36 protein-coding genes (1 of these 36 running past the window's edge) are annotated in these 57,671 nt (G+C 36.0%); 25 read left to right on the top strand and 11 right to left on the bottom strand.

Annotation, left to right across the window (positions count from 1 at the left end; translation table 11 throughout):
- Window positions 1-413: the end of an ATP synthase F1 subunit gamma gene (gene atpG / locus ACSVH9_RS03765; protein ID WP_438062555.1), read on the top strand. 448 nt of this gene lie to the left of the window's left edge; 413 of the gene's 861 nt are visible here — the last part of the coding sequence; its start codon lies off the left edge, out of view; the stop codon is at window positions 411-413.
- Window positions 414-467: 54 nt separating this feature from the next.
- Here the strand turns inward: atpG and ACSVH9_RS03760 are convergent, their stop codons facing one another.
- The 4 genes from ACSVH9_RS03760 to ACSVH9_RS03745 form a co-directional block, all read right to left on the bottom strand.
- Window positions 468-662 carry a hypothetical protein gene (locus ACSVH9_RS03760; protein ID WP_438062554.1) on the bottom strand — a complete coding sequence of 65 codons (195 nt, stop codon included), beginning with the start codon at window positions 660-662 and terminating at the stop codon, window positions 468-470.
- A 222-nt stretch (window positions 663-884) separates the two neighbouring features.
- Window positions 885-1,076, bottom strand: a complete 192-nt coding sequence (locus ACSVH9_RS03755; RefSeq protein WP_438062553.1) for a hypothetical protein — start codon at window positions 1,074-1,076, stop codon at window positions 885-887.
- 99 nt (window positions 1,077-1,175) lie between these two features.
- Entirely contained in the window at window positions 1,176-1,388 is a 213-nt protein-coding gene (locus ACSVH9_RS03750) for a hypothetical protein (RefSeq protein ID WP_438062552.1), read from the bottom strand.
- Between the two features lie 3 nt (window positions 1,389-1,391).
- Window positions 1,392-1,559, bottom strand: a complete 168-nt coding sequence (locus ACSVH9_RS03745) for a hypothetical protein (RefSeq protein WP_438062551.1) — start codon at window positions 1,557-1,559, stop codon at window positions 1,392-1,394.
- A gap of 366 nt (window positions 1,560-1,925) precedes the next feature.
- Here ACSVH9_RS03745 and ACSVH9_RS03740 point away from each other — a divergent pair, with 366 nt between their 5' ends.
- From ACSVH9_RS03740 to ACSVH9_RS03685, 12 genes are all read left to right on the top strand, one after another.
- Entirely contained in the window at window positions 1,926-3,635 is a 1,710-nt protein-coding gene (locus ACSVH9_RS03740) for a helix-turn-helix domain-containing protein (protein WP_438062550.1), read from the top strand.
- A gap of 134 nt (window positions 3,636-3,769) precedes the next feature.
- Entirely contained in the window at window positions 3,770-3,901 is a 132-nt protein-coding gene (locus tag ACSVH9_RS03735; RefSeq protein ID WP_438062549.1) for a hypothetical protein, read from the top strand.
- 93 nt (window positions 3,902-3,994) lie between these two features.
- Window positions 3,995-4,942: a S8 family serine peptidase gene (locus tag ACSVH9_RS03730; protein WP_438062548.1), complete on the top strand. Its 948-nt coding sequence runs from the start codon at window positions 3,995-3,997 to the stop codon at window positions 4,940-4,942.
- Complete coding sequence (locus ACSVH9_RS03725) at window positions 4,942-5,472, top strand: S8 family serine peptidase (RefSeq protein ID WP_438063025.1); 531 nt, start codon at window positions 4,942-4,944, stop codon at window positions 5,470-5,472. The genes ACSVH9_RS03730 and ACSVH9_RS03725 overlap by 1 nt, the downstream gene beginning before the upstream one ends.
- Before the next feature lie 122 nt (window positions 5,473-5,594).
- Window positions 5,595-6,038: a GNAT family N-acetyltransferase gene (locus ACSVH9_RS03720; RefSeq protein WP_438062547.1), complete on the top strand. Its 444-nt coding sequence runs from the start codon at window positions 5,595-5,597 to the stop codon at window positions 6,036-6,038.
- 288 nt (window positions 6,039-6,326) lie between these two features.
- The gene (locus tag ACSVH9_RS03715) at window positions 6,327-7,790 is read left to right on the top strand and encodes a lipopolysaccharide biosynthesis protein (RefSeq protein ID WP_438062546.1); all 1,464 of its coding nucleotides are present in this window, start codon (window positions 6,327-6,329) and stop codon (window positions 7,788-7,790) included.
- A gap of 57 nt (window positions 7,791-7,847) precedes the next feature.
- Window positions 7,848-8,282 (top strand): dUTP diphosphatase, encoded by a 435-nt coding sequence (gene dut, locus ACSVH9_RS03710; protein WP_438062545.1) that lies wholly within the window; start codon window positions 7,848-7,850, stop codon window positions 8,280-8,282.
- Window positions 8,283-8,418: 136 nt separating this feature from the next.
- Window positions 8,419-9,435: a sugar phosphate nucleotidyltransferase gene (locus ACSVH9_RS03705; protein ID WP_438062544.1), complete on the top strand. Its 1,017-nt coding sequence runs from the start codon at window positions 8,419-8,421 to the stop codon at window positions 9,433-9,435.
- A gap of 13 nt (window positions 9,436-9,448) precedes the next feature.
- Window positions 9,449-10,798: a tetratricopeptide repeat protein gene (locus ACSVH9_RS03700; protein ID WP_438062543.1), complete on the top strand. Its 1,350-nt coding sequence runs from the start codon at window positions 9,449-9,451 to the stop codon at window positions 10,796-10,798.
- Window positions 10,798-11,571, top strand: a complete 774-nt coding sequence (locus ACSVH9_RS03695; protein WP_438062542.1) for a DUF4292 domain-containing protein — start codon at window positions 10,798-10,800, stop codon at window positions 11,569-11,571. The genes ACSVH9_RS03700 and ACSVH9_RS03695 overlap by 1 nt, the downstream gene beginning before the upstream one ends.
- Window positions 11,572-11,594: 23 nt before the next feature.
- A complete protein-coding gene (locus ACSVH9_RS03690) occupies window positions 11,595-12,818 on the top strand; it encodes a murein hydrolase activator EnvC family protein (protein ID WP_438062541.1) in 1,224 nt (407 codons plus the stop codon).
- 106 nt (window positions 12,819-12,924) lie between these two features.
- Window positions 12,925-14,313, top strand: coding sequence for a murein hydrolase activator EnvC family protein (locus ACSVH9_RS03685; protein ID WP_438062540.1), 1,389 nt, complete (start codon window positions 12,925-12,927; stop codon window positions 14,311-14,313).
- A 10-nt stretch (window positions 14,314-14,323) separates the two neighbouring features.
- On the opposite strand, the gene ACSVH9_RS03680 is transcribed toward ACSVH9_RS03685, so the two are convergent.
- The 3 genes from ACSVH9_RS03680 to ACSVH9_RS03670 are packed head-to-tail and all read right to left on the bottom strand — an operon-like array spanning window position 14,324 to window position 17,733.
- The gene (locus ACSVH9_RS03680) at window positions 14,324-15,277 is read right to left on the bottom strand and encodes a transglutaminase family protein (protein WP_438062539.1); all 954 of its coding nucleotides are present in this window, start codon (window positions 15,275-15,277) and stop codon (window positions 14,324-14,326) included.
- 5 nt (window positions 15,278-15,282) lie between these two features.
- Window positions 15,283-16,236 carry an alpha-E domain-containing protein gene (locus ACSVH9_RS03675; protein ID WP_438062538.1) on the bottom strand — a complete coding sequence of 318 codons (954 nt, stop codon included), beginning with the start codon at window positions 16,234-16,236 and terminating at the stop codon, window positions 15,283-15,285.
- Window positions 16,237-16,296: 60 nt separating this feature from the next.
- On the bottom strand, window positions 16,297-17,733 hold the full coding sequence (locus ACSVH9_RS03670) for a circularly permuted type 2 ATP-grasp protein (RefSeq protein ID WP_438062537.1): 1,437 nt from the start codon (window positions 17,731-17,733) through the stop codon (window positions 16,297-16,299).
- Window positions 17,734-18,033: 300 nt separating this feature from the next.
- Between ACSVH9_RS03670 and ACSVH9_RS03665 the strand changes: the two genes are divergently transcribed.
- On the top strand, window positions 18,034-18,789 hold the full coding sequence (locus ACSVH9_RS03665; protein WP_438062536.1) for a lysophospholipid acyltransferase family protein: 756 nt from the start codon (window positions 18,034-18,036) through the stop codon (window positions 18,787-18,789).
- Between the two features lie 191 nt (window positions 18,790-18,980).
- Here the strand turns inward: ACSVH9_RS03665 and recA are convergent, their stop codons facing one another.
- The 4 genes from recA to ACSVH9_RS03645 all read right to left on the bottom strand — a co-directional run bounded on the left by recA (window position 18,981) and on the right by ACSVH9_RS03645 (window position 22,242).
- Window positions 18,981-19,988, bottom strand: a complete 1,008-nt coding sequence (recA, locus tag ACSVH9_RS03660) for a recombinase RecA (protein ID WP_342692656.1) — start codon at window positions 19,986-19,988, stop codon at window positions 18,981-18,983.
- 180 nt (window positions 19,989-20,168) lie between these two features.
- Entirely contained in the window at window positions 20,169-20,678 is a 510-nt protein-coding gene (locus ACSVH9_RS03655; RefSeq protein ID WP_342692566.1) for an acyl-CoA thioesterase, read from the bottom strand.
- 26 nt (window positions 20,679-20,704) lie between these two features.
- Window positions 20,705-21,088 carry a DoxX family protein gene (locus tag ACSVH9_RS03650; protein WP_438062535.1) on the bottom strand — a complete coding sequence of 128 codons (384 nt, stop codon included), beginning with the start codon at window positions 21,086-21,088 and terminating at the stop codon, window positions 20,705-20,707.
- Window positions 21,089-21,093: 5 nt separating this feature from the next.
- Window positions 21,094-22,242 (bottom strand): ATP-binding protein, encoded by a 1,149-nt coding sequence (locus tag ACSVH9_RS03645; protein ID WP_438062534.1) that lies wholly within the window; start codon window positions 22,240-22,242, stop codon window positions 21,094-21,096.
- 353 nt (window positions 22,243-22,595) lie between these two features.
- Here ACSVH9_RS03645 and ACSVH9_RS03640 point away from each other — a divergent pair, with 353 nt between their 5' ends.
- From ACSVH9_RS03640 to ACSVH9_RS03590, 11 genes are all read left to right on the top strand, one after another.
- Window positions 22,596-23,036: a hypothetical protein gene (locus ACSVH9_RS03640; RefSeq protein WP_438062533.1), complete on the top strand. Its 441-nt coding sequence runs from the start codon at window positions 22,596-22,598 to the stop codon at window positions 23,034-23,036.
- A gap of 104 nt (window positions 23,037-23,140) precedes the next feature.
- On the top strand, window positions 23,141-24,433 hold the full coding sequence (locus ACSVH9_RS03635; RefSeq protein WP_438062532.1) for a hypothetical protein: 1,293 nt from the start codon (window positions 23,141-23,143) through the stop codon (window positions 24,431-24,433).
- Window positions 24,434-24,528: 95 nt separating this feature from the next.
- Window positions 24,529-26,019 (top strand): gliding motility-associated C-terminal domain-containing protein, encoded by a 1,491-nt coding sequence (locus ACSVH9_RS03630; RefSeq protein ID WP_438062531.1) that lies wholly within the window; start codon window positions 24,529-24,531, stop codon window positions 26,017-26,019.
- A gap of 1 nt (window position 26,020) precedes the next feature.
- On the top strand, window positions 26,021-29,233 hold the full coding sequence (locus ACSVH9_RS03625; RefSeq protein ID WP_438062530.1) for a PorP/SprF family type IX secretion system membrane protein: 3,213 nt from the start codon (window positions 26,021-26,023) through the stop codon (window positions 29,231-29,233).
- Window positions 29,234-29,401: 168 nt separating this feature from the next.
- Window positions 29,402-50,761, top strand: a complete 21,360-nt coding sequence (locus ACSVH9_RS03620) for a T9SS type B sorting domain-containing protein (protein WP_438062529.1) — start codon at window positions 29,402-29,404, stop codon at window positions 50,759-50,761.
- A gap of 100 nt (window positions 50,762-50,861) precedes the next feature.
- Window positions 50,862-51,824, top strand: a complete 963-nt coding sequence (locus ACSVH9_RS03615; RefSeq protein ID WP_438062528.1) for a PorP/SprF family type IX secretion system membrane protein — start codon at window positions 50,862-50,864, stop codon at window positions 51,822-51,824.
- Window positions 51,825-52,282: 458 nt separating this feature from the next.
- Window positions 52,283-53,470 carry a phosphoglycerate kinase gene (locus tag ACSVH9_RS03610; RefSeq protein WP_438062527.1) on the top strand — a complete coding sequence of 396 codons (1,188 nt, stop codon included), beginning with the start codon at window positions 52,283-52,285 and terminating at the stop codon, window positions 53,468-53,470.
- Window positions 53,471-53,670: 200 nt separating this feature from the next.
- A complete protein-coding gene (locus ACSVH9_RS03605; protein WP_438062526.1) occupies window positions 53,671-55,686 on the top strand; it encodes a LysM peptidoglycan-binding domain-containing protein in 2,016 nt (671 codons plus the stop codon).
- A gap of 48 nt (window positions 55,687-55,734) precedes the next feature.
- Window positions 55,735-56,715 carry a DUF4837 family protein gene (locus ACSVH9_RS03600; protein ID WP_438062525.1) on the top strand — a complete coding sequence of 327 codons (981 nt, stop codon included), beginning with the start codon at window positions 55,735-55,737 and terminating at the stop codon, window positions 56,713-56,715.
- A gap of 8 nt (window positions 56,716-56,723) precedes the next feature.
- Window positions 56,724-57,170, top strand: a complete 447-nt coding sequence (locus ACSVH9_RS03595; protein ID WP_438062524.1) for a GNAT family N-acetyltransferase — start codon at window positions 56,724-56,726, stop codon at window positions 57,168-57,170.
- Between the two features lie 86 nt (window positions 57,171-57,256).
- Window positions 57,257-57,424, top strand: coding sequence for a hypothetical protein (locus tag ACSVH9_RS03590; protein WP_438062523.1), 168 nt, complete (start codon window positions 57,257-57,259; stop codon window positions 57,422-57,424).
- Window positions 57,425-57,671 lie beyond the last annotated feature (247 nt).

Raw genomic sequence — 57,671 nt, 5'->3', positions numbered from 1 at the left:
TTGCTGATAATTTAACACAACAATTTATTGGAGGTAATTATGACAGAATTGAATTGGTTTATAACCAATTTAAAAACGCTGCTACTCAAATCGTTCAAACGGAACAATTTTTGCCTTTAGCACCAATTAAAGCTGATAAAGCGGTTACTCCTGGAGATTATATTTTTGAGCCTTCAAAAGAAGAAATCGTGTTGACTTTGATTCCTAAATCATTGAAAACGCAATTATATAAAGGAATTAGAGATTCATTCGCTTCAGAACATGGTGCTCGTATGACTGCTATGCACAAAGCAACAGACAATGCTACAGAATTACGTGACCAATTGAAGTTAACGTATAACAAAGCCCGTCAAGCTGCAATTACAAGCGAAATTTTAGAAATCGTTGGTGGAGCAGAAGCTTTGAACGCTTAATCCGTTCTACACTTAAAAACAAAAAGAGCCAACATCTGTTGGCTCTTTTTGTTTTTAATATTTCTTTTGATTCCACTTTAATACTTGTTGTTTTTGCTTTGGTTTTTCATTGGTGCTAATCAGCACTTTTATGGCTAAAATGGAGTCTATTTTTTTCTGGTCATAAATGACTAACCAAGAATAAGACTTTGTTTTTTTACTTTCCCATGGAGAAGTTGCTATTTCTTCTTCTATGATGGGTAAGGCCATCTTTCCTTTTTTTTGTGAATAAGCTAAAGTAGAAAGTATGGAAAATAGTAGTAAAGAAAGTAATTTTTTATGCATGGTTAATTTTGGGTTAGTTTGTCTGTACTCTAACTAAAATTGTGCCAATGGCTTTTTTTTAGTTAAAAATCGTAAGAATTAGATTTAAAATTTGTGTAATCCATTCGTTTATAATTTTTAGAATAAGAGAAGTCATGTTTTTTTGGATTATTGTTTCTTCTTTTTATAAGTATTATAAGTAGCTTTAGCTACTGAAAAGACTATGATTAAGAGAATATGCTCTAAATCTAAGAGTTTGTATAGGGTATTGTTTTTCTGGTCTCTAAAAATATTTAGTACAATAAAAAAGAAGACAATTATAAGTATGTTTTGTATCGTTTGAGAGATAAAGTATTTCATTAGTTGTATCTTTTAATTTTCAGTAAACTAGTTGTAACTGAAAAGATATACTTTTAAACAATTTTTTAGATTATAGAATACTGAAGTCTGAACTCATATTTATTGATTGAGTTGTGACATATCGTTGGTTCTCATTTTTAAATATATCTTTAAAAACACTACAGCAATGAACAATCTATAGCCTCTGTATACCCAAATATTTACTGGGAAAGAGAACAATTCGTAAGTCTCTTTGGTTTCAATTAAGGAATAAATGAAGTTTATGGTAAAGGCAATTCCAAAGAATAAATAGAAGTTTTTGGGTAGTTTCATTTGTTAGTGATTGTTAGGTAGTGTACCCATTAGTCCAGCCATAAAATTGGCCCAATCAGAAATTATCGCTACTGCCGCGGCAATAAGCACTAAAAATGCAGTAAAAGTTGGCCCTTTAAGAGTTTTTACTTTTGCGCTATTTAGTTGACCTAAAAATGGTTTTAAATTCATTTTTCATTTTTTTTATCCAGTTTTTTAAAAAAAGTTTCTCGAGAACTTTTGTGCTTGGTTTTTGGAGACCATAGCTTTATAAACTCCTTGCTCTGTTTTTTATAGGGTTACACAACAGCTGCATCAATCCCTCATAGCAGTAACTATATTTTTATAAATTTTAATAGAAAAAACTTTTGCTTTTCTGCGGTCAAAACTACTGTTGCAATTGTAGTTGTACAAACACTTGTTGTCGGAATTCCGCGAATTCCGACATTTTAAATTTATAAACACCTTTAAATCAGTAAATTAAAAAATAATTAAAAATGTAGTTTTTTACTGCCAATTTAGTCTTGATGCTGTATTTTTGTATCAAACCCTACTATAATGACTAACCTACAATCGATTAAACTAGTGCTTTTGGTACTGTGTCCGTTTTTTTTATTGGGACAAACATCAGATAAACAATTAACCAAGCTTACTTATGATCAAATCAAGAAGTTGTATTATGACAACGAAAAGAGCAAAAGCAAACAACTTGAATATGCAAATGCCTATGTACTCAAAGCTAAAAATGAAAACAAAGCAATAGAAAAAGCTAGAGGATGGTACTTGATTTCTAAAAAATGCACAGGGATAAGGGCTATCCAATATCTTGATAGTGCTATCGTCGTTTCAAAAGATGAAAATGATAAAAAATATCCAGCTTACGCCTACTCGGCTAAGGGACATGAATTAAGAAAGCTATTTAGATTTAGAGAAGCGCTAGATAATTTTATTCTAGCTGAAAAAAAAGCATCTATAAATAATATAGATTTTTATTACTATTCGAAGTTTTCTATTGCTATTTTGAGATCCGAAGAATTAGGGGAAGTTCGTGAAGCTTTACAATTATATAGAGAATGTTTTAATTATTATAAAGATAAAGATATTAGAGGTCCCCAATACTCACTCCCATATCAAGGAGTTATTTTTGCCTTGGCAGATGCACATAAATCATTATTACAAACAGATTCAGCTAGTTACTACAATAAATTGGGTTATACAGAATCTTTAATCACTAAACAGAAAGAATTTAATGCGCTTTTCACATTAAATGAAGGAGCTAATTTAGTGTTAAAAAAAAATTATAAAGCTGCGTTAGACAGTATAAAAAAAGCACTGCCTTTAATGATTTCTTATAAAAATGAAGGTAACACTTTGGCGGGGTATTACTATTTAGGAAGGTCTTATGAAGGACTTGGTAATAAATATCTTGCTCTAAAAAATTTCATTAAAGTTGATTCCATTTATGGCAAAACTAAAAGAATTACTCCTGAATTTACAAGCGGCTATACTTTCCTAATCTCTTATTTTAATAAAAAGGGGGATCAAGTAAATCAGTTGAAATATATTACAAAATATATGTCTATTGATAGTATGTTGCAAAAAAGATATAAAGAATTAAACAAAGTTTTACTTAAGGAATACGACACACCTCATTTGTTTGCGGACAAAGAAGCCTTAATACAATCTTTACAAAAAAAGCAATCCGTTTCGTCTGTGGGAATTTTGATTTTAGGAATTTTAGTGCTGGGAGTTGGAGGATTTGGAGGTTATCAGTATTATTTGAAAAAGCAATACCGCAAGCGATTCGAAGCAATTATTCGTCCTACTTCAGCTACTGTTGAAAGTGTTTTAGAAAAAGATGATAGACATCTTGACGAATATGAAACACAAAAATCAATAGGTATAGCAGCAGAGGTAGTACAATTGTTATTAGAGAAATTAGCCGACTTTGAAAGTACTAGAGGATTTTTAGAGCACACGATTTCGATTCAGAAACTAGCTTTACAATTGAATACTAACACCAAGTATTTGTCTAGAGTTATTAATGAACAAAAAGGAAAAACCTTTGTACATTACATTAACGATTTGAGAATTACACATGCAGTAGACCAATTACAGGCTCAACCTAAATTACGTAATTATACCATGCTGTCATTGGCAAAAGAATTTGGATTTAATTCTGCAGAGTCTTTTTCAGCAGCTTTTTATAAGAAGCACAAAATAAAACCTAGCTTTTTTATAAAATCACTTGAAAGTATAAAACAATAGTAACTCTAATGTTTTGAGTGAATTTTGTTTTTTGACACTATCGGAATTCCGCGAATTCCAATAACAACTTTTGTTTGAATTTATCTAAACCGCTCAAGTTTAATACATTTGACCAACAAAAATCAATCGCTTTTATGAAAGTTTCATTATTTTATTTTATCGTTTTTATTGTTGTTTTAGGGCAAGGCGTAAACTGTTATTCTCAAGAAAAATCAGTAAACGACATCCTACCTGTCAAAAAGCAAAATACCTATTCTAATGATTGATATCAGAAGGATTATCAACAGGATACTATTCCCGGAATTTCACTAGATAAATGGTATAGTCAAAATAAAAAGAAGCCAAAAAATAAGGATTTAGTGGTTGCAGTTATTGATACTAAAATCGATATAAATCATGAAGATTTGAAAGGACATTTCTGGGCTAATTATAGAGAAATAGCAAATAATGGAATTGATGATGACAAGAATGGTTACATCGATGATAGTATTGGTTGGAATTTTTTAGGCTATAAAAATGGTGGGTCAGTCGTTTGGAATAGATACGAATTTGTTCGAATTGTGGATGAGTGGGGGCATTTATTTAAAGATAAAACAGAATCAGAAATTGCTATTCACGAAAAACATAAGTATCTCGAATTTAAAAGAGCACTCAAGCTTCTTGATGACGAAAACAAATTTTATAAGAATTGGTTAAAATCATTAAATCATAACGTTGCTATATTTCCATTGGTAAAGGACACCTTAAAACATTTTTTCCCAAAAGAAGATTATACATACCAACAATTAGATAGTTTGTATAATAAGTACAAGATAAATGATAAAAGTTATAGACAGAGACGCAATGATAATGATAAAGATTTAGGAGCACTAATTTTTTATATGATGGTAAGTCTAGAGGTGGGTCAGAGAACTTTTGAAGATATAAAGCAACAAGAAATGCAGCTTGATTCAATAGTAAATAAGTCCTTAAACTTAGAATATAAAGATAGAGGTCCAAATGAAGATGAGCTAAAAATTTTAAAGAAAGGACTTGGAAATAACAATGTCAACACGGTCGTTATTCTAAAAAAATTGGAAGAGAATCACAGCACAATGGTTTCTGGTATCATTGGAGCAAATAGAAGTAACAGTATAGGGATAAAAGGAATAGCACAAAATGTCAAAATTATGCCAATAGTTATTTCTTCCCATGGTGATGAACATGATCACGATATTGCTTTAGCTATACGTTATGCTGTAGATAATGGAGCTAAAATTATTAATATGTCTTTTGGAAAAGAATTTTCATTGCATAAAAATGGGTAATAGACGCTTATAAATATGCAGAAAAGCATAATGTTTTACTGGTTCATGGCGCAGGGAACAATGGTTTTAACGTAGACGAAAATCCATATTATCCAAATGATGTTGATTATGAAAAACCGGGTGAAGTCGTAGCTAACTTCATTAATGTGGGATCCACAACTCGAAAATTAGATAACACATTCGTTTCTAATTTTTCTAATTATGGAAAAATGAACGTTGATTTGTTCGCACCAGGTGATGAGATTTATACTACTTCAGCGGGTAACTCATACAAAATTGATTCAGGCACCTCTTTAGCAGCGCCAATGGTTTCTGGAACAGCGGCTTTGATTTGGTCGTATTATCCAAAATTTAGTGCTAAACAAGTCAAGCAAATTATTTTAGACTCTGGAACGGCTTATGATATTGAGGTTTTGGTTCCTGGTGGCGAAGGTAAAAAAGCCAAATTTTCTGAACTCTCTAAATCAGGGAAAGTATTGAATGTCTATAATGCGATGCAATTGGCAAAACAAAGAGCAAAGGGAAAGTAAAGATTTATTAATGTAATTGCATTTAAGTCTGTCAAATTTCAATGAATTAATACAAAATTCACTTCCCCACATCTTTCCATCTCATCCCTTTTTTCTCTAATTTTACACTTTTAAAATTACCTATGGAAATTCAACTTAGAGAATTGAGCACTAAAGAAGAGATGCTGGCTCATATTGACATGATGCGTCATTTGTATCCCACTTTTACCATTGAAAAATACGACACCTATCTTACCGAAATGATTCCGCATAACTATAAACAGCTTGCTGTTTTTGAAGGCGAAGTTTGTTTAGGAATTACGGGTTTTTGGCAAGGGTATAAATTATGGTCTGGGAAGTATATCGAAATCGATAATTTTGTAGTGCATCCCGACCATCGGGCGAAAGGTATTGGAAAAATGATGACGGATTATATTGATGCTAAAGCCAAAGCTACGAACTGCACAATGATAGTTTTGGATGCATTTACAGGAAACTTCAATGCGCATCGTTTTTATTACAACCAAGGGTACGTGCCCAAAGGCTTTCATTTTTTGAAAATCATCAACGAAGACGGGCTTTCATAAATAATAAACCATATAAGGCATATAAGGTGATTTAAGTTTTTTCTTTGTGAACCTTGTGTAAGTCTTTGTGCTCATTGTGGTTAAATTTAACACCAAAGCAAACGGCTAGTATTCTTATATGACCTTAAATGCCCTTATATGGTTCAAATAACAGTTGCTATCCCAAAAAGACTTCAATGGCTTCAATGTTTAAATAAAACCGTAATCCATACGGTTAATTTTTTTTTATTAAGTCAACCTTGAATTCGCTATTTTTGTTTTCTTAAGTCAAATCAAAACCAAACTACTTTGGGATTATATAAAAGTTTATTCAAACAAACTGCGATATACGGACTAGCAACCGTTTTGCCTCGTATGCTCAGTTTTTTATTGGTGCGCTTGTACACCGGAATTTTACCAACAGCAGAGTATGGCGAAGTTTCTATCGTTCTCTCTTGGATGGTTTTTTTCAACGTAATTTTATCCTACGGTATGGAAACCGCTTTTTTCCGTTTCTACAGTGCCGAAACCGATAAAGAAAATGTCATCGCTACCAGTACCATTTCTATTTTTTGGTCTTCCATTTTGTTTTTGTTTGGTGCCTTAATTTTTAGAAACACCTTAGCCTCATGGGCTCATGTAGATGTTCAGTACATTACTTTTACCATTTGGATTTTGGTTTTAGATGCTTTGGTGATTATCCCTTTTTCAAAATTAAGGGCTAACAAACGCCCAATGATGTATGCTATCATCAAAATAGGGAATGTAGTCGTAAACTTAGCACTCAACCTGTATTTTTTATTGGTTTTACCTAAAATTTATGCCGATAGTCCCGACTCTTTTTTAGGGAATATGTATATCGATAATTTCGAAATTGGATATATTTTCGTTTCCAATTTGTTGGCGAGTTTACTCACTTTTGTGGTACTTTCACCTAATTATGTTTCCTTAAAACGCAATTTTGATGCGGTACTTTGGAAAAAAATGATGCGCTACGGATTACCTATCTTAATTGCAGGAATCGCTTTTGCCGTAAACGAACATTTCGACAAAATTTTATTAGGCTATTGGTTGCCAGATAGCATTGCTAAATCCGAAGTAGGAGCTTATTCCGCCTGTTATAAATTAGGCCTTTTTATGGTGCTTTTTGCTACTGCTTTCCGATTGGGAATTGAGCCTTTTTTCTTCAGTCATTCTAGTAATGAAAACGCCCCTCAAACTTATGCGATGATTACCAAGTATTTTGTCATTTTTGGTTCTTTGATTCTTTTGGGAGTTATTGTTTTTGCTGATATTTTAAAGCTATTATTATTAGATAATGAATCGTATTGGGAAGCGATGAAAGTGGTTCCACTAATTATTTTGGCCAACTTCTTTTTGGGGATTTATAACAACCTTTCGGTTTGGTATAAATTAACGGACAAAACGATTATTGGAGCGTATATTTCTATCGTTGGCGCACTTTTGACATTGCTTCTGAACTACATTTTGATTCCAACATTTAGCTATTACGGTTCTGCTATCGCTACGATTTCAGCTTATGGAAGTATGATGTTGATTTCCTATATTTTGGGCAAAAAACACTATCCTATTCCTTATGATATGGAAAAAATTGGTGCTTATTTGGGCATTTCAATTTTGTTTTCGGTGATTTCTTTTTATGGATTTAGAGAGAATTATTTCGTGGGAATCCCGCTATTGCTAGTGTTTCTTTATTTCATTTATCACAATGAGAAAACCACAATTTTGAATATTATTAAACGAAAAAAATAACCCTTTGTAGGGACAAATCGCGATTTGTCCCTACGCACAATAATTAAAAAATAAAAAATGACTATCAATATCATCAATACATCCGCACACGATTTACCTCATTATGAAACTATCGCTTCGGCGGGAATGGATTTGCGTGCGAATATAACCGATCCCATTACTTTGGCACCTTTGTCTAGAGCTATCGTAAAAACAGGTTTGTTTATTGAATTGCCTATAGGTTACGAAGCACAAGTAAGACCTCGTAGTGGCTTGGCTGCCAAAAACGGAATCACCGTTCTCAATGCCCCAGGAACAATTGATGCCGATTATAGAGGTGAAATTGGTGTGATTTTAGTAAATTTATCCAATGAGACTTTCGTAATCCAAAACGGAGAACGCATCGCTCAATTAGTAATCGCCAAACACGAACGCGCCGAGTGGGTTGTAGTCAATGAATTATCAGAGACATCTAGAGGCGCTGGAGGCTTTGGTAGCACGGGAGTAAAATAGTAAACAGTGTTCAGCTTTTAGTGTTCGGTTCGCAGTCTTCAAAGACAGTGTTTGAACAAAAGTTGGTATATAATAATCAGAAGAGTATTTTGTTTTATCTTAATACTTAATTCTAAAATCTTAATACAAATTTATAATGAAAATAATAGTACCAATGGCGGGACGTGGGTCTCGTTTAAGACCACATTCTTTAACCGTTCCAAAACCATTAATTCCTGTTGCAGGTAAACCAATTGTACATAGATTAGTAGAAGATATTGCCAAAATTTTAAAGCAACCGATAGAAGAGATTGCTTTTATTTTAGGAGATGAAGCCTTTTTTGGAGACGATGTTGTGTCGAGTTTACAAGAATTAGCACAAGGATTAGGTGCCAAAGCTTCTATTTACCGTCAGGATTTACCGTTGGGAACTGGCCACGCTATTATGTGCGCCAAAGAATCTTTATCAGGACCTGCAGTTATTGCTTATGCTGATACTTTAATTCGTGCCGATTTTGAGTTAGATCAAGAAGCCGATGCTGTAATTTGGGTAAAACAAGTGGATGAACCAGAAGCCTATGGTGTAGTAAAGCTTAATGAGCAAAATGAAATTATTGAATTGGTAGAAAAACCAAAAGAATTTGTGAGTGACTTAGCCGTTATCGGGATTTACTATTTCAAACAAGTGGAAGTTTTAAAACAAGAATTGCAAAACGTTTTGGACAACAACATCCAAAATGGAGGTGAATACCAAATCAACGACGGTATCAAAGGAATGATGGCCAATGGTAAAGTTTTCAAAACCGGAAGTGTAGACGAATGGATGGATTGCGGAAACAAAAACGTAACTGTTGAGACTAATGGTCGTATGCTTGGATTCTTGCAGCAAGACGGTGTTAATTTAATTGATCCTTCAGCAAAATTAGAGAATGCTACTATTATTCCTCCTTGTTTTATTGGGGAGAATGTTGTTTTATCGAACGTAACCATTGGACCTAATGTATCTTTAGGAAAAGCTTGCCACGTTTTTGATTCAACCATCAAAAACAGTTTGATTCAAACGCACGCTCATATCAAAAACGCAACTTTAGATAATGCGATGATTGGAAATCACGTAACCTATGATGGGAATTTTACAAGCATAAGTATTGGAGATTATTCGGTTTTAGAATAAAAAATAAAGTAAAATGAATCGTAGCATTGTAGCAATCTTAGTTATGGGATTCTTTGGAATTCCAACTTTCGTTCAGGCACAAGCTGAACCGGAAGAGATTGCTATGGCTACCAACGAATTTCAAGATTCTTTTTATGAAGCATTAAAGCAAAAGGGAATAGAGAATTATGATAAAGCTATTGTATCTCTTGAAAAATGCTTAAAATCGCAACCCGATGATGCCGCGGTACATTATGAGTTGGGCAAAAATTATTTAGCATTAAAAAATTATGAAAGTGCTTATGCTTCTTTCGAAAAAGCAACGAGTATCGATCCAAAAAATAAATGGTTTTGGGTTGGAATGTACGATGTGACGTATGCCACCAAATCGTATACTCAAGGAATTTTGGTGCTTCAAAAGTTAATTCCATTGGATCCAAATTTTAAAGAAGATTTGGTGACTTTGTATATGGCTACGAACCAATACGACAAAGCTTTGGAATTAATCAACCAATTGAATGAGTCGGTTGGAAAAACAGATCAACGAGAAGCCTATAAAGCACGAATTTTATCGCAAGGGAAATATCAAAATACTGAAATTGAGCATTTGATTGGACAGATTGAAAAATTTCCGAAAGAGGAATCCAATTATATTGACTTGATCTATCGCTATTCCAAAAATAATGAAGTAGAAAAAATGCTCGAAGTAGCCAAAAAGTTAGAACGAGAAATTCCTACTTCGGAGTGGGCGCAAGTGAGTTTGTTTAAATTTCATATCGAGAAAAATGATGGACCGAAAGCGGTTCAATCGATGAATGTAGTTTTGGCGAGTAAAAAAATCGACACTAAAATAAAGCATCGGGTATTGAATGAGTTTTTACTTTTCGCTGGAAAAAATCCACAATACGATGCTGATTTAGAAAAAGCAATTACAATGTTGGAGGCTGATCCAACGGTTCCTGTTGCCAAAGAAGTTGGTAATTTTTATTACAACAAAAAACAATGGGAAAAGGCAGCAAAATATTATGAAAAGGCATTAGCCACAGATTCTAATTTGCCACTAGAAACGCCTATCTTGTTGCTACAATCTTACACCGAAATGAAACAATTTGAGGTATTGTCCAAAAAGGCACAATCCTTGTTAGAGCGTTATCCATCGCAACCTCATTTTTATTATTATGCTGGTTTGGGATACAACCAATTACAACAATTTAAAAAAGCAAAAGATGTTTTAGAAACTGGAATAGATTATGTGATTGAGAATCCAGTTTTAGAAGCTAATTTTTATATTCAATTAGGCGAAACATTTAATGGTCTTGGAGATATGGCTAAAAAAGATTTCTTTTTTTCCAAAGCCAATCAATTAGTAAAAGAAAAGAAATAATGAAGAAATACGGATTACTTTTTGTTCTCATAACACTGATTTCTTGTAAATCTAAGTCGGGTGTGGTGATGACTGTACCAAAAGAAAATAAGAATACTACTAATTCTGTCATCGAAAAATTATACCAAAACAAAAATGATTTTTCGACTTTGTACATCAAATCTAGTGCGAATTACGCTGATGAAAAGATGTCACAAAATGTTACGGCTGAGATTAAGATAAAAAAAGATGAACAAATATTAGTGAGTGTTCGTTTTTTGGGAATTACTATGGCCAAAGCGTTAATTACTCCAGAAGGAGTAAGCTATTACGAGAAAATTAATGGGAGTTATTTTGAAGGCGATTTTAAAGGTTTAAGCCAGTGGCTTGGAACTGATTTGGATTATTCGAAAATTCAAAATTTGTTAGTAGGACAAGCCATAGACGATTTGACGAAAGGCAAATATAAAGAAACGCTTGAGGCAAATCAAAAGTATAAATTAGAAGATTTGTCTAATGAGAATACCCAAAAATCTTTTTTTATTGATGCCTTAAAATTCGTTCTTCAGAAGCAAGAAATTGCCCAAGCCAAAGAGGGTAGAAGTATAGAAGTTGCTTATGGTAATTTTGAGCAATATACAAATGTAGCTTTACCTTCTAATGTTCAAATAGTAGCGCTACAACCTAAAGGGAAAACCGAAATTAAACTCAATTATAACACCATAACTGTAAACGAAGCACTTTCTTTTCCATATAGTGTCCCAAGTGGGTATAAAAGAATTTTAATTAAGTAAATTTGAATCCAAACATTTTTGATATGCCAAAATTTCTCCTAAGTATACTTTTCTTGTGTTTGACTTCATTGGTTTGGGGGCAGGAATCGCAGCAAGAAAAATTAGAACAACGCAAAGCACAGATTCTTCAAGAAATTAGAGAAAATGAAAGTCAATTGCAGTCGGTTAAGAAAAAAGAAAAATCGGCAGTAACGGTGGTAATGTTGCAAGCCAACAAAATCAAATTGCAAGAAAAGTTAATTAAGACCACTGAAAAGCAAGCCAAGGTTTTAGGAAATGATATGTACATTAATCAAGTTAAAATTAATAAACTAAAAAAAGAATTAGAAGTACTCAAAGAAGATTATGCTCGAATGATTGTCAAATCCTATAAAAGCAGATCCGAAGAGAGTAGAGCAATGTTTTTGTTGTCCTCTGAAAATTTCTTGCAAGCCTACAAGCGTGCGCAATATATGAAGCAGTATTCGAGTTTTCGAAAAATGCAAGGAGAAGAAATCAAATCCAAATCACTCGAATTACAAGACTACAACGGCCGTTTAGCTATTCAGAAAAAGGAAAAGCAAAAGATTATTGCCGAAAGAGAAAAAGAGCGTTTAGCATTAGAAAAACAAAAGAAAGAACAATTGCGTTTGGTCAATGCCATCAAGAAAGACAAAAACAAAATTATGGCTGCGATTCGTAAAAAACAATCCGAAACCAAAGCCATAGACCGTCAGATTGATCGATTGATTAGAGAAGCCATTGCCGAAGCTAACAGAAAAGCGGCTAAAGACGGAACAGCGACAGGTGGCTCGTCCTCAAGAATAGCATTAACAGCTGAGGCTAAAGTTTTGGCCGATAACTTTAGAGCCAATAAAGGCAAGTTACCTTGGCCAGTAGAAAAAGGCTTTGTCTCCTTGGGATATGGTAAACAGCCTCATCCAGTCTATCCAACTCTTGTAATCAACAATAGTGGTGTAGAGATTACTACAGATACAGGAGCTTATGCACGATCTGTTTTTGCCGGTGAAGTAACGAATATTATGGTTCTTTCTCCGGTAAATAAAGCGGTAATGATTCAGCACGGAGATTGTTTTACGGTATACCAAAACTTGAGTTCTGTATCGGTTTCTAAAGGAGATAAAGTGGGGATTAAACAAAATTTAGGAAAAATTAGAACCAATAGCGATGGGAAAACGGTACTTAAATTTACCATCTCTCAAAATGCTACATATAACAATCCTGCGAGTTGGTTGTACAATATGTAATCATTTTTTAAGTTATACTAAAAGCACTATTTTCTCTTAAGATTAGATAGTGCTTTTTTTAATTCTACTTTAGAAATAACTATTTTTGCAAAAAAAATAAAGCTACATGCCTAAGTCTCTTTTTAGTTTAGTATTACTTGGTTTTACCACTTTTGTATTTGCTCAAAAATCCCAACAGGAAAATCTAGAACTCCGAAAAGCTAAGATTCAAAAAGAGATTATTGATAACGAAAAGAAGTTACTGACCGTAAAAAAGAAAGAAAAAACGGCCGTTGAAGTAATGGATTTGCAGACGAAAAAAATAAAACTCAAAGAGACTTTAATTCAAACTACCGAGAAACAAACGCAATTGTTGAGCAATGATATGCAGGCCAACGAGTTGAAAATTGACCGTTTGGACAATGAATTGAATTTGCTAAAAGTAGATTATGCTGAGATGATTCTAAAATCCTACAAGAGTCGTTCAGAAGAGAGTAAAGCCATGTTTATTTTATCGTCTTCCAGTTTTTTACAAGCTTATAAACGTTTGCAATACATGAAGCAATATGCTAGTTATCGCAAAACACAAGGCAAAGAAATTGAACTCAAATCAAAAGAGTTAATGAGCTATTATGAACAGTTAAAAGCTCAAAAAATTCAAAAAGAACGCCTTATTGCCGAAAACGAAAAAGATAAAAAGTCCTTAGAGGTAGCCAAAAATGAACAACAAAAGATTGTGCTTTTGCTTCAAAAAGACAAAAGTAAAATTGTAGCGGACATTAAAAAGAAACAACAACAGGCCCGTGCTATTGATAGAGAAATCGACAGATTAATTCGTAAAGCTATAGCCGAGGCTAATAGAAAAGCAGCTTTAGCTAGAGCCGCAAAAGAAAAAGCACTCAAAGAAAAAGTTGCCAAAGAGAAGGCTTTAGCCGATAGATTGGCAAAGGAAAAAGCTTTGGCAGAGAAATCAAAAAGTGCTAGTAAGAAAGATACTAAAACGAAAGAAACAGTGGTTCCTGTTAAAGACAATCCTTCAAAAGCGGTAGCCATTGCACCCGTTTCGTCTACAGTAATGGAATTGACCTCAGAAAGCAAATTGGTTTCTGATAATTTTAAGGCTAACAAAGGTAGATTACCTTGGCCTGTTGATAAGGGAACCGTTTTTTTAGGTTTTGGCACACAAGCTCACCCGGTTTACAAAACCCTAACCATCCAAAATAGTGGATTGTCTATTGCGACTTATAATGGCGCTCATGCAAGAGCAGTTTTTGCAGGAGAAGTATTTTCGGTTATTGCTATTTCAAATAACAAAGCGGTGATGATTCAGCATGGCGATTATTTTACCGTGTACCAAAACTTGAGTACAATAAATGTAAGTAAGGGAGATAAAGTAACTACAAAGCAAAGTTTGGGAACCATTCGTACCAATTCTGACGGCAAGACCATTTTGAAATTCACTTTATGCCAAAACGTACATTATGTCAATCCAAAACCTTGGTTGTCTCCTAAGTAATCGACTAATTTTATTGTTGCTGCTGTTGCTGTTGTAACAAATCAATGTAGTTCAGTTGTTCTTGGACTTCAGAGGATATTTCTTGTAGTTGTACATCATTGATTTCTTCAAATTGGCGACCATCTTCATAACCAATCGATACGCATACAGATAGCGTTTGTCTGGCCAATCCTTTAAAAGTTCCTTTGACAGGAGTACAGTCATAAAAATTTCTTCCTACCGAAAGTTTAACATGATTGTCCATAGTCCAGATGTTGTTGGTAGGGTCTAAGCCCAGCCATCCTTGTGTAGGTGTGAAAAATTCGACCCAAGCGTGAGTGGCACCTTCTCCTCTTAGACCGCTTTCGTTGGGACAAATATAGCCACTTACATAGCGTGCAGGAATTCCAGCTGTTCGAAGTAGCTGAAGCAATACATGTGCAAAATCTTGGCAAACTCCTTTTTTGATATTAACGATTTCGTCTACTGTAGTTTCGATATTAGTGATGCCTTTTGTGTAGGTAAAATTCTCAAAAATATATTGATTACACTTTTGGGCTATGGCTACGACAGATTGTTCGTCTGAAAGAATGGGATGTAGTATTGCTCTAATGGCCTCTTGATTTTCTATTGCTTCGGGATAACTCAAGCGTAAAAGTGTAATGCTATCGTTTTTGAATGGAACCAAATCATCAATAGTTGTAGTGTCTATTTTTGGTATTTTCAGAGAATGATTTACTCTGACCAGCATTCTTGATTCTATGACCATTTCACTATGCGCATCAAGTGTATTGAAGTTCCCCACATGATTACCATAATAGTCCTTGGAGATTTTTACCTCTGGATTTTGCGTAATCAAAAGTTGGTGTTCTAATACGTCTTGGTTTTCAAAATTGTGAGGGAATAGACGAATTTCATTAATACTTTCCTTGATTGGCCAATTGTATTGGTATTTTGTGATATGAACTATTTTAAATATTGCCATTGGGTTTAGGTATAGGAAAAGAATAATTTTGAAAAGTCTGTCGAGAATTGATTGAGTTGAACTCTAGTTGTATGAAGTACTTCTTCTAATTGTTGATTGTTAAGGTGGTGATAATCGGTATATTCAACATAACTTTTGAGTCGTCCAAATTGATTATGCAACGACCTGGCTTCGCTTAGGGTATTATCTTTAAATAAATTATCTAGATATACGCCAATTAAGTCTAAGGTATAGATTACAGAATGGGCAAAATCACGGTTAAATATTACTTGTTGTACTACTTTTCGGTTATGAGGAATGTTACTGTAACTTTTTAAATAAAGTTCATATCCAGACAAAGAGAGGAGCAATCTTCTCCAATACATTAAATCTTCATTACTTTCTAAGTCGTAATTTATGGGTGAAAAATACGCTTGAGTCATTGATATCGTTTGTAAACAACGTTCAATATGTTTGCCAATACTCGAAAAGCACCAACCCAAACCTCTTGGCATCGTTACTTGTAAAATACCATTGTATAGTAGCAAGTCTTTGTTGAGTTTTGTCACAATATTCAAAGCATCTGATGTTTCTAATTTTTTAGGCAATTCAGGAGAGTTCATATAATGGTACATTGAATTGATGTGTTCCCAAAGTTCTTTCGTTATTTTATCTTGTGAACCCCTTGCATTTTCTCTGGTTTTAATAACCAAATTTTTCACAGAATTCAGGTTGGAATTGTCGCAGATAATATATTTCAAAACAAAATTAGTGTCGTTTTGAACCGCTAAGATTTGTTCATTAGACAAATCGGTATAGTATTCTAAAAGAGGTCTATAGCCTTGACAATCTTCGCTTTCTTTGTCAAAAGACAAAATATAGCAAGTATTTAGTGTGAGCAGCATTCCATCTGTTCTCTCCATATAGCGGTTGAGCCAAAACATCGAATCCGCTACTCTACTGAGCATGTTTACTTTCATATGCAATTTTTTAGTTGGCTATTGTGTTTTGTTTTAAGCTTGCCAATGCATCTTTTTTCTTTATTTTATAATCCAAGTGTCTTTACTTCCGCCACCTTGTGAAGAGTTTACGACTAAAGAACCTTCGGTTAATGCTACGCGCGTTAAACCTCCTGGTACAATTTGAATTCCTTTTGGGCCACACAAAGCAAATGGTCTTAAATCAACATGGCGTAGTTTTAATTCACCATCTATGAAACAAGGCACGGTGCTTAATTGGATAATGGGTTGAGCGATGAAATTTCTTGGATTTGCAGTGATGGCAATTTTCGCATCGTCTAGTTCTTGTTGACTAGCTTTGTTTCCCATAATCATTCCATAACCTCCACTTTGATTGGTTTCTTTGATTACCATATTTTCCATATCGGAAAAAACCATTTCTCTTTCTTCTAAATTTTCCATTTGATAAGTAGGAACGTTTTTAAGAATTGGTTCTTCGTTTAGATAGTACTGAATCATTTGTGGTACATAAGCGTATACGGCCTTGTCGTCGGCAACACCGTTTCCAACCGCATTTACTAGTGCAACATTACCTTCTCTATACGCACTTATTAATCCTGGCACACCCAATGTACTATCTGGTTTAAATACCAATGGGTCTAAGTAATCATCGTCTAAACGTCTATAAATCACATCTATTTGTTGTAGTCCAGAAGTGGTTTTCATATAAACTTTATTATTGTTTACTACCAAGTCTCGTCCTTCAACTAATGGGATACCCATTTGTCTTGCCAAGAAAGTGTGCTCGTAGTAAGCAGAATTATAGACTCCAGGTGTTAGGAGTACTACTGTTGGATTCGAAATGTTCCTTGGGGATAGAGAGACAAGTATGTTGTGAAATATCATCGGATAGTTTCCAACCATACTCACTTTATTTGAGGTAAGCATGTCTGGAAAAATTCGTTTCGTAATTTCTCTATTTTCTAGCATGTAACTCACACCACTCGGACATCTCAGATTGTCTTCTAGGACATAGAATTCTCCTTTTTTTCCTCTTATTAAATCTATTCCAGCTATATGTACGTGGATATTGTGGGGTACTTTTATACCATGTACTTCTTGAATGTAATGTGGACATGATGCAATTAATGAAGCCGGAATTATGTCATCTTTTATGATATTTTGCTCCCCATAAATGTCTTCTAAAAAATAGTTTAATGCCTTTAATCGTTGTTTAATCCCATTTTCTACTTCATCCCATTCTTTTTTGGTTATAATTCTGGGTATAATATCAAAAGGGAAAATCCTTTCTATTCCTTGGTTATCATCAGTGTATACCGTAAAAGTTATACCTTGATTCATAAATAAATCAGAAGCTTGTTTCTGTTTGTCGTTTAGTGTTTGTTGATTCAGACTTTGTAATGCTTCTAAAACTTGTCTATAGGAATCTCTAACGCCATGTTGTGAAAACATTTCATCCCATGCGTTTTGGCTTAATTTTGGGGTCAAATTTACCATAGTTTCAAGTGTTATATATTCATTAAAATATACAATTTAACATATTATTTATATCATTTTAGCTAAAATATTAATTATTATTTACACAAAAACCGTTTAAAGTTCTTTAATCTGAATTTTTGTCAAATTCTATATTTGCTTAGTTTTTTTTGATGATTTGAATAAAATTTGAATCCTTTTTTGTAAAATGTGAGTTTTAGAAATTGAACTTTTTTTTACCATTTTCGTTTCATTCTTTGCATTTCAATTTCGTTAAAATAGTTTCTTGGTAATTAGGAAGTATTCCTTACTTTTGAAACTATGAGAATTTTGAAAGTATTTTTTTGGATTGTTTGGAGGATTTGGTTTTACATTTTGATGGCCATTCCAATTTTGATAATGTTTCCTTTTTTGGTTATTTCCATTCTGACTGAAAGTGGGTATCCTTATTTTTTTATGATGGCTCGTATTTGGGCAAAGGTTATTTTGTTCGGAATGGGTTTTAGTTATAAAGTAAATCAAGAACCTGTTTTAGAAGCAAAGACGAGTTACATGATTGTAGCGAATCACACCTCGATGGTTGATATCATGTTGATGTTGGCTATCATAAAAAATCCATTTGTTTTTGTTGGAAAGCAAGAATTATCTAAAATCCCTTTATTTGGATTTTTCTACAAAAGAACTTGTATACTTGTAGATAGAGGTTCCGCTAAAAGTAGGAGGGATGTTTTTGAAGCGGCCCAACAAAGGATTAAAAGAGGATTGAGTGTTTGTATTTTTCCTGAAGGAGGTGTTCCAGATGATGAATCAATAATATTAGACGAGTTTAAAGATGGCGCATTTCGATTAGCTATCGAACACCAAATTCCTATCTTACCTATAACTTTCCCAGATAATAAAAAGCGTTTTTCTTATACTTTTTTTAGTGGGAGTCCAGGATTGATGAGGGCACATATCCATTCTGTTGTTGATACGGAGGGTTTGACAAGTGAGGCTAGAAAAGAAATTAAGGAAAAAGTCCGTACAATTATTTTAAACAAACTTACGGATTTTGAAATGTCCCAAGGTAAATACTAAGTTTTTTCTTAGTTTTATTCTTCTTTATTTTTAAATATTTCGATACAGCATCCAATTTTTTTTAAATATCCGATTCTCAGGGACTTTAAAAATAAGTTTTTTCTTTCTTTTATAAAAAACGCACTATAAAAAAAGCTATTTATTCCTATAAAAAAGGGGAATAGATAGCTTTTTAGATTTTTTTGAAAGGATTATTCGTTAGCCAATTCTTTGATATGTGCTTTTATTTTTACTTCCAATTCGTCTGCTAATTCTGGATTATCTTTGATGAGTGTTTTTACAGCATCGCGACCTTGTCCTAGTTTGGTTTCTCCATAGCTAAACCATGATCCCGCTTTTTTAATAATTTCGAATTCAACGGCAAGATCTAGAATTTCTCCAGTTTTAGAAATTCCTTCACCATACATAATATCAAACTCTGCTACTTTGAACGGTGGTGCAACTTTGTTTTTTACAATTTTAACTTTGGTTCGGTTTCCTAAAACATTTTCCCCGTCTTTAATTTGAGTAGAACGACGAATGTCTAAACGAACGGAAGCATAAAATTTCAAAGCATTACCACCTGTTGTTGTTTCTGGGTTACCAAACATTACACCAATTTTCTCTCTTAATTGGTTGATGAAAAACACAGTACAATGTGTTTTGCTAATAGTTCCTGTTAACTTTCTTAAGGCTTGTGACATCAAACGAGCATGTAAACCCATTTTTGAATCTCCCATTTCGCCTTCAATCTCACTTTTTGGAGTCAAGGCAGCAACAGAGTCAATTACTACAATGTCAATTGCACCAGAACGAATTAAATTCTCAGCAATTTCAAGCGCTTGTTCTCCGTTGTCAGGTTGAGAAATGATAAGGTTTTCAATATCAACTCCCAGTTTTTCAGCATAATTTCTGTCAAAAGCATGTTCTGCATCTATAAAAGCTGCAATTCCACCAGCTTTTTGTGCTTCAGCTATGGCGTGTAATGTTAGTGTGGTTTTACCTGAAGATTCAGGTCCAAAAATTTCGATGATCCTTCCTTTTGGATATCCGTTAACTCCCAAGGCTAAGTCTACACCTAATGAACCTGAAGAAATTGTTTCCACTTCTTCAATGGCTTTATCGCCCATCTTCATTACAGTACCTTTTCCGTAGGTTTTATCTAATTTGTCAAGCGTTAATTGTAACGCTTTTAATTTGGCTTCTTTGTCTGAACTCATCTTTTCTTTCATCTAAATTTTTGGGTTTATAACTAATTATAGGCGTATAGGTTACTACTATTTAAGGTAATAACGAGTGGGTTGTTTTTTACAAGTTTAGGTAAAAATACACTTTTTTTTTATGCTAATAAAGCTGTCTTTTAGTATTCTAATAAAAAAAAATAATACTACTACTATTTATTAATTGAATAAGGCTTTCAATTCTGTAGCATCATGAGGATTCATTTTTCCTGCGAGTACCAAACTTAATTGTTTTCTTCTCAAAGCGGCATCAAATCGTTGTTTCTCTAATTCTGTTTCTGGAATAATTGGAGCAACTTCTACGGGTCTTCCAGTATCGTCAACGGCTACAAATGTGTAGATACCTTCGTTTGCTTTATTGCGTTGGCCGGATTCTCGGTCTTCAATCCAAACATCTATATATATTTCCATTGAGCTTTTGAATGATCTAGAGATTTTCGCTTCAACGGTAACTACGCTGCCAATAGGAACTGCTCTATTGAAGGCGACGTGATTTACAGAAGCCGTTACCACTATTCTTCTAGAATGTCGGCGTGCAGCAATACTGGCCGCGCGATCCATACGTGCTAATAATTCTCCACCAAAGAGGTTGTTTAATGGATTGGTTTCGCTTGGTAAAACTAGGTCGGTTAAAATGGTTAGAGATTCTGATGGATGTTTTGGAATCATATAAGTAAAAATAAAATTGTGTTGAATTAATTGAGCCAGTATACGGCTATAACTGCTGGAATGAAATAGATTACTATTGTTCTTGCTCCGTCATAATCTTTCGCTAGACGTTGACCGAACAGTAACATCAATAGGGTAATACTAGAAAACAGGGCGCCATAGTATCCGTAAAGTTTTCCATTGGTTAAGTACAGTTCTATACTGCCAACAATACATAATATTCCAGAGATCATTTCTAGGAGTAATACGTGTGCAAGTGCTAGTGGGACTTGATTTTTTAAAGGGGTTTTAGAAAAATGTTCTTTTAACCAACTTACATTATCTTTCCAGTAAAATATTTTATCGTATCCAGATTGAATAAATGTAATAGCTAAAAAAACTAATAATAGCATTGAGGCTGTGTTGTTCATAATGGTTATTTTTTATGAATTAATCGGGTTAATTGAATGGACACATCTGTTAATATGATTTTTGCATTTCCATTTCTTTCAATATGATACAATGCCTCTGAAAGGGTATTGAAAATAGCATTGATATTATTACCATGAATAAAAGGAGCAAAATTTTCTAATTTAAATTTTTCCATTTTAGGTTCAAAATAGACTAGCTCTTTAGCCTGATAATTGAGTAGCAAAGCCTGTCTGAAAAATTCGATACAGTATTCTAAAAACTTTTTTTGTTTTTCCCTACCTAATTGTGCAATCTGTTCACTCCATTGTATTAAATCTTGAATCGCGGCAGCATTTCCTTTTGCTTTAAAAGCAGCTCTAACCCAAACAACAAACCATTCCTCAAAAACCAAATCATCGCCATCTTGATGCAATAGATGGAGGGCTTTATTGTAATTTCCTTGAGCTTGATGTGCTAGATTTTGTGCTGATTTTTGATCTAATTTATGTTGATGTAGTAATGCGTCCATTATAATCTCCTCAGGAACACCATTAAAATGGATGGCTTGGCATCTCGAGCGAATAGTAGAGATTATTGCTTCCTCATTCTCAGTTATCAATAAAAAAATTGTTTTTTCAGGTGGTTCCTCTAAAAGCTTTAGTAATTTATTGGCTGCAGCAGTATTCATTTTGTCGGCCATCCAAACAATCATTACTTTGTGTCCGCCTTCATACGATTTTAGCGCCAAAGATTTAAGGATTTCTTGAGCATCATCTACTCTGATTTCACCTTGTTTGTTTTGGACGCCTAAAAAAGAATACCAGTCCAAAAGATTACCATATGGATTTTTAGTAACAAATTCTCTCCATTCTGTTATGAAATCAATACTTTTGGGCTTGCTTTTAACCTCTTCGGTACTTACTGTTGGATATATAAAATGAAGATCTGGATGGGCTAAATTTTGAAATTTCAAATTACAACTTTCATTTCCATTTGTATTCTCTCCATTTGTATTTGAACACAAAATGTATTGTGCGTAGGCAATAGCTATTGGTAAAGTACCGCATCCTTCTGGCCCTATAAATAATTGAGCGTGAGGAATTCTACCAGTGTCTGCACTTTTGATCAAATGTGCTTTAATGGGGTGTTGTCCTAGTATAGATGAAAATTGCATAAAGCAAAGATAATAGAAATTGATTGAGACCGAAATTTTATATAATAATCTTTAAATAGAATCCAATTGGTCTTGTAAATCAGCTTTTTGTATTTGTAAATATTTACTGTTATTAACATTTTTAAGATGTTAAAATTTAAGTATTTTTAAACAACAATCTTATTAAATCTTGTTTTGTGTATTACGTATAAACACCTGTTAATTAATGCTTTAAACTCTTGTTTTATCGATGAAATACACGTTTTTTTTTAATCTGTAATATTTTTTATTCATAAAATTATCGTAAAAAGTTGTGGGTTAAATTAATTTGTTTATTTTTGTTATTAACATTTTAATTAACAAAAAAGAAAAGCATGAAAGGGAAAATTATTTTTTTTGGGTTAGTATTATTTTTCGTGGTAGGTTTTGCATCAGCTCAAACTAAAGTACCACAAAGTATTATTAGTAGAACAGCTCTTGTTAAGAAGTATCACACAAAGCCTGAGTTAGAAAATTTACAAAAAGGGCCACTGTTAGAGTTGTATATTGAAAGAATTAAAGTTTTGGTTAAAACTTTGCCTTATATCGCTTTAGTAAGTAAGCCAGGAGTTACATTAACAGATTTAGGTATTCCAGAAGATGCAAATAACACTAAAGCATTAACTGTTCAATCAGATAGTATGAACGCATTTTTAGAGGTTACTGTTGAGTTCCAAAGAAAAATGGTTCCTTATGCAGATAAAGGAAATTTGATTTCAGCGATTTTGTTTTATGAAGAAACACTAAAGTCTTTAAACACTTTAGGAGAAAACTAGAACTAATGATTCTTAATTTAAGAATCATTAGTTGCCACAAAATCTTAAAGTCACTTTCATTTTGTTAGTGTCTAAATAACCCCACCCCACTAAATCTTAACCTTATGAAAAAAAGTTTTCAAATATTAGCATTGTTACTATTTGTAGCTTGTGGTGCTAATGCACAACAAGAGAAAGGTATCATAGGTTCTACAAATTGGTTGAGCAATTGGACTGAGTTCAAACCTGCAAAAGTAGATTATGGAGAGCCAAATCAAATTTTGGCTGGAAATATTTCTACCAATACCAAGTTGTTAAAAAAGAATGTGTACTTGTTACAAGGACCAGTCTATGTTGATAATAATGCAGTCTTGACTATTGAGCCAGGAACAGTGATTATTGGAGACTTTGATTCTGGGGCAGCATTAGTAATTACTAAGGGTGCTTCTATTGTTGCTGATGGTTTAGAAACCGATCCAATTGTATTTACCTCTAATCGTAGTGTTAAGAAAGCTGGTGATTGGGGAGGAATTGTAATTTTAGGAGATGCTCCAATCAATAAATTTGGCGGTGTAGCTTCCGTTAATTATGATTTAGATAATGCCTTGACGGTTTATGGTGGTAATAATCCTGTTGCTTCATCTGGAATTTTGCGATATGTTCGTATTGAGTACGCAGGTAAAAAAGTAAGAGGAAGCGGTAACTTCAATGGTTTATTTTTAGGAGGCGTTGGAAACAAAACTATCATTGAAAATGTGATGGTTAGCTTTTGTGCAGGAGACTCTTATGAAGTATATGGCGGAGATGTAGTAATGAATAAAATGGTTTCATTGAAAGCCAACGGAATTGACTACAAATTCAATTATGGTGTTCAATGTAAAATAGATAATTCATTGGCAATTCGCTCTTCTTATATTTCTAGCAATACTTCTGCATCAAGATGTTTTGATTTAGCTTCTTATGAGCAAAAAAGTGAAGTTGATTTTAATAAGAAACAAACCAATGTAGTTGCTACGAATCTTACATTCGTTAATGATAGTGGAGATTTAGCAGCTGATATGCAAAATGGTTTAATTAAAGACGCAGTACGTGTAGCTGAAAACACCTTTTTAGAATTAAAGAAAAGTGTTATTTCAGGTTTTAACCCTGCTGTAGTTTTGGATGCTAAAATGGAAGTTACAGCACCAAACTTGAAAAAAATTAAATTAGAACAATTGTACATTAATTTCTGTAAAGGAAATATTTTTACAGAGTTTAATCCTGAAAATGAGGAATTAGAGAACTGGTATGGTAATAGTGCTTTCTTTAATGTATATGATAAAAAGAATAACTCAGAAGCATTTATTGATTTCTCAAATGAGAAAAGACCTGATTTCAGATTAAGAATTTCAAAAATAACAGCTTCAAATAACAACTAGATTGTTTATTAAAAATAATGACTTTGGTTGCCCCCCAACAACCGAAGTTTTTATTTTTTTTTATTTAAAAACCTTGTAAAAACCAGATTTAAAGCATGAAAAGGTACAATAAGGTCTTTTTTTTGGTACAATTTTTTTTTTATTTAGTAATAGGGATTTCCCCATTTTTAAATAAACTTCAGGCACAAATAGCAATCGGAAAACCTACTTTCCTATTCACTCAGATTTGTGCTAATCCCTCATTCAATACTTTTGATGTTAACTTTAGTTTCACACCAACTAGTGGAATTACAGCTTCTAATCAATTTATTGTCGAGATGTCAGATGGTACTGGAAGTTTTGCTACACCTACAGTAGTGCATACTTCTGTAGCTGGAGCTATAACGACTTCGCCTGCCAAAATTACTTTTTCAGTTCCAGTTACGACTAGCGGAGAAGCTTACAGATTGCGTATTCGTAGTACTTCACCAGCGGCGACCAGTCAGCTTTCAAATCCTTTTCCAGCCTACTACAAGCCACAAGACAGTCAATTTACCATCAACAATAATATCTCTAATGTGGTATTTTGTTCTGGAGGTTCGTATGTACTTTCGATTGATAATCCAGGAACAGGAACCAATGATTCTCCTTTAAAATACCCAGGACTTACCTTTAATTGGTTTAGAGACAACGGACCAACAGTTTTACCTACAAAAGTCGCTTCTGCAACAGGAGGCACTTATACAGTAACCACTCCCGGAGTTTATTATGCAGAGACCAATTATGGAACATGTACTTCCGACTCTTATTCTAACCGTGTTACCGTAACTTCAGCTAGTTCTGGCGCAACAGCAATTATTACTTCTAGTTTGGGTAATCCTTTTTGTACTAGTCAAGGTCCAACAGTTTTGTCGGTTACCAAAGGGAATACTTATCAATGGTATAAGGACAATGTTGCTATTGCTAATGCAACTAATCAAACCTATTCAGTGACAACGCCTGGCCAATATAGTGTAAAAGTTAGCTTTGGAAGTTGTGATGCTAATGCAAGTATAGATTTGCAAGAAATCACGTTTTCAAGTAGCTTAAATGTTAATGCTACTAATGCAATAGTACCAGGTGAAAATCTTGATGTTATTGTTACAACTGCTGCTGTTAATCCAACTTACAAATGGTTTTTTAATGGGGTGCAAATTCCAAATGCTGGGACTAGTACTTATTCTGTTACTACAAAAGGGAGTTACAAAGTGGCTATTACACAACCTGGAAGTTGTACCGTAACGAAAGAGCTGTCTTTTGATGTAACCTATACTACCGATCCTAACCCATTTCCAGATGTACCTAATATTCCAAATATAATTAGCCCTAATGGAGATTTTATAAATGATACTTGGATTTTACCTTTAGATTATGTGAGTGGAACAGATACTGAGGTAATGATAATAAGTGCCTTAGGAGAAGTTGTTTTGCAAACTAAAGATTATCAAAATGATTGGCCGACAATCACTAGCCCTATTGATTTTAAAAACGTGAATCCCATTTATTATTATATTATCACAACACCAGATAAAAAGGTAAAAAAAGGATCAATAACTGTGATAAAATAATATGAAGAAAATTTTACTATTCATTGCTTTTTTTTATGGTATGCACCACGAACTCTATGCTCAAGCTGTACCAGCTGAGGATGGAGTTGTTTCGTTTTCACTTCCTATTCGTACTTCTTTAAAGTACAATCGTTTTGTAGTAAACCCTACTTTTAGTTTTGTACGTGAGCAAAACACTATCGCTAGTATATTTAGTAAAAGACAGTGGGTACAATTTGATAATGCTCCTACTACTTATTTTGCTAGTTATTCAGGTAGATTCTTAGAAAACGAAGGTGTTGGTTTAGGTGTTTTTAAGCAAAATTATGGTGTGCTTACAACTTTTGGTGCTTTAGCCAATTTTGCGCATAATGTAGTTTTAGAACAAGATAGTAATCTGACTTTTGGACTTAATTTAAGTGCTTATAAAAGCGGATTAGATGCAGGAAAAGTAATTGCCAATGGTGTATCCGATCCTTCTTTAAACACTATTCCTTCTAATTTTCTATTGACCGTAAGTCCTGGTATTAACTATGGAACTACTTTTTTTGATTTTGGTCTAGCTCTAAATAATATTGTAAGTTACAACTTCAGTACCTCTAACATGCTTCAGGATGACCCTGAAAAAGCGGTTCAAGCACATATTATGTACACAGGCTATTTGGACACTTATGGCTTTTTTGATAAAAGTAAATTTTCAACTTTAGTTCGATCTGAATTTAAAAAAGACAAAACGGTTCTTTCTGGATTAGCCATGTTTTCCATTCCGATGGGTGTTTGGGCACAGGCAGGTTATAATACATTATATGGCATTTCTGCAGGTATAGGAATGAACATTACTTCAAGTATATCTATTGAATATAATTTTGAGAAAGCTATGGGTGGTTTCGACGCTTTTGGCTCTTCACATGATATTGTTTTGGCATATAAGTTCAAAAACAAAACGTATTATTATGGTGACGATGAAGAAGAAGGCGCTTTAATTAAACCAAGTGAAGCACCTTCTAAGCCCTCTACTACTCAGCCTAAACAAAGTACTTTATTATCCCCTGTGGATAAAGCTAATTTAGAAGCGGCAAGAAAAGAAGCTCAAGCAGCTAGAGAACAAATGCGTTTGGCTAAATTAAAAGAGATAGCAGATGCTAAAGCGAAAGCAGAGGCTGATGCCAAAGCGAAATTAACTGCAGATGCTAAAGCAAAAGCAGATGCTGAAGCTGCACAAAAAGCAGCTCTTGAAAAAGAGCGATTGAACAAAGAACGATTAGCCGCAGAGGCGAAAGCCAAAGCTGATGCTGAAGCAAAAGCTAAAGCAGCCGCACCAACAGCAGCACAAAAAGCAGCTGCAGAAAAAGCCCGTTTGGCTAAGTTGGCTGCAGATGCTAAAGTAAAAGCTGATGCAGAAGCTCTAGAAAAAGCTGCAGAAGTTGAGCGTCAACGACAAGCTAAATTGGCCGCTGATGCCAAAGCTAAAGCAGATGCAGAAGCCGCACAAAAAGCAGCTGCTGAAAAAGCAAGATTGGCTAAGTTGGCAGCAGATGCTAAAGTGAAAGCAGATGCAGAAGCACAACAAAAAGCAGCAGCGGATGCGAAAGCGAAAGCCGATGCTGAAGCAGAGCGTTTACGTCAAGCGAAATTAGCAGCAGATGCTAAAGCCAAAGCAGATGCTGAAGCACAACAAAAAGCAGCAGCGGATGCAAAAGCTAAAGCGGATGCTGAAGCAGAACGTTTACGTCAAGAGAAATTAGCTGCAGATGCTAAAGCAAAAGCAGATGCTGAAGCCGCACAAAAAGCTGCAGCCGATGCGAAAGCTAAAGCTGATGCTGAAGCAGAACGTTTACGTCAAGAAAAATTAGCTGCAGATGCTAAAGCAAAAGCAGATGCTGAAGCCGCACAAAAAGCTGCAGCCGATGCGAAAGCTAAAGCTGATGCTGAAGCAGAACGTTTACGTCAAGAAAAATTAGCAGCAGATGCTAAAGCAAAAGCAGACGCAGAAGCCGCACAAAAAGCAGCAGCTGAAGCGAAAGCAAAAGCGGATGCTGAGGCAGAACGTTTACGCCAAGAGAAATTAGCAGCAGATGCCAAAGCCAAAGCAGATGCAGAAGCTGCACAAAAAGCAGTAGCGGATGCGAAAGCTAAAGCGGATGCTGAAGCAGAACGTTTACGCCAAGCGAAATTAGCCGCAGATGCTAAAGCAAAAGCTGATGCAGAAGCCGCACAAAAAGCAGCAGCTGAAGCGAAAGCCAAAGCGGATGCTGAAACAGAACGTTTGCGTCTAGCTAAATTAGCCGCGGATGCTAAAGCGATAGCCGATGCCGAAGCAGAGAAAATACGTTTGGCTAAAGTAGCGGCAGCAGCTCCTGTGGTTAAAGATGAAAGTGCCAAAGCAATAGATAATTTAGCGAAACAAGCTGAAGAATCTAGCAAAATGCAACAATCGTTAATCGCACAGTTGGATCAAAAAGTAGCCAACAAAGCGAAAGAGTTGCGAGACATGAAAGAGGAAAATGATTTGAGTGAGCAAGGTATTGTGAGAGAACCGCAAGAAATTAAGAGCACTTCAAATGATAATGCAGCTATTGAATCGTTGAAATCTCAAATCGCGGCCTTGAACAAAATGCAGGAGGATAACATTGCTAAAATCAAGAACTTGTTTGATGATCGTATCAAAAAAGGAGCTAGTCCAACTGATGCCTTGAGTGTAAGTTACTTAAAATCGATTGATCAATTAAAAGTGGAGCAAGCAGCGAGCGTTCAAAGCAATAGCAAATTGGTTCAAACTTTAGAGAATATTAAAGTAGCTGTTGAGATTGAGAAAAAACGTAGAATCAAACGTGCGAATTCGCTGAATGATACCGATCGATTGGCACAAGATCAAGCTACTTTGAAACGTATTAAAGAAACCACCAAAGTAAGTGCAACACCACTTAAAGAAAGTGATTTTGATTTTGGTGAAGAGCAATCGAACATGCAAATTATGAAGCGTGTATCGAATACACCTAGTGGCTATTATATGATTATGGCAGTACATAAAGATATTGCTAAACGTGACGCATTCTTAACGAAAGCGGTTGCTTCAGGAATGAAAAATGTTGCTTTCTATTATGATGCCAACACTAGTAGTTATTATATCTACAGTACGATGTTTGATAATTTGCAAGAAGCACAGCAAGAAATTAAAACAAAAGCAAGTAATCCATCTACTAGTAAAATGGTAATTATAAAAGTGGAGAATTAATGCTTAGAGGAATTAAAAACGGGAAAGTTGTCATCAAGAATTGAAAACTTGAAAGTATAACGATTATAAAATATATATTGGATCAAAATTATAAATAGGACTTTCTTTCACTCCATTTCTTTCTCCCCAAAGGAAATGGAGTAAAGAGGTAAATACAATGCCAAAACCATGAAAAAACCTACTATTTTAAGAATGCCACATTTGAATCTCCTAACACTATTTTCTAAAAGGGTGTGTACGTCCTTCAAGACTATTTTTGTTGCCATGCCTTTTGAGGCAACTAATAAAAAAAGATTCCTATCCAATGCTCTAGCTATGGTAGGGATTTTGCTTTTTATGACACAAGCGTCTTATGGACAAAATTTGAAACCTTTCAATATTAGATTTGACAGAAATGTAAAGGGTGATCAATTATTAATAGGAAATAATATTCTGAGTCAGGATAATACTAATTTCAATGATAAAGATTCTTACAATTCTGATATTGATATGAAATATGTGGATATTGATGGTGATGCTAGTACTTTTAGTTCCAGTAGTGCTGTACTGACCGTTCCAAATTCAAATGCTCCTGCTGCAGCATGTTATAAAATTGCATATGCCGCATTGTATTGGTCAGCAATTATTAAAAATGGGGATAATTCGGTTGATAGGACTAAATTTACTTCAATCAAGTTTAAAACACCTGTAGGAGGTTATAATGATATTACTGGGGAATTAATTTATGACGCTATAAATCAGCCTAATGGTATTGGTTCAGATAGAAACAGACCTTATGCTTGTTATGCAGATGTTACTTCTTTATTACAGCATTTGGCCAATGCCAACGGAACATATACTGTAGCGAACGTCCTTTCTAGTACGGGGTATAATTCAAATACGGGTTTATCTGCGGGTTGGTCTTTGTATATCGTTTATGAAGATCCTAAATTACCTGCACGTTCAATTACTTCGTATGATGGTTTTAGTGGGATTGGTGGTGCAACTACTTTGGATATAAATGTTACAGGTTTCAGAACCATTCCTTCAGGCCCTGTTAATGCAAGTTTTGCTTTTGCTGCGTTGGAAGGAGATAAACCAATTCCTGGAGATTATTTGCAAATTAATGGTATTACGCAAAGCGCCGAGACAGCAACAGGAACTACTTTGCGAGCAACTAATAATTTTTTTAATAGTTCGGTTACTTACATTAATCCAGTTACAAAAGCGACAGCCAATTTTACAACACCCAACCGTATTCCTTCTAGTAGCAATACGTTGGGCTATGATGCTGGTATTATTACTTTAAAAAATGACAACAATTCTGCCATAGGTAACAATGCCACTACTGCAAAGATAACTTTAGGAAGTACCCAAGATGTTTACTTTTATTATTTTAACGCTATTGCTGTTGAGATTATTGAACCTAAAATCATCTTGACTAAAAAGGTTTTCGATGATAATGGCCTGCCAGCAGAAAACAAAGCTGTGGGTTTAGGAGCTATTTTGAAATATGAACTTCAATTTCAAAATGTTGGTAATGATAATGCCACAAACTTTACCATTAGCGATGTATTACCTGCTAATACTATCTTTAATTATCCATCTGATATTGAGCAAGTACCAACAGGTGTTACTCATTCTTACAACGCTGCAACTCGAACCATTACGTTTACCGTGCCTAATAATTTAGTCCTAAAGAACGGAAATCTTAGTGCTCCTATTCGTTTTAAAGTACAAGTGGTGCCCACTTGTGCTAACTTAACTGAGCCTTGTAATAATATTATAAAGAACACCGCTAAATCTAAATACACAGGAGAAATTAACACCAACGGTGGATTAGGATTTGGTGAAGATAGTTTTTCGTCCTATTCAGCCTGTGACATTAGTGTGCCCGAATCGACTAACTTTTTAGTAGGGGTAGATGATTGTAAAGATAGAAAAGCAGTATTGTGTGGTGATCCTTTGACCATATCGGCAAGTGGGGGTTATGCCTCTTATTCTTGGTCTACCAGTCCTACAGGGGTTCCAGTGATAGGAACTACTCAAGCGATTACTGTTACACAACCCGGAACCTATTACGTAAAAAATACAGCAACTCCTCCTTGTGTTGATTTAGAGGAAGTGATTACTGTATCGGGTTATGATGCAAAATTTAATCCATTAATTAAATATGCCGATAACGTAGATGCAGTTACTGGCTTAATTCCAGTATGTCCAAATGACGGCTCAGTATTACCTAAGATTTTTTTATGTACAGAGGATGATAAAGTAGACATTGATTTATCTGATTTGGGTGCTACCAATATTACTTGGGAAACCACTACTTGTGTGGCTGATCCTAATTTATCCGATTTATGTGCCAATGAAAGTACAACTTGTACCTGGACACAAGCAGGTCCTCCTGGTGCTACTTTCGTAGCTAACACTGCAGGGCAATACCGTGTCTCAATGTCTTTTGGGGGTTGCTTTAGTCGTTTTTATTTTAATGTATACAAGAATGGTTTAAAACCTACAGTTTCTAAGAAAGACATTATTTGCGGGAATAATGGAAGTATTACCATTGGTGGTATTAGTGGTTCTGGATACGAATATAGCCTTTCTGAAAATTCAGGCTATACATCCAATAATACTTTTAGTATTGCAACTGCTGGTACTTATACGGTTTACATTAGGCAAGTAGGTGTGGCTACCAACCCTTGCCCTTTTAAAGTAGAGGGTATCTCGATTTATAAAATCGATTTTGATCCTATTGCGCCTACCGTAACACAACCATTGTGTCATGATTCAAAAGGAAGTATTAAAGTATATGGTACTGCTTATAACGGAGCACAATATACTTATGAACTATTCAAAGGAGGAGTTTCTATTGAAAAGGTAATTAATAGTACGGATTCAGAAAACGAATTTAAAGGTAAAGATGCGGGAGTGTATACGTATACGGTAACAACACAAGACGGTTGTACATACACTGGAAGTGCTGAAATTATTGCCCCAGCTGCTTTGACAGCGATAGCTTCTATTAGCAAACCTTTAACTTGTATGAATGGTGAAATTACTGTTACGCCAACTAACGGTACTGCACCATATTACTATTATGTAAATGGATCAGCAACTTCACAAACGGATCCAAAAATTGTGATTACAACTGCAGGAACTTATTCAATTTTGGTAAGGGATAAAAACAACTGCTCATACACTATACCAGATATCACCATCAACGCCAACCCTAAACCAGTTTTTACCGTTGCTAAAACAGATGTGTTATGCTACGGAGCTAAATCTGGAGTAATTACTTTTAACGTGACCAATGCCAATGGCTATACTTTGGCGTATAGTATTGACAATGGTTTGAACTATGTAGCCAACGGCACTTTTTCTAGCCTTGCTCCAGGTACCTATACACCAATTGTAAAATACACCTTAAGTGGTGTAGACTGTTTTGAAACACAACCAGATATTGTCATTACAGAACCTACAGCTGCATTAACCGCTTCTGCTGGGGTGTCAGAATTGGCGGGATGTGGTCCTGCACGTGAAGGAAAAGTACGTATTACGAACCCTCAGGGCGGTGTAGCACCTTATGAATACAGTTTCGATAATCAAGCTACTTGGACAACAGTTAATGATGCTTATAAAGCACCTGGAACGTATACTTTATATGTTAGAGATGCTAATAAGTGTATTTTCAGTGCTTCGGTAATCGTGGATCCTGAACCAGCTGAGCCTGTAATCAATGTTACCCCACAAATTGATTTTAATTGTGATGGAACAGCCACCAGTACAGTTACAGTTGCTAATCCTCCTAATGCGTCATATACTTATGACTACTATTTAGATGGTGTTAAAAATACCAATGTTCCAAGTAATGTGTTTGTTAATGTTCCTTCAGGTTCTCATTCTATCAAGGTAGAATACAAATTGAATACGGTACCTACCTTTAGTAATTTATTATTTGAAAATTTTGGATATGGAGCGGATGTTGAGTCTCCTGGAATTAATACTACTTTTTATTGTTTTGAAAGACAAGTAGTAGCCACACAATGTGGAACTACTATTCAAATCAATGATGGAGAATATTCGGTAACGTCTAGAATAGTGCAGCCTTTTGGACCTTGGGTGCAACCTGGAGATCATACGCCCCAAACTGTCCCTCCAACACCCAAAGGAAGATGTTTAGTGGTGAACTTAGGAGACAAAATTGCTACAACAGATGTGATTTATAAAAAAGTAATTAAGGATATCATCCCCAATCAACCGATTAATTTTGAGTTGTTTGTAAAGAATTTACTAAACAAAACCAACAAGCAAGTCGATTGTAATTTGGCAGTAGCACTAGTGGATGCGACTGGAAAGGAAATCTCTACGTTTACTACAGGTGATGTCCCTAAATCAGAATTATGGGAAAAATACCCAAAAACGCCTGTTACTTTAGATCCTAAAGGAAATACCACGCTAACCTTTATTATTCGTTCCAACAAAAGTGATAGAAATGGTAACGATGTAGCTATTGATGACATCAGTGTTTACCAACTTCCAAAAACCTGTATTTCTTCAAAAAGTTTTCCTTTTTCTATTGATCCGGGTAAAGCCTTTACAGCTCAAATTACAGGACAGAAAAATGTTACTTGTAATGGTTTGACCAATGGGGAATTTACCATTACAGCAAGTAATTTTGACACTACAAAAGGATACCAATATTCTACTAACAATGGTGCTACTTGGAGTGCAGCTTTATTTACTTCTCCTGTAACTGTTTCTAATTTGGCTGGTAACTTGTACAAAGTGATTGTACGTCCAGTTGGTTCTGCAATTGCGGCTTGTGCTAAACCATTTGATGTTACTATTACTGTTCCAACAGCTGTAACATTAAGTGCTTCGGTTACTAAACAGGTTACATGTTCCTCTGGAGCTACTATTACAGCGATAGGTGGTGGAGGAACTCCTACATATCAATATGAATTGCGTCAGTCTAACGGTACAACTGTTGTTACGGCATTCGTAAACAATGGAGGAGTATTTACTGATGTTCCTGCTGGAAGTTATACTGTTTTTGTTCGTGATGCTAACTTATGTGTTATTCCAACAGGTGTTCCCGTAACAGTAAGTGCAGTACCTACCTTAACTGCTGCTTTAGCAACAACTACAGATTATTGCTACACTACTGCCAACCCCGCTACTTTAGATGTAACGGTTAGTGGCGGAGTAGGACCATTTACTTATAAATTAAATAGTAATGCAGCAATAAGCTCAGCGGCAACGACCTATTCATTTGCCAATGTAGCGCCAGGCACTCACACTATAGTAGTAACCGATAGCAACAATTGTACGGCTACTATTTCTAGTATTGTAATTGCGCAACAATTAGGATTAACCGTTAGTTTACTTAATGATTTAACTTGTTTGGCAGATGCATCTATTGGTAATCCTGTAATTACAGGAGGCAATGGTGCGCCATATACTTATACCGTATCACAAAACGGAGGAACCCCAGTGGCAGTCAGTGCTTTCCCTTACTCGGCTACTGCTGCGGGTACCTACGTATTTACAGTTACCGATAGCAAAGGTTGTCCAGCTGCTAGTAATACCATTACAGTAACAGCAAAAACTACCCCAACGATTACCACAAACAAAACGGATATTACATGTAATAATGCTAATGACGGTACAATAACTGTAACTGCATCGGGTGGTTTTACTAGTGCATACACCTATGCAATTAAACTAAGTTCAGCGGCAACGTATACCACACAAACTACTAATGTATTTACTGGTTTGGTTGCAGGCACTTATAATGTAAAAGTAATCGATAGCAAAGGTTGTGAATCGGCAGTAAGTGATGTGATAATTGCGAATCCATCAATAGTTACTGCTAGCATTGCTGCTACAGATATAGGTTGTAGTCCAACAGGAACAGTGCCGGCTGTGGTAACAGTAACTGCCTCTGGTGGTACAGGAACCTTACAATATAGTTTTAATGGAACTTCAAATTTCACTACCTCTAATACATACAGTACTTCTTCAGCTGTAGCGGTTACGGCTTATGTAAAAGACGCCAATAACTGTCAGATAGGACCATTGACCATAACAATTGCAGCTCCAGAACAATTTACTGCAATAAATATTACTGATTTTGGATGGGATTGTAGAACGTCTCCTGCTGGTGGACATGTGAATATTGCGGCGACAGGGGTTTCTTCGCCTAAACGTTACAGTATTATTTCTGGACCTGTTGGTTATGATCCTGCAGAAAATTCAGATGGAGAATTTAAAGCCTTAGCTCCTGGAGCCTATGTGTTCCAAGTGAGAGATACTAAAACGAATTGTACACTAACAAGAAGTTACACCGTTAAAGGTACCCCAGATATTGTGGCTGGAGGAAGTATTACTACTCCAATTCAGTGTTTTGGAAATCTAGGAGCCATCCAATTTACAGTAAGTGGTTTAAACGGTCATCGCTATGATTATGTAGTGACCAATACTGCAGGTACTACTGTGGATAGTAAAAACAATCAATCAGCACCTACTATTGATTTAACTAATTTACCAGCGAGTGAATACACTATTGTAGTAAAAGATCGTACTACCGAATGTACGGCTACTTACAAAATCAATTTAACGCAACCTTCAGCTGCTTTAGCAATTAGTACAGCTGTAGCGACTAACGTAAATTGCAACAATGATAACTCACAAATTACTGTTACGGCAACAGGAGGAACAACTAATTATACTTACGCTTACGCTATTAATCCATCTACCGTTGCGACATCTGCTTATGTAAGCAGTAATGTATTGACTGTTGATACGAATAACGGAACAGTATTAACTTGGGATGTTTATGTAAAAGATGCTAACGGATGTATAACTAAGTCAACTGTTACGGTAATTAGTGATGCTTTACCAGCAATTACAGTTGCTGTTGATAATCAATGTTCAGCTTCTGGAAGTACGTTTACTATTACGGCAACTCCATCGGCTACAAGTCTTACACCATTAACTTACGGTATTGGTGGCCCAACAGGAGCGTTCCAAACGAGTCCAACATTTACTGTTGCTGCAGGAACGTATACTGTTTATATAAAAGATAAAAATGGATGTGTGGTGGCAGCACCAGCGCCAATAGTGGTTTACCCACAATTAACAGCTAATGCAGCTGTGACTAAAACATTGGATTGTTCAACTAGTCCTGATGCTGTGATTACCACAACAATTACAGGCGGAAGAGCACCTTTCACTTATACGGTTCAAAAAGGTACTGGTACTGCAGTTTCTGGTGGTCCAGCAAGTGCTTCTTTAACATTTACTACAAGTGTGACTAATGCTGATGCAGATACTTATACTTTTGTAATTACAGATGCGAATGGTTGTCAAACGACCACTTCAACTACAGTTAGTGCTATTACGAATCCAACAGTTGCTGCTACACCAACTATGGTTAGCTGTAATGGTGGAACTAACGGTTCTGTTATTTTAGCAGGTTCAGGAGGTTCAGGAGGTTATACCTATAGTAATGACAATGTTACTTTTGTAGCTAGTGGATTATTCTCAGGTTTAGCTGCTTCAGCGACACCTTATACTTTTTATGTAAAAGATAGTAAAGGTTGTACAGGTACTGTTAATGTTACTATTACCGAGCCAACTGCTTTAGTGGTTTCTGCTTCTGCTACTACATTTAGTTGTGATGCAACGAATGTAAAACAATCAGCAGTTGTGACTATAGATGTACCAACTACAGGTACAGCTCCTTATGAATACAGTTTTAACGGAGGCACTTACAGTAGTGTAAGAACGTTAACTGTAAATGACAACGGAACTGATCAAACCATCAATTACTCTGTTAGAGACGCTAAAGGTTGTATTACACCAGGAACAGCTATTATTCTAAATAGATTGAACCCACCAACAGATTTAGCTTTTGCTAATGCTGCGGTGACATGTACAGCGCCTACTACTTCTGTGACATTAACAGCAACTAATGGAGTAGGAACGTTACAATATGAAACTATTGCGCCATCGGTTGTTATTTTACCTAAGCAAACTTCTAATGTGTTTGCAGGTTTAGCTTCTGGTAGCTATACGTTTAGAGTAACGGATGCCAATGGATGTTATTACACAGAATCCTATACTATTACTCCTGTTACCCCAATTGCTATTGCAGGTAATGTTACTTCAAATGTAGATTGTAAAGGGAATTCAACGGGTGATGCTACATTTACGGTTTCTGGTAATGCTACCGTAGGTGCTTATACTTATGTTTTAACAGCAGGTACATTAGGAACAGGTAGCTTAACACAATTAGGAAATACCTTGACTTTGACCGATGTATTGGCAGGAATCTACACTATAGAAGTTACTGATACGGCAACAGGTTGTACCGATGATTTTACGGTTACCATTGCAGAACCAACAGACAATTTAACGATTACAAGTGCTCTACCTACTAACGTAAATTGCAACAACGATAACTCACAAATTACAGTTACGGCAACAGGAGGAACAACTAATTATACTTACGCTTACGCTATTAATCCATCTACCGTTGCGACATCTGCTTATGTAAGCAGTAATGTATTGACTGTTGATACGAATAACGGAACAGTATTAACTTGGGATGTTTATGTAAAAGATGCTAACGGATGTATAACTAAGTCAACTGTTACGGTAATTAGTGATGCTTTACCAGCAATTACAGTTGCTGTTGATAATCAATGTTCAGCTTCTGGAAGTACGTTTACTATTACGGCAACTCCATCGGCTACAAGTCTTACACCATTAACTTACGGTATTGGTGGCCCAACAGGAGCGTTCCAAACGAGTCCAACATTTACTGTTGCTGCAGGAACGTATACTGTTTATATAAAAGATAAAAATGGATGTGTGGTGGCAGCACCAGCGCCAATAGTGGTTTACCCACAATTAACAGCTAATGCAGCTGTGACTAAAACATTGGATTGTTCAACTAGTCCTGATGCTGTGATTACCACAACAATTACAGGCGGAAGAGCACCTTTCACTTATACGGTTCAAAAAGGTACTGGTACTGCAGTTTCTGGTGGTCCAGCAAGTGCTTCTTTAACATTTACTACAAGTGTGACTAATGCTGATGCAGATACTTATACTTTTGTAATTACAGATGCGAATGGTTGTCAAACGACCACTTCAACTACAGTTAGTGCTATTACGAATCCAACAGTTGCTGCTACACCAACTATGGTTAGCTGTAATGGTGGAACTAACGGTTCTGTTATTTTAGCAGGTTCAGGAGGTTCAGGAGGTTATACCTATAGTAATGACAATGTTACTTTTGTAGCTAGTGGATTATTCTCAGGTTTAGCTGCTTCAGCGACACCTTATACTTTTTATGTAAAAGATAGTAAAGGTTGTACAGGTACTGTTAATGTTACTATTACCGAGCCAACTGCTTTAGTGGTTTCTGCTTCTGCTACTACATTTAGTTGTGATGCAACGAATGTAAAACAATCAGCAGTTGTGACTATAGATGTACCAACTACAGGTACAGCTCCTTATGAATACAGTTTTAACGGAGGCACTTACAGTAGTGTAAGAACGTTAAGTGTAAATGACAACGGAACTGATCAAACCATCAATTACTCTGTTAGAGACGCTAAAGGTTGTATTACACCGGGAACAGCTATTATTCTAAATAGATTAAACCCACCAACGATTGCTACGATTACTAATTCGCCAATTTATTGTGCGCCTGTTTCAAGTACGACTAGTACAGTTACGGTGCCAGTAACTGCTGGTACAGGAGTAGCACCATTGGCCTATACAATTGTTTCAGGACCAGTAATAAATACTACTGGAGCTACAACTGGTAGCTTCTCAGGATTGACTGCTGGTACTTATGTTTTCAGAGTAACGGATGCGAATGGTTGTTATGCGACCAAATCACATACCGTACCTGCACTTACATCAATTGCAGTTACCGCTACCAAATTGACCGATGTAGATTGTTTTGGAAATACCACTGGGTCGATTCGTTATAATGTGAGTGGTTTCTCAGGAACTTATAGCTATACCATCAATGGTGGTACAGCTGTAACAGGACAAACAGCTACTACTTTTACATTACCTAATTTGGGTGCGAATACTTATGATGTTGAATTTACAGATGCCACAACAGGTTGTATAGCACCTACTTCTGTAATTATTTCACAACCAACAGCGGCATTAGGCGTAACTATAGTATCGAATAAAAATGCCAATTGTAATGTAGCCACTGCAAGAGTAGAAATACTAGCTGCAGGAGGAACACCAAATTATAGATACTCTTTTGTTACTTCGGCAACAACTCCAGGAACTTATGGAAATAGCCCTATTGCTAACCTTGACCCTTTAGTTAGTACTACTTGGTATGCACATGTTATTGATGCCAAAGGATGTACTTTTATTTTACCAATTACAATTGCTGCTGACCCAATACCAACGGTTACTGCATCTGGTTCAGGTTGTTTAGGAACTGTAGGTGGTTATACCATTACTGCAACGAATACTACACCTTTAACAGGAATTGTAGCGCCTATTACCTACAGTTTAAATGGAGGTGCTTTTCAAATAGGGAATACCTTTGCCATTACGGCATCAGGAGATTACACGGTTCGAATGAAAGATGGAAACGGTTGTATTGTTACGGCAGCTATTATAACAGTTGTCCCACAATTGACCTTAACGGCGGTGCTGAATAAAGATATTACCTGTGTTGTAGGTGATGAACCTGCCAGAATTACTGTAACTCCAACTGGTGGCTCAGGTAGTTTTACTTATACTGCTTCACCAAATACAGGAACTTTTGCTGGTGCAGTATTTACAACAAGCACGGCGGGTACTTATACCTTTACGGTAACGGATACTACTACGGGTTGTACTTATACAACTACAACGGCTATTGAAGTAACAACCCCTGTTAATCCAGTAATTGATGATGTTGCACTTCCAGGAAATGATGGTGTTTCACAAACAGCATCTATCAATTGTAATGGTGATGATACAGCAGCTATTGCAATCGCTATTGATAATACGAAAGGACAATCTCCATTTGTGTTTAATGTATTCAATACTACTACAGGAATCAATTACGGCACACAAACTTCAGGTTTGTCAGCAGGAGATTATCTTGTAACAGTAACAGATGCTAAAGGTTGTACTGATACAGAAACTATTACTATTACTGAGCCTACACCCATAGTTGTTTTGCATACTACAGTACCAATTACTTGTAATGGTGCAGGTATTTCGAAAGGGTCTGTAATTGTTCAAAGTGTTACTGGAGGAGTTGGACCATACAATTATTTTGTTACGGGTGTTAATGGATATAATAATTCAGAATTAAATAATTTAGGAACAACTTCTGTTGCTTTCAATGTTGTAGATTTTGGAATCTACCAAATTAATGTAGTTGACTTTAATGGTTGTTCAGTTTTAATTCAAAATGTCAAAGTAGCATCTCCACCAGATGATTTAGATATAAGTGTGATTCCACCTCCTGCAGATTGTTCAGCTCCTGGTTCAGCTGTTGTTGCTGTTGGTTCTTCTCCAACAAGTACAATAGGCGCAGGACCATTTTACTTTAGTATTTATACTGGTACAGCACCTGTTTATCCTGCTGGGACTTGGTTACCTGAAGATGCCCCAGGTAGTAAGCAGACTACATTTGCTAATCTTATTCCTGGTGTAACTTATACTTTTGTTGTATTTGACGCCGATGTTGCCAATGGTGGTACAGGTACAGGATGTTATTATTATGAAACATCTACAATTCCGATACCAACAAATTCTACTATTACTGTAAATCCTTTAACTCCTAATAATATTACTTGTAGAGGAGCAGCAGACGGTAATGTGACATTTACTATGAATCATACTTATAGTGTCGCTACTCCAGTTACGTATCAAATTTATAATTCACAATCAGTAACTCCTGTTGGCGCTGCTGTTGCTGCTGTTATTCCAGCAACGGGTTCATTAGTAGTCAATAATTTTGGAACTTTGCCTTTCGGTAGTTATTTTGTTTTGGTAACTGAGACAGGTGTTGCAACACACTCTGGATGTAGTATCAGTTCTGCAAGATTTGACATTACAGAATCTGCAATTGATTTGTCTTTAACTGCACAAAAAATCAAAAAAGTCAATTGTAATGAAGATGGTATTATTGCTGCTTTCGCTAGCAACGGAACAGGACCTTATACGTACCAATATTTATTAGCTACTGACCCAGCTCCAACGGCTGGTGCAGCGGGTTGGATTTCTGCAACAACATTTGCGACTAGTACTACAGGTAATTATGTGGTCTATGTTAAAGATGCTTATGGATGTATTAAAACTGCTCCGGTAACTTTAGATGCTGATGCAGCACCAACAGTTACTCCACCAATAGCACCAATTTGTTATGACGGTACAGCATTTACGATAACATTTTCAGGTACAGTAGATTCTGCTATAGCAGGCTTGCCAACTTATAGTGTAAACGGAAGTGCTTTCCAAAATTCACCAAGTTTTACCTTCAATGCAGCGGGAACTTATAATTTAGTAATTAAAGACGGTAATAATTGTACGGCTAATGTGGATTATGTTGTACATCCAAAACTAGAATTATCTGCTGCAGTGACCAAGGCATTAGATTGTACAGCCACTCCAAATGCAACAATTACTTTAACAACTACTGGTGGAAATACAACTCCAGTTACTAATTATACTTATGAAGTTAGTTTCAATGGAGGAAGCTTTGGAGCTACTACGAATCCTTACTCAGCTACTTCAGCAGGAACTTATGACTTTAGAGTAACCGATGCCAACAATGCTACTCTTTGTCAAACGACTACTAGTATAGTGCTGGATCCAATCCCAACTACTGTATTTACTACAACAGAAACTAACGTAAGTTGTAATGGTGGTTCTGATGGAACTATTACCGTGAATGTAACTGCTGGTGAAGGACCTTATGAGTACCAATTAGACGCTGGTGTTTTCCAAACGTCTAATCAGTTTACTGGTTTAGCTGCAGGAACTACTTATGTGGTTACGGTACGTAATGCGAAACAATGTACTTTGGCTTCAAGTCCAATTACTATAGCAGAGCCTTCCGCTTTGTCTGCTGGTTCATTGTTGACAACTCCATTAAGTTGTGGAGTAGGTAATGTAGCTCAAACAGCTACAGTAACTGTAAATGGAATTGGAGGAACAGCTCCTTATGAGTATAGTTTTGATAATGGTACAAGTTATTCTACTACCAATACCTATCAATCTAATGTGGGCATCACTTTTGATGTTTTAGTAAAAGATGCGAAAGGATGCGTTTATACTTTGAGTAATGGTGTAAATATTCCAGCTTTGGTACCACCAACAAATATGGACATTAATGGTACGCTAATATATTGTTTACCAGTTGCTAGTCAAACAAGTACAGTAACTATTAGCAATGTTCAAAATGGAGTAGGAACATTTACCTACCAAATTATTTCGCCTATAGCAGCAATTATTAATAATGGTACTAATGCTGTTTTCACGGGATTAACGCCTGATACTTATGTATTCCAAGTAACCGATGCCAATGGTTGTACGTACCAAGAGTCGTATACTGTAGCTCCAGTTACGAATATAGCTTTGGCTTTAACAGGGGTAAGCGATGTAACTTGTAATGAAACGCCTGCACTTAATAATGGTTCGGCTACTTTCAAAGTAACAGATTTCACAAGTTATACAGCTGTTTTAACAACAGGAACAGGAACACCTGTCATTGCAGGTGATATAGTAACCTTGACTGGTTTAGCACCTGATACGTATACCTTACAAGTTACAGATGTTACAACAGGATGTACAGCAGATGTTTCTTTTGCTATTGCTCAGCCAACAGTTTTAGGATTAACAGTTGTAAGCAACGTGAATGCGAATTGTAATTCAGGAGCATTAGTTACTGTTCAAGGAACTGGAGGAACACCAAGTTATACTTATGCTTTTGTAGCCGATGGTGTTACGCCAATCGCTACAGATTATACAGCAAGTAACAATGCCACATTGGCCGTTACTTTACCAAGTCCAAATAATTATGATGTTTGGGTAAAAGATGCTAACGATTGTACCTTCAAATTAGATGTTGCTGTTGCATTCGATGCTACACCAACAATGGTAGCTCCAGCAGCTCAGTGTTTCGTAGGTACACCAATTAGTATTGATTTATCGACACTAGCAACAGTTCCTATGGGACCTGCTCAATTCTATACTGTAAATGGTTCGAATCAAGTAAGTTCAAGCTTCACGATTACAGCTCCTGGGGATTATACATTTAGTGTAACCGATGCCAATGGTTGTATTTCGAATGTGGTTACTTATACTGTTCAACCACAATTACTAGCCAATGCGGTATTGACCAAAGATTTGTATTGTGATGTTCCAGTAAATGCTACTATAGACGTAACTATTACTGGCGGTGTTGCCCCATACAGCTACCAAATGTTATTAAATGGAGCGCCATCAGGAGTTGCAACTCCAGTTGTTGGTTCAACATTTACAGCTTCTGTTCCAGCAGCTGGACTATACAGTTTTGTAATTACAGATAGTAATGCTGTAGTTTGTAGTGTAACAACGAATGTTGTTGAAGTAACTACTCCAGCTATACCAACGTTTACAGAAGTTCATACTAATGTAACTTGCGATGCAGGTTCAGATGGAACCATAACAGTTACTCCAGCCAACGGCGTAGCACCATACACTTTTGTACTTTCGGGTGCAGGAGCCAATACAACAGGTGATGCAACGGGTATCTATACTGGATTACCAGCAGGATCATATACTGTTGTAGTAACAGATGCTAAAGGATGTACTTCTGTGGCAGCACCAGCTATTCCAATTACTGCACCAGCAGTAGTATCGGCTACGATTTCTGTAACTACAGGATTAACTTGTGGAGCAGGCAATGCCACACAAGCAGCAACAGTAACTGCTCAAGGTTTTGGAGGAAATGGTTCTTACCAATACAACTTCAACAACGAAGGATTTACGGCCAACAATATTTATGTAACGAATACAGCTGGACCGGTAGATGTGATTGTGAAAGATGGTAATGGTTGTTCATTTACAACAGCCGTAAGTACCACTGTTGCTCCTTTAAATCCACCAACGGATATGAATATTAGCGGTACTCCAATCTATTGTGTTCAACAAGGTTTAGGAGATGTAACAAGTACAGTAACTGTTACTACTACAAGTGGAGTAGGCGCATTGACTTATGCTATACTTTCTCCAGCAACAGCAACTGGAAATACTTCAGGAGCAACTAGTGGAATATTCACTTTATTAGCTCCAGATACGTATACTTTCCAAGTAACCGATGCCAATGGTTGTACGTACCAAGAGTCGTATACTGTAGCTCCAGTTACGAATATAGCTTTGGCTTTAACAGGGGTAAGCGATGTAACTTGTAATGAAACGCCTGCACTTAATAATGGTTCGGCTACTTTCAAAGTAACAGATTTCACAAGTTATACAGCTGTTTTAACAACAGGAACAGGAACACCTGTTATTGCAGGTGATATAGTAACCTTGACTGGTTTAGCACCTGATACGTATACCTTACAAGTTACAGATGTTACAACAGGATGTACAGCAGATGTTTCTTTTGCTATTGCTCAGCCAACAGTTTTAGGATTAACAGTTGTAAGCAACGTGAATGCGAATTGTAATTCAGGAGCATTAGTTACGGTTCAAGGAACTGGAGGAACACCAAGTTATACTTATGCTTTTGTAGCCGATGGTGTTACGCCAATCGCTACAGATTATACAGCAAGTAACAATGCCACATTGGCTGTTACTTTACCAAGTCCAAATAATTATGATGTTTGGGTAAAAGATGCTAACGATTGTACCTTCAAATTAGATGTTGCTGTTGCATTCGATGCTACACCAACAATGGTAGCTCCAGCAGCTCAGTGTTTCGTAGGTACACCAATTAGTATTGATTTATCGACACTAGCAACAGTTCCTATGGGACCTGCTCAATTCTATACTGTAAATGGTTCGAATCAAGTAAGTTCAAGCTTCACGATTACAGCTCCTGGGGATTATACATTTAGTGTAACCGATGCCAATGGTTGTCCTTCGAATGTGGTTACTTATACAGTGCTGCCTCAATTGACTTTACAAGCGAATCTAACGTTAGATTTAACTTGTCCAAATCCAGCGAGTGTTACTTTAGTGCCAGCAGGAGGAACGACTACTTATACTTTATTTGAAGTAGATAATGGAACGGGTTATGTAGCAACTACAAATCCTTTCACTACAACTATAGCAGGAACCTATAAATTTAGAGTGACAGATTCCCAAGGATGTCAAGCAGAATCTCAAGACGTTATTGTTACGCCAAATACAACTCCAACGGCAACTTTTACATTTACAGATGTAAGTTGTATTGGTGCTACAGATGGAACAATTACCTTGACGCCTTCAGGAGGAAATGAAGCCTATGAATACAGCCTAAACGGTGGAGCTTACCAAGCTTCGAATGTGTTTAGTGGTTTAGGTGTGAATACGTACACTATTTTGGTTAGAGACGCAAAACTTTGTGTTTCGGCACCTATTACGGTAAGTATTGGTCAACCTACGCCATTAACAGCAACTCATTTAGTTACTCCGTTTGGTTGTGATACAGCGAATGCACCACTAGATGCAATAGTTACCATTACACCAGCAGGAGGAACGCCAGGCTATAGCTATAGTTTTGACAACGGGGCTACGTACCAAGCTTCGCCTTCTTTCCCTGTAAATACGGCACAAACAATTGACTATGTAGTGAAAGATGCTAACGGTTGTACGGTTTCTGGTTCGGTGGATGTATTGCCATACACACCTCCAACAGATATGGATTTAACTGCTACACCAATTTATTGTAATACCCCAGGAACAGTGACAACTGTAACTGTAAATTCAGTAACGTCTGGTGTAGGTCCATTTACCTATGAGATTATTGCACCTGCTACTGCAGTAACGGCACCAAGTACACCAAGTGCTGCGCCATTTAGTTTTGCTAGTTTGGCACCAGATACTTATGTGATTAAGGTAACCGATGCAAATGGTTGTAGTACTACTAAAACGATAATAGTAGAAGAAGCTGATAAAATTGCAGCTACGTCTCAAGTTATCAATGAGGTGTATTGCAATAGCGATAGCACAGGAACAATAGAATTTACAGTTTCAAATTATATAGTTCCTGCTAATTATAACTTTAGCTTATCCCCTAATGCCGGAACAATGACTCAGGTGGGTGATGTGATTCGTTATACAGGTGTACCTGCAGGTCTTTATAACTTTACTGTAAACGACCTTACTTCAGGATGTCAAGCGATCGTTCCTGTAACGGTTAGCCAGCCAGCTGCTGCTCTAGATTTTACGGCTACTGCTACAAATAGTAATTGTAATAATGATGAGGCTACGATTACAGTAGTCGCTACAGGAGGTACAATAGATTATAAATATGCTGTAGTTATCACAGGAGCTTCGGCCCCAGCCCTAACTGCTTATGGCTTAAGTAACCAACTTACAGTGGATACGAACACTGGTGCGAATATGGTTTGGGATGTGTATGTAATGGATGCGAACGGTTGTATTACCTTCAAACCAGTTACTATTTTAATAGATGCGAATCCAACTATTGCTGCGGCAGTAGCTACTCAATGTCCAAGTGCTACAGGCACCTATGATATTACGGTGACAGCTTCTGGATTTAGCCCAGCTTTACAATACAGCGCTGATGGTACTACTTATCAAACAGGCAATGTCATCACGGTAAATGCACCAGGTACTTATACTATTACAGTAAAAGATGCTAACGGTTGTATTTCTGTTGGATTCCCTGTTTCAATTGTAGATCCGCTTATTCTAACACCAACGGTTAGCACACCAGTTACTTGTGCAGATGGTGACGGTGTAGTAACGGTAAGTACTATAGGTGGTTCAGGAAATTATGTCTATAACATTGATGGAGGCGCATTTGCTTCGGTAACTTCGTTCTCAAATGTTGCTTCAGGAAATCATATTATTGGTGTTCGTGATACGACAACATTATGTGAGGTATTTGCAACGGTGAATTTACAAGTTGCTACACCAGTTACAGGTTTTGCCTTAGCTAAAACAGAGGTAACTTGTAACGGAGGAACCGATGGAACGATTACAGCTTCAATGGATACTCCAACGGCAGGTGTGAATGATAATCCTGTGTATACGTATACTTTAACAGGAACTACAACTGTAGGTAATCTACCAGTAACAAGACCTTCTCAAGATGCTCCATTGTTCAGTGGTTTAGCGGCGGGGACTTACACTGTAGTAGTAACTTCAGAAAGAGGATGTACAGATACAGCCACTATAACTATATTTGAGCCAGGACTAATTACGGTTCCTGCTCCAACAGTTGCTCAATTTGGTTGTACTTCAGGAAATACTGCTGACCTAGCAACTATTACAGTTACAGGAGTTACAGGCGGTTCAGGTACGTACTTGAATTATGAATTCATCAAAGTAGGTACTCCAAATACTGTAGTTCAATTTGGTAACAGCAATGTATACACTGAAGCTGATCTTTTAGGTGGTTCATATATCGTAAATGTATATGATGATAAAGGCTGTATCGGAACGTCAACGGCTACAATTGACATTGCTCCTTATATCCAATTGGATCAAGTAAATGTAGTAGTAGACCAAGCGATTACTTGTACCAATTTAGAGAACATTACTATTTCGGCTACGACTATTGGTGGAACGGCTACGAATGTACAGTATACTTTGGTTGATGTTACTTATGACGATACAACAACTCCGCCAACGGCGATTAAAGGAAGTATTTATCCAGCAGTAACTAATGCGACAGGTATCTTTACTAACTTGCCAGTTGGTAACTACGAAATTACAGTTAGAAACTTAGATACTAATTGTGAAATCATCGGAGTACACTACGTGAATGATCCTGACACTTTTGACTTGACTATAGACAATGTTGTGGATGTGACTTGTTTCGGAGGAAACAACGGAAGTGCGAGAGTGACTTTAATTGATAGAGTTCCTACTCCAATAGACAATGCTGGACCATTCGATTATACAGTGTATGATATTGCGAATCCGTTAGCACCAGTTGTGGTGGTACCAACGACTAATAGTCCAACATTTGGACCAATTACACTTACTGGTTTAGGTGCGGGTACTTATATGATTACGGCTACTTTGACGAACACGCCAAACTGTACCGTAAGCAAAAACTTTACAATTACAGGTCCAAGTGAAATCTTAGCGATTTCAGAAACCCATACTGAAATTACTTGTGTAACAGGTAATAATGATGGTTCTATTTCGGCTACTGCTACTGGAGGATGGCCAGGTGGTTATGAATTCCAATTAGAAAATGGTGCTACTATAGTTTCACCTTGGTCTACTGTAAGTGACTTCAATGCTTTAACCGCTGGAAACTACACTGTAAAAGTCAGAGATTCTAAAGGATGTGAAGTATTCACAACAGTAGTATTGAATAACCCAACTCCAATAGTCTTTACAGCAACGCCAAGCACTACTTTGCTAGCTTGTATTAGAGATACTAATGCGAGTATCACAGTGAGTGTGCCAACAGGCGGTCAAGGGTCGAATTACTTGTATACTTTGAATACGACTTCGGCTACGCCAATGATTAGCTCAGGACCACAAAGTGGAAATGTGTTCAATAATTTAGGTGCAGGAACCTACACGGTAACGGTAACAGATGGATGGGGTTGTGGAACGACTTCGGCACCGATTGTAATCAATGAGCCAACAGAGGTTGTGGCAAGTTTAGTACAGGCTACTACACCAACATGTAACACTCAAGCGACTATAACACTTAGTGCTAATGGAGGTACAGGAGCGTATGAATACAGTACAACGGCTGCTGGAACTTGGGTTGCAATGACAGGAAATACTGTTACTATTTCAGTAGCCCCAGGTAACTATCGTTACTTTGTTCGTGATGTGAACGGTTGTATTGGTGTGATTTCTAATGATATTAAGGTAGAACCAATTCCAACTTTAGAAGTAACTTTAGATGTTCAAAATGCTAAAATCAATTGTAATGGAGATACCAATGGTGTGATTGTGGCTACAGCAATAGGAGGTTTAGGCAATTATGTGTATACTTTATTGGACGGTACAGGAAATCCAATTGTTCCAGCTCCAACACAGCTAACACCTGGTAATTTTACTCAGTTACCAGCTGGTACGTATCAAGTAAGAGTTAATAGTCAAGATTGTACTGTGACTTCTACTGGTGTGGTTACTATTACACAACCTTTATTGCCAGTTTCTGCTAGTACAGTAGTTACTCCAGTAACTTGTAACGGCGCTGCCAACGGTATCATTACCGTAACGGCTTCAGGTGGAACAGGGGTAATTAAGTATGCCATTTCTCCAAGATTGGATCAGTTCTTTGATACAGGAGTGTTTGATCAATTAGCACCAGATACTTATCAAATTATTGTACAAGATGAAAACGGTTGTTTCATTCTTTTATCTGAAACGATTACAGAGCCTCAACCAATTTTTGTAAATACCGTGGCAGGTTCAGAAGTACAAGAACTTTGTGCAGGTGATAACAATGCTGCCTTCGATGTAAACATCACTGGTGGTGTAGCGCCTTATAGTGTAGCTATTGATGATATCAATGGTACTTATGTAACAGGTGCTTTATCACAAACGGTATTCAATTTCAATGGTTTGTCAGGAGGAGAACATACAGTTTATATCAGAGATGTTAATGGTTGTACCGCAGAGTGGATTGTAACGCTAGATGAATCTGTTAACTTGGATCCAAAAGCTACTGTAACCTACGGTTGTGATAATAATTCACCAAGTAGTACAGTTACTGTAACAGTTGATGCTAGTATTACTAATCCAGCTGATGTAGATTATGCTCTTGACGGTTCAACAGTATTCCAAGCAAGCAATATTTTCAGTAATCTTGCACCAGGTTTCCATACCATTACTGCTAGACATACTAATGGTTGTGAGAAAACTACAATTCAGTTTGAAGTTATTGGATTTACGCCTTTGGCCTTAACATTATCAGATGGTGGATTGAATGAGATTGTGGCAACGGCTACTGGCGGTGCAGGTAATTATCAATACTCATTCGACGGTGGAAATACCTTTGGTACCAACAATAAATTGATTTACTATAGATCTGGTGACTACACTGTGATTGTTAGAGATGCTAATGGTTGTGAAGCTACAGCTACTCGTTACTTCGAATTCATTGATATCGAAATTCCGAATGTGTTTACACCAAACGGTGACGGTAATAATGATACTTGGACACCAACGAATACTATCAATTACAAAGACTTAACAATAAATATTTTTGACCGTTACGGTAGAAAAGTAGCCACGTTAAGAGAAGGCCAAGGTTGGGATGGTAAATACAACAGTCTCGAATTACCATCAGGTGATTATTGGTATGTATTGAAATTGAGAAATGTTCAAGATGATCGTGAATTTGTAGGTCACTTTACTTTAATGAGATAATGGAAATAACGATAGGAAGAAAGTAACCCAAAATAACAGGTAATAACGACGCTGTGCCCCAACAGCGTCGTTACAATACCAACTAAGAATCTACTATATTATGAAAAAGAGTATAATTGCATTGTTGCTTTTGGTGAGTGTTGCTGGACACACTCAAGAATTAAATTTGCCTGTTTGGACACAGTATTTGGCCGATAACCCTTTTGTGATTTCGCCAACTTATGCAGGGATTGGAGATAATTTTAGAATTCGATTGAATGGTTTGACACAATGGGTCGGTATTAAAGATGCACCAAATAACCAATCTGTTTATGCTGATTTTAGAATTGCAGATCAATCAGGGGTTGGAATTTCTATGTACAATGATAAAAACGGGAACACCCGTCAAACAGGTGCTAAAGCTTCGTTTGCGCATCATATCATTTTGGATTATTACTCCCAACAATATTTGTCTTTTGGTTTGTCATTCAATATCAATAATTTCAAAATAGACATTGATGATTTGTCACCAACCAATCCAGATCCTTCTATTAATAACAACCGTTTTACTTCCAACAATAACTTTGATGTCAGTTTGTTGTATCGTTTGAATAAATTTTATATGAGTTTTAATGCTAGTAATATTTTGCCAAAAGATTTGGATAAGTTTATTGCACTAGAACCGGATTTATTGCGTAATTATCAAGTGTATACTGGTTATGTCTTTAGCGATGGAGGATACAATCGTGGTGAGATTGAGCCTTCTATGTACTTTCAATATTTTGAATCGGATAGAAGATCAAGCACCGACATCAACGTTAAATATAGAAAATACAATAGTTATGATGACTACTACTGGGTTGGGGCATCTTACCGTTTTTTGAATGATCAAGTTGGAAAGCCTTTGAATGTAGGACCAATGGTAGGGTTTAAGAAATCAGGATTTTATTTTGGGTATGCTTACCAAATTACGATGAATGAGATGGCAGCCTACAATTCTGGAACGCATATGATTACTTTAGGATTTGATTTCTTCCAAGGATTAAGTAATTGTCCTTGTACCCAAAATCCAGTTCACGAATAGTTTTATAAATAATATACTACTAGAGCCCTTTTCATTTTGGAGAGGGCTTTTTTTTGTTGGTTAATCGGTTAGCTGGTCTATTGTTTAAGGTTTAATCGTTTAATTTGTTAACTGTTTAACTAGCTTAACTTTTTATTCTATTTACCCACACCCCAAAACCCATAACTCACACCTCACACCCACACCTCACACCTCATAACTCACACCTCATAACTCACATCCCAAAACTGACACCTCACAACTCACAACTCACAACCGAGAACTCACAACCGAGAACTCACACGCTCCCAAACCGTTATTACTTAATTTTTTTAACCGTTTAGTTGTGTTATTTATAAATTTACATCGATTTCGTTATTAATTAGCTATTTTTTAATAGTAGGCACTACAAATCAAAATCCCAAAATAGTGTATCTTTGTGAGACGATATACATTTTTAAATTAAATACATATATATAATGAAAACTTTAAACGATTTCAATTTCAAAGATAAAAAAGCAATTATCCGTGTTGATTTTAATGTGCCTTTAGATGAAAATTTTAATGTAACGGATGCCAATAGAATTGAAGCTGCAAAGCCTACCATTGATAAAATTTTAGCAGACGGTGGAAGCGTTATTTTAATGTCGCACTTAGGAAGACCAAAAGGAGCTGAAGACAAATATTCGTTACGTCATATAGTAGCTAAAACTTCTGAAGTTTTAGGTGTACCTGTTCAATTTGCTACAGATTGCATTGGAGAACCTGCTACTACTGCAGCTGCGGCTTTACAACCTGGTCAAGTGTTGTTGTTAGAGAATTTACGTTTTTATAAAGAAGAAGAAGCTGGCGATGTTGCTTTTGCTAAAAAATTAGCAGACTTAGGCGATATTTATGTAAATGATGCTTTTGGAACGGCACACCGTGCACATGCTTCAACTACTATTATTGCACAGTTTTTCCCAACAAGTAAATGTTTTGGAACGTTGTTAGCTAAAGAAATTGAAAGCTTGAATAAAGTTTTAAAGAACAGTGAAAAACCAGTAACTGCTGTTTTAGGAGGATCTAAAGTGTCTTCTAAAATTACTGTTATTGAAAATATTTTAGACAAAGTAGACCATATGATTATTGGTGGAGGTATGACCTTTACTTTTGTGAAAGCCTTAGGAGGATCTGTTGGTGACTCTATTTGTGAGGATGACAAGCAAGATTTGGCTCTAGAAATTTTACGTTTGGCAAAAGAAAAAGGGGTACAAATTCATATTCCTGTTGATGTAGTGGCAGCTGATGATTTTTCTAATACCGCAAATACACAAGTAGTAGATGTGAAACACATTCCAGAAGGATGGCAAGGTTTAGACGCTGGACCAAAATCATTAGCTAATTTTAAAGAAGTAATCTTAGCTTCTAAAACGATTCTTTGGAATGGACCATTAGGCGTTTTTGAAATGCCAACATTTGCCAAAGGAACTATTGCTTTAGGAGATTATATTGCTGAGGCTACTGCTAATGGTGCGTTCTCACTAGTTGGTGGAGGTGATTCTGTGGCAGCTGTAAAACAATTTGGTTTTGAAAACAAAGTAAGTTATGTTTCTACCGGAGGTGGAGCAATGCTAGAAATGTTGGAAGGAAGAACCTTACCAGGAATTGCAGCGATTTTAGAATAATCAAAAAGTTTGCAATTTTTAAAATTGCATTACTATTTGAATAATCCTACTTTAACATATTTTTTTAAAGTAAAATGGGCTTAAAAACCATAAATATTGTATATTTAACAATATTTATGGTTTTTTTTAGTTTTAACCAAGTAATTTTGCAAAGTCAATTGGTTAATCAGCTGAAATAAAGCACATTGAAATCAAATTATATGAGTCTTAAAAATGCCACACTAAGCTTATTGTTCCTCATCTCGTTTGCTGCTTTCTCGCAGCAAGTCGCTGAAGTTAAATCGATTCAACCTACTCCTATACCTCTTTCCTATTTAGATTCTATCAAACAAACTTTTGTACGTCATACTACGACAGAACAAGTCGATAGTTTATGGATGAAAGAGCTAACGAATTTGGATATTTATAATGACTTAACCAAAGATATCCAAACCCTAAACACCGACCAAAGCGTTGATTTTGAATTACCCACCGAGCTATTAAAACAACGACTAGCGGCTATGGATGCTAAGTCTCCTTTTCATATCGAATACAATCAAGGATTAGAAAATTTAATCAAATCCTTTTTGAAAAACAGAAAAAAAGCTTTCGCGAGATTAATGGCTACTTCAGAATATTACTTCCCTATTTTCGAAGAAGCTTTGGCGAAAAAGAACATTCCATTAGAAATAAAATATTTAGCCATAGTAGAATCTGCCTTGAATCCAAAAGCGGTTTCTAGAGTTGGTGCAACAGGACTTTGGCAGTTCATGTATCACACAGGAAAACAATATAATTTACGAATCGATTCGTATGTTGATGAGCGATCGGATCCTTTAAAATCCTCCGAGGCAGCGGCTCAGTATATGGCCAATATGTACCCTTTATTCAACGACTGGGATTTGGTATTAGCATCGTATAATTCAGGTCCAGGAAATGTGACTAAGGCGATAAGGCGATCGGGCGGACAACAAACGTTTTGGGATATAAAAAAACATTTACCACAAGAAACTCAAGGCTACGTTCCTGCTTTTTTAGCTACGATGTACTTGTATGAATATCATAAAGAGCACGGCATTAAACCCGAACGTGCCACTTTCAAACACTTTGAAACCGATACTATTCGTATCCAAAAAGAAATCTCCTTCAAACAAATTGCCGATTTAATCGATATCCCTGTAGTCGAATTGCAATTGTTGAATCCTTCGTATAAAATGAATGTTATTCCTGTTTACGGTGATCAACCCAATTATTTGCGATTGCCACAAAACAAGATTGCTATTTTTACTTCTAATGAAGACAAAATATATGCCTACGTTGCTCATGATAATAGCCAACGAAGAAAACCTTTACAATGGTCAAAATCGGCTTTGGCGTCTAGAGGAAAAGCAGCAGATTCTTCGGATGTTGCTACTATCAATGAATGGTATAAAATCAAAAAAGGAGATAATTTAAACACAGTAGCCGCAGATTACAAAGTTGCCGTTGCTGACCTTAAACGCTGGAATGGAATCAAAGGGAATTCGGTTCCTTTAGGTAAAATATTAAAAATTAAAACGTCCCGTTATGGTGTAGAAACCAATCCGATAGCCGTTGCTAGTACTGCTGTTGCAGGAGTTAAATCGGCAGAAAAAGCTAAAGAAACGCAGTTAGATTCGCTCTTAGTTGCGCCAAATGCAACGCAATATGTCGTCCAGAAAGGAGATAATTTGAATATCATCGCTCGTAAATACAATGTTTCAGTAGAAGATTTGCGTTCTTGGAATCCAACGACAGCCAGCAATTTGAAACCAGGAATGAGCTTTCAGGTTGGAGTTAGCCAAGCTGTTGCCGTTCAAGAGGTGCCAAAACCAGAAGTAAAAGACATTACGTATACAGTTCAAGAAGGAGATAATTTAGGAACTATTGCCAAAAAATTCGGAACAACATCAGCTAATTTAATAGCTTGGAATGCTATTTCAAAACAAAAAGTACCTGTTGGAACAGCTTTAATTGTGGCCAAAAATGAAATTGCTATCATTACTAATAACGCTACAGCTGATTCATTTAAGAAAAAAGAATTGTTTCCAACAGCAAAAGCGAAAAATGCAACGAATGATTATTATGTAAAAAAAGGAGATTCTCTTTTTAGCATTTCTAAAAAATATCCTGGAGTTACTATTTCTGATTTAGAAAAATGGAATGGCATTACCAGTCAAGATTTAAAACCCGGAATGAAGTTGAAAATAAACGGATAATACAATAAATTGGGCTACATTTGGGTTTTATTTTATAAGATAAAAATTATGAATAAAGCCCATTTTTTATACCTTTTAGTTTCGTTATTTCTGTTTTCTTGCAGCAAAAAGCAAGAGCCATTATTACGTGAATCGGTTGGTAAAATCAATACGATTGCCGTGATTATGAATGATGCTTTATGGAATGGGGAAGTGGGTGATTCACTGAGAAATAAATTAGCAGCCCCAGTTTTTGGATTACCACAAGAGGAACCCTTATTTACCATCAATCAATATCCTGATAAATTAGTAGAAGGCTTTATCACGGATAGTCGTACCATTGTAGTAGTCAAAAAAGGAGTAACTACTAGTTTTGAAATCAAAAAAAATCAATACGCAGCACCGCAAACCGTTTTTCATCTCACGGGAACTACTAATGATACGCTTTTGTATTTATTAGAAATGCACAGTCCCGAAATGATTCAGATGATTAAAGAAGGCGAAATACAAGCCAATCAAAAAATCAATAAGGAGTCGCTACTGAACCCAAAAATTATAGAGAACAAATTTCATATTCGTCTGGATGTACCTTCAGATTTTGAATATGCGGTTCAAAAACCTCGATTCATTTGGTTAAAAAAAGAAATTGTGAGCGGTAGTATGAGTCTGTTGCTGTATCAAGTTCCTCTGCATACCATCAAAACCAAAAATCCCATTGCCTCGATTATCCGAATGCGTGATTCAATCGGAAAGTTATACATCAAAGGGCGCGAAGCTCAAACTCCAATGATTACTGGTGAGGGCTACGCACCGTATTGGTTCAAAATAAAATTGGATAACCGCCTCACATTTGAATCTAAAGGAACTTGGGAATTAAGAAATGATTTTATGTCTGGCCCTTTTATCAATTATGTGATTTTTGACAAAGAGTACAACCGAATTATTGTCCTAGAAGGTTTTTGTTACTCACCCGCTGACGAAAAAAGAGATGTTATGTTTGAATTAGAATCGATTATTAAATCGGTTCAAATAATTAAAAGAAAAAAATAAAAGTTGTTATGAGTTTACAATGGGAAATTAAATCCTTCGATGCGTTGACTGTTCATGAGTTGTATGATATTTTAAGATTGAGAAGCGAAATTTTTGTAGTAGAGCAAAATTGTGTCTATTTGGATTTGGACGGAAAAGATAAAAAAGCCCTACACCTTTTTGGAACTTATGAGGATAAAGTTGTAGCTCATGCTCGATTATTACCTCCAGGGATTAGTTTTCCCGAAGCCTCAATAGGACGAGTAGTGGTCGATGCTACTTATCGAGATAAAAAGTGGGGTCATGAATTGATGCAAAACGCTATCGCAGGAATTGCTACTCATTTTAACGAAACAGTGATTACAATTGGCGCTCAATTGTACTTGAAAAAATTCTATGAAAGCCATGGTTTTGTGGCTATTAGCGAGATGTATTTAGAAGATGACATTCCGCATATTGAGATGAAAAGGGGATAGGTAAGATTTTATTTTTTATGATTAATTGTGGTTGGACTATTTAGAATTAAATGTAAATTTTTAGATATCAATAAATTAAATGAGATATGACTATCATAATCACAAAGAAGCAAACTAAAAAAGAGATTGAAGAAAAGTTGAGGCAAGCCAGTAGTAATAAAGAAGCTAAAGGTTTAAAAAAACATTTCGGATTGTCTATAAACAATATTGATGCAGATGATTTCCAAAAAAAAGTAAGAAATGAATGGGATTGATTTTTTAGCATACACTAATTTTTTAATTCATATCAATCAATGAGAACCTGTTGTCGAACCTTTTCTAGATTATAATTTAGCTGTATCCTTTATTAAAGAGATTGAACTTTTAGGTACTTTTAGTATTAGTAAATCTCAAAAAAATCAACTTAAAAATCTTTTGAACGATTGTTTGATTTTGGAGATGAATTATCAAATAAGGTTTAATAGTCAAAAATGGTTGGTGAAAATGCTGTGAAGCTTTGTA

The sequence above is a fragment of the Flavobacterium sp. RSSB_23 genome (assembly GCF_051547145.1).
GTDB lineage: Bacteria > Bacteroidota > Bacteroidia > Flavobacteriales > Flavobacteriaceae > Flavobacterium.
The sequence above is the reverse complement of the archived record's forward strand: the minus strand, read 5'-3'. Positions and strand labels throughout refer to the sequence as shown.

Bases quoted from the DNA above. Each gene is read 5' to 3' on its own strand.
- ACSVH9_RS03760 (WP_438062554.1), bottom strand. From the start codon at position 662: ATGGCCTTACCCATCATAGAAGAAGAAATAGCAACTTCTCCATGGGAA.
- ACSVH9_RS03755 (WP_438062553.1), bottom strand. From the start codon at position 1,076: ATGAAATACTTTATCTCTCAAACGATACAAAACATACTTATAATTGTC.
- ACSVH9_RS03750 (WP_438062552.1), bottom strand. From the start codon at position 1,388: ATGAAACTACCCAAAAACTTCTATTTATTCTTTGGAATTGCCTTTACC.
- ACSVH9_RS03745 (WP_438062551.1), bottom strand. From the start codon at position 1,559: ATGAATTTAAAACCATTTTTAGGTCAACTAAATAGCGCAAAAGTAAAA.
- ACSVH9_RS03740 (WP_438062550.1), top strand. From the start codon at position 1,926: ATGACTAACCTACAATCGATTAAACTAGTGCTTTTGGTACTGTGTCCG.
- ACSVH9_RS03735 (WP_438062549.1), top strand. From the start codon at position 3,770: ATGAAAGTTTCATTATTTTATTTTATCGTTTTTATTGTTGTTTTAGGG.
- ACSVH9_RS03720 (WP_438062547.1), top strand. From the start codon at position 5,595: ATGGAAATTCAACTTAGAGAATTGAGCACTAAAGAAGAGATGCTGGCT.
- dut (WP_438062545.1), top strand. From the start codon at position 7,848: ATGACTATCAATATCATCAATACATCCGCACACGATTTACCTCATTAT.
- ACSVH9_RS03705 (WP_438062544.1), top strand. From the start codon at position 8,419: ATGAAAATAATAGTACCAATGGCGGGACGTGGGTCTCGTTTAAGACCA.
- ACSVH9_RS03700 (WP_438062543.1), top strand. From the start codon at position 9,449: ATGAATCGTAGCATTGTAGCAATCTTAGTTATGGGATTCTTTGGAATT.
- ACSVH9_RS03695 (WP_438062542.1), top strand. From the start codon at position 10,798: ATGAAGAAATACGGATTACTTTTTGTTCTCATAACACTGATTTCTTGT.
- ACSVH9_RS03690 (WP_438062541.1), top strand. From the start codon at position 11,595: ATGCCAAAATTTCTCCTAAGTATACTTTTCTTGTGTTTGACTTCATTG.
- ACSVH9_RS03685 (WP_438062540.1), top strand. From the start codon at position 12,925: ATGCCTAAGTCTCTTTTTAGTTTAGTATTACTTGGTTTTACCACTTTT.
- ACSVH9_RS03680 (WP_438062539.1), bottom strand. From the start codon at position 15,277: ATGGCAATATTTAAAATAGTTCATATCACAAAATACCAATACAATTGG.
- ACSVH9_RS03675 (WP_438062538.1), bottom strand. From the start codon at position 16,236: ATGAAAGTAAACATGCTCAGTAGAGTAGCGGATTCGATGTTTTGGCTC.
- ACSVH9_RS03670 (WP_438062537.1), bottom strand. From the start codon at position 17,733: ATGGTAAATTTGACCCCAAAATTAAGCCAAAACGCATGGGATGAAATG.
- ACSVH9_RS03665 (WP_438062536.1), top strand. From the start codon at position 18,034: ATGAGAATTTTGAAAGTATTTTTTTGGATTGTTTGGAGGATTTGGTTT.
- recA (WP_342692656.1), bottom strand. From the start codon at position 19,988: ATGAGTTCAGACAAAGAAGCCAAATTAAAAGCGTTACAATTAACGCTT.
- ACSVH9_RS03655 (WP_342692566.1), bottom strand. From the start codon at position 20,678: ATGATTCCAAAACATCCATCAGAATCTCTAACCATTTTAACCGACCTA.
- ACSVH9_RS03650 (WP_438062535.1), bottom strand. From the start codon at position 21,088: ATGAACAACACAGCCTCAATGCTATTATTAGTTTTTTTAGCTATTACA.
- ACSVH9_RS03645 (WP_438062534.1), bottom strand. From the start codon at position 22,242: ATGCAATTTTCATCTATACTAGGACAACACCCCATTAAAGCACATTTG.
- ACSVH9_RS03640 (WP_438062533.1), top strand. From the start codon at position 22,596: ATGAAAGGGAAAATTATTTTTTTTGGGTTAGTATTATTTTTCGTGGTA.
- ACSVH9_RS03635 (WP_438062532.1), top strand. From the start codon at position 23,141: ATGAAAAAAAGTTTTCAAATATTAGCATTGTTACTATTTGTAGCTTGT.
- ACSVH9_RS03630 (WP_438062531.1), top strand. From the start codon at position 24,529: ATGAAAAGGTACAATAAGGTCTTTTTTTTGGTACAATTTTTTTTTTAT.
- ACSVH9_RS03625 (WP_438062530.1), top strand. From the start codon at position 26,021: ATGAAGAAAATTTTACTATTCATTGCTTTTTTTTATGGTATGCACCAC.
- ACSVH9_RS03620 (WP_438062529.1), top strand. From the start codon at position 29,402: ATGAAAAAACCTACTATTTTAAGAATGCCACATTTGAATCTCCTAACA.
- ACSVH9_RS03615 (WP_438062528.1), top strand. From the start codon at position 50,862: ATGAAAAAGAGTATAATTGCATTGTTGCTTTTGGTGAGTGTTGCTGGA.
- ACSVH9_RS03610 (WP_438062527.1), top strand. From the start codon at position 52,283: ATGAAAACTTTAAACGATTTCAATTTCAAAGATAAAAAAGCAATTATC.
- ACSVH9_RS03605 (WP_438062526.1), top strand. From the start codon at position 53,671: ATGAGTCTTAAAAATGCCACACTAAGCTTATTGTTCCTCATCTCGTTT.
- ACSVH9_RS03600 (WP_438062525.1), top strand. From the start codon at position 55,735: ATGAATAAAGCCCATTTTTTATACCTTTTAGTTTCGTTATTTCTGTTT.
- ACSVH9_RS03595 (WP_438062524.1), top strand. From the start codon at position 56,724: ATGAGTTTACAATGGGAAATTAAATCCTTCGATGCGTTGACTGTTCAT.
- ACSVH9_RS03590 (WP_438062523.1), top strand. From the start codon at position 57,257: ATGACTATCATAATCACAAAGAAGCAAACTAAAAAAGAGATTGAAGAA.